Source organism: Citrobacter sp. Cc139 (assembly GCF_030334645.1).
GTDB classification, from domain to species: domain Bacteria; phylum Pseudomonadota; class Gammaproteobacteria; order Enterobacterales; family Enterobacteriaceae; genus Citrobacter; species Citrobacter werkmanii.
Genome location: NZ_JAOWDM010000076.1, coordinates 287,406 through 344,824, shown reverse-complemented (window position 1 = coordinate 344,824; position 57,419 = coordinate 287,406). Strand labels below are relative to the sequence as shown.

General features: G+C 53.2%; 51 protein-coding genes and 1 pseudogene (1 of these 52 only partly in view). 16 read left to right on the top strand and 36 right to left on the bottom strand.

The features are described 5' to 3' along the window. Positions 1–145: 145 nt before the first annotated feature. On the bottom strand, positions 146–712 hold the full coding sequence (gene gmhB, locus OGV69_RS11195; protein WP_038637462.1) for a D-glycero-beta-D-manno-heptose 1,7-bisphosphate 7-phosphatase: 567 nt from the start codon (positions 710–712) through the stop codon (positions 146–148). A 189-nt stretch (positions 713–901) separates the two neighbouring features. Here gmhB and metN point away from each other — a divergent pair, with 189 nt between their 5' ends. From metN to proS, 6 genes are all read left to right on the top strand, one after another. Continuing rightward, positions 902–1,933 carry a methionine ABC transporter ATP-binding protein MetN gene (gene metN, locus OGV69_RS11190; RefSeq protein ID WP_038637459.1) on the top strand — a complete coding sequence of 344 codons (1,032 nt, stop codon included), beginning with the start codon at positions 902–904 and terminating at the stop codon, positions 1,931–1,933. Further along, entirely contained in the window at positions 1,926–2,579 is a 654-nt protein-coding gene (locus OGV69_RS11185) for a methionine ABC transporter permease MetI (protein WP_006686810.1), read from the top strand. Before metN ends, OGV69_RS11185 begins: the two co-directional genes overlap by 8 nt. A 44-nt stretch (positions 2,580–2,623) precedes the next feature. Then, positions 2,624–3,439, top strand: a complete 816-nt coding sequence (gene metQ, locus OGV69_RS11180; RefSeq protein WP_006686809.1) for a methionine ABC transporter substrate-binding lipoprotein MetQ — start codon at positions 2,624–2,626, stop codon at positions 3,437–3,439. 116 nt (positions 3,440–3,555) lie between these two features. Further along, complete coding sequence (rcsF, locus tag OGV69_RS11175; RefSeq protein ID WP_016151780.1) at positions 3,556–3,960, top strand: envelope stress sensor lipoprotein RcsF; 405 nt, start codon at positions 3,556–3,558, stop codon at positions 3,958–3,960. Then, positions 3,957–4,664, top strand: a complete 708-nt coding sequence (tsaA, locus tag OGV69_RS11170) for a tRNA (N6-threonylcarbamoyladenosine(37)-N6)-methyltransferase TrmO (RefSeq protein ID WP_069324015.1) — start codon at positions 3,957–3,959, stop codon at positions 4,662–4,664. Before rcsF ends, tsaA begins: the two co-directional genes overlap by 4 nt. Before the next feature lie 113 nt (positions 4,665–4,777). Then, complete coding sequence (gene proS, locus OGV69_RS11165) at positions 4,778–6,496, top strand: proline--tRNA ligase (protein WP_069324016.1); 1,719 nt, start codon at positions 4,778–4,780, stop codon at positions 6,494–6,496. Positions 6,497–6,539: 43 nt separating this feature from the next. On the opposite strand, the gene nlpE is transcribed toward proS, so the two are convergent. Genes nlpE through OGV69_RS11150 form a run of 3 tightly spaced genes read right to left on the bottom strand, consistent with a single transcriptional unit; the run spans position 6,540 to position 8,233 of the window. Further along, a complete protein-coding gene (nlpE, locus tag OGV69_RS11160) occupies positions 6,540–7,238 on the bottom strand; it encodes an envelope stress response activation lipoprotein NlpE (protein WP_110498853.1) in 699 nt (232 codons plus the stop codon). Positions 7,239–7,268: 30 nt separating this feature from the next. Continuing rightward, positions 7,269–7,691, bottom strand: a complete 423-nt coding sequence (gene arfB, locus OGV69_RS11155; protein ID WP_069324018.1) for an alternative ribosome rescue aminoacyl-tRNA hydrolase ArfB — start codon at positions 7,689–7,691, stop codon at positions 7,269–7,271. Next, complete coding sequence (locus OGV69_RS11150; protein ID WP_038637444.1) at positions 7,688–8,233, bottom strand: YaeQ family protein; 546 nt, start codon at positions 8,231–8,233, stop codon at positions 7,688–7,690. Before OGV69_RS11150 ends, arfB begins: the two co-directional genes overlap by 4 nt. A gap of 189 nt (positions 8,234–8,422) precedes the next feature. On the opposite strand from OGV69_RS11150, the gene OGV69_RS11145 reads away from it, so the two are divergent. After that, the gene (locus OGV69_RS11145) at positions 8,423–8,623 is read left to right on the top strand and encodes a YaeP family protein (protein WP_024132476.1); all 201 of its coding nucleotides are present in this window, start codon (positions 8,423–8,425) and stop codon (positions 8,621–8,623) included. Further along, positions 8,610–8,870, top strand: coding sequence for a Rho-binding antiterminator (gene rof / locus OGV69_RS11140; RefSeq protein ID WP_003018503.1), 261 nt, complete (start codon positions 8,610–8,612; stop codon positions 8,868–8,870). The genes OGV69_RS11145 and rof overlap by 14 nt, the downstream gene beginning before the upstream one ends. 82 nt (positions 8,871–8,952) lie before the next feature. Here the strand turns inward: rof and tilS are convergent, their stop codons facing one another. The 20 genes from tilS to rpsB form a co-directional block, all read right to left on the bottom strand. Then, on the bottom strand, positions 8,953–10,245 hold the full coding sequence (gene tilS, locus OGV69_RS11135; RefSeq protein WP_069324019.1) for a tRNA lysidine(34) synthetase TilS: 1,293 nt from the start codon (positions 10,243–10,245) through the stop codon (positions 8,953–8,955). A gap of 61 nt (positions 10,246–10,306) precedes the next feature. After that, positions 10,307–10,696: a VOC family protein gene (locus tag OGV69_RS11130; RefSeq protein ID WP_069324020.1), complete on the bottom strand. Its 390-nt coding sequence runs from the start codon at positions 10,694–10,696 to the stop codon at positions 10,307–10,309. Positions 10,697–10,761: 65 nt separating this feature from the next. Then, entirely contained in the window at positions 10,762–12,900 is a 2,139-nt protein-coding gene (gene ldcC, locus OGV69_RS11125) for a lysine decarboxylase LdcC (RefSeq protein WP_069324021.1), read from the bottom strand. Between the two features lie 99 nt (positions 12,901–12,999). Beyond that, positions 13,000–13,959, bottom strand: coding sequence for an acetyl-CoA carboxylase carboxyl transferase subunit alpha (gene accA, locus OGV69_RS11120; protein WP_038637427.1), 960 nt, complete (start codon positions 13,957–13,959; stop codon positions 13,000–13,002). 12 nt (positions 13,960–13,971) lie between these two features. Then, positions 13,972–17,454 (bottom strand): DNA polymerase III subunit alpha, encoded by a 3,483-nt coding sequence (dnaE, locus tag OGV69_RS11115; RefSeq protein WP_038637424.1) that lies wholly within the window; start codon positions 17,452–17,454, stop codon positions 13,972–13,974. A 24-nt stretch (positions 17,455–17,478) separates the two neighbouring features. Then, the gene (rnhB, locus tag OGV69_RS11110) at positions 17,479–18,075 is read right to left on the bottom strand and encodes a ribonuclease HII (protein WP_038637421.1); all 597 of its coding nucleotides are present in this window, start codon (positions 18,073–18,075) and stop codon (positions 17,479–17,481) included. Next, the gene (lpxB, locus tag OGV69_RS11105) at positions 18,072–19,220 is read right to left on the bottom strand and encodes a lipid-A-disaccharide synthase (RefSeq protein WP_042312164.1); all 1,149 of its coding nucleotides are present in this window, start codon (positions 19,218–19,220) and stop codon (positions 18,072–18,074) included. Before lpxB ends, rnhB begins: the two co-directional genes overlap by 4 nt. After that, positions 19,220–20,008, bottom strand: coding sequence for an acyl-ACP--UDP-N-acetylglucosamine O-acyltransferase (lpxA, locus tag OGV69_RS11100; protein WP_038637417.1), 789 nt, complete (start codon positions 20,006–20,008; stop codon positions 19,220–19,222). The genes lpxB and lpxA overlap by 1 nt, the downstream gene beginning before the upstream one ends. Positions 20,009–20,011: 3 nt before the next feature. After that, positions 20,012–20,467: a 3-hydroxyacyl-ACP dehydratase FabZ gene (gene fabZ / locus OGV69_RS11095; RefSeq protein ID WP_003018528.1), complete on the bottom strand. Its 456-nt coding sequence runs from the start codon at positions 20,465–20,467 to the stop codon at positions 20,012–20,014. Positions 20,468–20,570: 103 nt separating this feature from the next. Continuing rightward, complete coding sequence (lpxD, locus tag OGV69_RS11090; protein WP_038637414.1) at positions 20,571–21,596, bottom strand: UDP-3-O-(3-hydroxymyristoyl)glucosamine N-acyltransferase; 1,026 nt, start codon at positions 21,594–21,596, stop codon at positions 20,571–20,573. A gap of 3 nt (positions 21,597–21,599) precedes the next feature. Further along, positions 21,600–22,085 carry a molecular chaperone Skp gene (skp, locus tag OGV69_RS11085; RefSeq protein WP_016151765.1) on the bottom strand — a complete coding sequence of 162 codons (486 nt, stop codon included), beginning with the start codon at positions 22,083–22,085 and terminating at the stop codon, positions 21,600–21,602. 122 nt (positions 22,086–22,207) lie between these two features. Further along, positions 22,208–24,622: an outer membrane protein assembly factor BamA gene (gene bamA / locus OGV69_RS11080; RefSeq protein ID WP_038637411.1), complete on the bottom strand. Its 2,415-nt coding sequence runs from the start codon at positions 24,620–24,622 to the stop codon at positions 22,208–22,210. Between the two features lie 29 nt (positions 24,623–24,651). Beyond that, entirely contained in the window at positions 24,652–26,004 is a 1,353-nt protein-coding gene (gene rseP / locus OGV69_RS11075; protein ID WP_038637407.1) for a sigma E protease regulator RseP, read from the bottom strand. 11 nt (positions 26,005–26,015) lie between these two features. Further along, on the bottom strand, positions 26,016–26,873 hold the full coding sequence (cdsA, locus tag OGV69_RS11070; protein ID WP_038637406.1) for a phosphatidate cytidylyltransferase: 858 nt from the start codon (positions 26,871–26,873) through the stop codon (positions 26,016–26,018). A 12-nt stretch (positions 26,874–26,885) separates the two neighbouring features. After that, a complete protein-coding gene (gene ispU, locus OGV69_RS11065) occupies positions 26,886–27,644 on the bottom strand; it encodes a (2E,6E)-farnesyl-diphosphate-specific ditrans,polycis-undecaprenyl-diphosphate synthase (protein ID WP_032940405.1) in 759 nt (252 codons plus the stop codon). 187 nt (positions 27,645–27,831) lie between these two features. After that, positions 27,832–29,028, bottom strand: coding sequence for a 1-deoxy-D-xylulose-5-phosphate reductoisomerase (gene ispC, locus OGV69_RS11060; protein ID WP_038637403.1), 1,197 nt, complete (start codon positions 29,026–29,028; stop codon positions 27,832–27,834). A gap of 98 nt (positions 29,029–29,126) precedes the next feature. Continuing rightward, on the bottom strand, positions 29,127–29,684 hold the full coding sequence (gene frr, locus OGV69_RS11055; RefSeq protein ID WP_006686783.1) for a ribosome recycling factor: 558 nt from the start codon (positions 29,682–29,684) through the stop codon (positions 29,127–29,129). Positions 29,685–29,823: 139 nt separating this feature from the next. Further along, positions 29,824–30,549: a UMP kinase gene (gene pyrH, locus OGV69_RS11050; RefSeq protein WP_003018549.1), complete on the bottom strand. Its 726-nt coding sequence runs from the start codon at positions 30,547–30,549 to the stop codon at positions 29,824–29,826. 145 nt (positions 30,550–30,694) lie between these two features. Next, positions 30,695–31,546, bottom strand: a complete 852-nt coding sequence (gene tsf, locus OGV69_RS11045) for a translation elongation factor Ts (protein WP_003018551.1) — start codon at positions 31,544–31,546, stop codon at positions 30,695–30,697. Positions 31,547–31,680: 134 nt separating this feature from the next. Continuing rightward, the gene (gene rpsB, locus OGV69_RS11040) at positions 31,681–32,406 is read right to left on the bottom strand and encodes a 30S ribosomal protein S2 (protein ID WP_003018553.1); all 726 of its coding nucleotides are present in this window, start codon (positions 32,404–32,406) and stop codon (positions 31,681–31,683) included. Between the two features lie 451 nt (positions 32,407–32,857). Here rpsB and map point away from each other — a divergent pair, with 451 nt between their 5' ends. The 4 genes from map (at position 32,858) to OGV69_RS11020 (ending at position 37,790) form a co-directional block, all read left to right on the top strand. After that, on the top strand, positions 32,858–33,652 hold the full coding sequence (gene map, locus OGV69_RS11035) for a type I methionyl aminopeptidase (RefSeq protein WP_038637400.1): 795 nt from the start codon (positions 32,858–32,860) through the stop codon (positions 33,650–33,652). Positions 33,653–33,765: 113 nt separating this feature from the next. Then, positions 33,766–36,438: a bifunctional uridylyltransferase/uridylyl-removing protein GlnD gene (gene glnD, locus OGV69_RS11030; protein ID WP_069324022.1), complete on the top strand. Its 2,673-nt coding sequence runs from the start codon at positions 33,766–33,768 to the stop codon at positions 36,436–36,438. A 31-nt stretch (positions 36,439–36,469) separates the two neighbouring features. After that, positions 36,470–37,294, top strand: a complete 825-nt coding sequence (gene dapD / locus OGV69_RS11025) for a 2,3,4,5-tetrahydropyridine-2,6-dicarboxylate N-succinyltransferase (RefSeq protein ID WP_006686779.1) — start codon at positions 36,470–36,472, stop codon at positions 37,292–37,294. Between the two features lie 109 nt (positions 37,295–37,403). Next, positions 37,404–37,790 carry a DUF3461 family protein gene (locus OGV69_RS11020; RefSeq protein WP_003018562.1) on the top strand — a complete coding sequence of 129 codons (387 nt, stop codon included), beginning with the start codon at positions 37,404–37,406 and terminating at the stop codon, positions 37,788–37,790. Positions 37,791–37,873: 83 nt separating this feature from the next. Here OGV69_RS11020 and cdaR read toward each other — a convergent pair whose 3' ends face one another. The 3 genes from cdaR to dgt all read right to left on the bottom strand — a co-directional run bounded on the left by cdaR (position 37,874) and on the right by dgt (position 42,260). Beyond that, positions 37,874–39,031, bottom strand: coding sequence for a DNA-binding transcriptional regulator CdaR (gene cdaR / locus OGV69_RS11015; RefSeq protein ID WP_038637395.1), 1,158 nt, complete (start codon positions 39,029–39,031; stop codon positions 37,874–37,876). A gap of 148 nt (positions 39,032–39,179) precedes the next feature. Beyond that, positions 39,180–40,613 carry a serine endoprotease DegP gene (degP, locus tag OGV69_RS11010; RefSeq protein WP_005132129.1) on the bottom strand — a complete coding sequence of 478 codons (1,434 nt, stop codon included), beginning with the start codon at positions 40,611–40,613 and terminating at the stop codon, positions 39,180–39,182. A 129-nt stretch (positions 40,614–40,742) separates the two neighbouring features. Beyond that, positions 40,743–42,260, bottom strand: coding sequence for a dGTPase (dgt, locus tag OGV69_RS11005; protein ID WP_069324023.1), 1,518 nt, complete (start codon positions 42,258–42,260; stop codon positions 40,743–40,745). Positions 42,261–42,343: 83 nt separating this feature from the next. Here dgt and mtnN point away from each other — a divergent pair, with 83 nt between their 5' ends. Genes mtnN through OGV69_RS10990 form a run of 3 tightly spaced genes read left to right on the top strand, consistent with a single transcriptional unit; the run spans position 42,344 to position 44,496 of the window. After that, positions 42,344–43,042 carry a 5'-methylthioadenosine/S-adenosylhomocysteine nucleosidase gene (gene mtnN, locus OGV69_RS11000; RefSeq protein ID WP_038637386.1) on the top strand — a complete coding sequence of 233 codons (699 nt, stop codon included), beginning with the start codon at positions 42,344–42,346 and terminating at the stop codon, positions 43,040–43,042. Then, entirely contained in the window at positions 43,035–43,835 is an 801-nt protein-coding gene (gene btuF, locus OGV69_RS10995; RefSeq protein ID WP_069324024.1) for a vitamin B12 ABC transporter substrate-binding protein BtuF, read from the top strand. Before mtnN ends, btuF begins: the two co-directional genes overlap by 8 nt. Before the next feature lie 37 nt (positions 43,836–43,872). After that, entirely contained in the window at positions 43,873–44,496 is a 624-nt protein-coding gene (locus OGV69_RS10990; RefSeq protein WP_069324025.1) for a TRIC cation channel family protein, read from the top strand. Positions 44,497–44,615: 119 nt separating this feature from the next. Here the strand turns inward: OGV69_RS10990 and erpA are convergent, their stop codons facing one another. The 3 genes and pseudogenes from erpA to clcA all read right to left on the bottom strand — a co-directional run bounded on the left by erpA (position 44,616) and on the right by clcA (position 46,463). Continuing rightward, a complete protein-coding gene (gene erpA, locus OGV69_RS10985; RefSeq protein ID WP_069324026.1) occupies positions 44,616–44,960 on the bottom strand; it encodes an iron-sulfur cluster insertion protein ErpA in 345 nt (114 codons plus the stop codon). Next, positions 44,953–45,018: pseudogene (gene yadW / locus OGV69_RS10980) on the bottom strand (small protein YadW). The gene erpA and the pseudogene yadW overlap by 8 nt, the downstream one beginning before the upstream one ends. Positions 45,019–45,041: 23 nt before the next feature. Beyond that, complete coding sequence (gene clcA / locus OGV69_RS10975) at positions 45,042–46,463, bottom strand: H(+)/Cl(-) exchange transporter ClcA (RefSeq protein ID WP_038637374.1); 1,422 nt, start codon at positions 46,461–46,463, stop codon at positions 45,042–45,044. Positions 46,464–46,631: 168 nt separating this feature from the next. Between clcA and hemL the strand changes: the two genes are divergently transcribed. Next, positions 46,632–47,912, top strand: a complete 1,281-nt coding sequence (gene hemL / locus OGV69_RS10970; protein ID WP_069324027.1) for a glutamate-1-semialdehyde 2,1-aminomutase — start codon at positions 46,632–46,634, stop codon at positions 47,910–47,912. A gap of 114 nt (positions 47,913–48,026) precedes the next feature. Here hemL and fhuB read toward each other — a convergent pair whose 3' ends face one another. The 6 genes from fhuB to hrpB all read right to left on the bottom strand — a co-directional run. After that, a complete protein-coding gene (gene fhuB / locus OGV69_RS10965) occupies positions 48,027–50,009 on the bottom strand; it encodes a Fe(3+)-hydroxamate ABC transporter permease FhuB (RefSeq protein ID WP_069324028.1) in 1,983 nt (660 codons plus the stop codon). Continuing rightward, a complete protein-coding gene (gene fhuD / locus OGV69_RS10960) occupies positions 50,006–50,896 on the bottom strand; it encodes a Fe(3+)-hydroxamate ABC transporter substrate-binding protein FhuD (RefSeq protein ID WP_069324029.1) in 891 nt (296 codons plus the stop codon). The genes fhuB and fhuD overlap by 4 nt, the downstream gene beginning before the upstream one ends. Further along, positions 50,896–51,693: a Fe3+-hydroxamate ABC transporter ATP-binding protein FhuC gene (gene fhuC, locus OGV69_RS10955; protein WP_038637358.1), complete on the bottom strand. Its 798-nt coding sequence runs from the start codon at positions 51,691–51,693 to the stop codon at positions 50,896–50,898. Before fhuC ends, fhuD begins: the two co-directional genes overlap by 1 nt. Before the next feature lie 47 nt (positions 51,694–51,740). Continuing rightward, positions 51,741–53,915 carry a ferrichrome porin FhuA gene (gene fhuA / locus OGV69_RS10950; protein WP_069324030.1) on the bottom strand — a complete coding sequence of 725 codons (2,175 nt, stop codon included), beginning with the start codon at positions 53,913–53,915 and terminating at the stop codon, positions 51,741–51,743. A 305-nt stretch (positions 53,916–54,220) separates the two neighbouring features. Beyond that, positions 54,221–56,761, bottom strand: coding sequence for a bifunctional glycosyl transferase/transpeptidase (gene mrcB, locus OGV69_RS10945; protein ID WP_227408990.1), 2,541 nt, complete (start codon positions 56,759–56,761; stop codon positions 54,221–54,223). 135 nt (positions 56,762–56,896) lie between these two features. Next, on the bottom strand, positions 56,897–57,419 hold the end of the coding sequence (gene hrpB, locus OGV69_RS10940; protein WP_069324032.1) for an ATP-dependent helicase HrpB. The gene runs 1,907 nt beyond the window's last position; the window shows 523 of its 2,430 coding nt (coding positions 1,908–2,430); its start codon lies beyond the right edge, outside the window; the stop codon is at positions 56,897–56,899.

Below are 57,419 nucleotides of genomic sequence, written 5' to 3'. Positions count from 1 at the left end.
GTTTTTCTCTTCAACCGACCGGGCTGTTTGTGTGAAGTGATTCACATCCGCCGTGTCGATGGAGGCGCATTATAGGGAGTCGACTCAGGAAGACAAGCGGAAAAATGCATTTTCGTTCCAACCGCTCACCTTTTATCCACAACGCTTACTTTTGCTGCTTTTTTATCGCCTTTGGCAGGTCTGCCAGACTATTTATAACCAAATCTGCCGCATTTTCTGCTTCCGGCGTGACGGGTTTGCCCGTGCGCACCAGTACCTTGGTGCCAACATTCGCCGCTGCTGCCGCCTGCATATCTTCTATTTTGTCGCCTACCATATAAGAAGCAGCCATATCGATGTGCAGGAAGTCGCGAGCGGAGATCAACATCCCGGGATGCGGCTTACGGCAATCGCAGACCTGACGATACTCTTCTACGGTACCCTGCGGATGGTGCGGGCAATAGTAGATACCATCCAGATCAACGTCGCGATCGGCCAGCGACCAGTCCATCCATTCGGTCAACGTTTCAAACTGTGCCTCGGTAAATTTACCGCGCGCGATACCAGACTGGTTCGTCACCACAATTAGCGCGTAACCCATATTTTTAAGTTCACGCATGGCATCAATAACGCCGTCGATAAACTCGAACTCATCAATCTCATGTACGTAACCGTGGTCCACATTAATGGTGCCGTCACGGTCGAGAAAAATTGCGGGTACAGACTTTGCCACCTTTTATAGCTCCTGAATAAGGCATGTGGCTCTAGTATCGCATGTTTCGGCGGGCAAGAAAGTGCTCATCGTGCAAAGCTAGATTGATTTAGACGTCTGGATGCCTTAACATCCATCTTGTTGACGGCTTCGACCGTCCCAGACAGACGAAAATGCCACGGCTAACTTAATTACGATAATAAATAACCAATGATTAAACTTTCGAATATCACCAAAGTGTTCCAGCAGGGGACTCGTACCATTCAGGCGCTAAATAATGTCAGCCTGCATGTTCCCGCGGGGCAGATTTATGGCGTCATTGGCGCCTCCGGTGCCGGTAAAAGTACGCTTATCCGCTGCGTTAACTTACTTGAACGCCCAACCGAAGGCAGCGTTCAGGTCGGTGGTCAGGAGCTGACAACGCTTTCAGAGTCCGAGTTGACCAAAGCTCGCCGTCAAATCGGCATGATTTTCCAACACTTTAACCTGCTCTCTTCCCGTACCGTGTTTGGTAACGTCGCGCTGCCGCTGGAACTGGATAACACGCCAAAGGAAGAGATCAAACGCCGTGTAACAGAACTGCTGGATTTAGTTGGCCTTGGCGACAAACACGATAGCTATCCAGCCAACCTTTCCGGTGGACAAAAACAGCGAGTGGCGATCGCCCGTGCGCTGGCAAGTAATCCCAAAGTGTTGCTCTGCGATGAAGCCACCAGTGCACTCGACCCGGCAACCACGCGTTCGATTCTGGAACTGCTGAAAGACATTAACCGTCGTCTGGGTCTCACCATTCTGCTGATTACCCATGAGATGGACGTTGTAAAACGCATTTGTGACTGTGTGGCGGTCATCAGCAATGGTGAACTGATTGAACAGGACACCGTCAGCGAAGTCTTCTCTCACCCGAAAACGCCGCTGGCACAGAAGTTTATCCAGTCCACTCTACATCTGGATATCCCGGAAGATTATCTGGAACGTTTAAAAGCAGAGCCGCAAGCCGACAGCGTGCCAATGCTGCGCATGGAGTTCACCGGTCATTCGGTCGATGCGCCATTACTCTCTGAGACGGCCCGTCGCTTTAATGTGAATAACAACATTATTAGCGCGCAGATGGATTATGCCGGCGGTGTGAAGTTCGGCATTATGCTGACGGAAATGCACGGCACACAGGAAGATACACAGGCAGCCATTAACTGGCTGCAGGAACACCATGTAAAAGTAGAGGTACTGGGTTATGTCTGAGCCGATGATGTGGTTACTGGTTCGCGGCGTATGGGAAACGCTGGCAATGACCTTTGTGTCCGGTTTTTTTGGTTTTGTCATTGGCCTGCCGGTTGGCGTATTGCTGTACGTTACGCGTCCCGGGCAAATTATTGAGAACGCTAAGCTTTACCGTACGCTCTCTGCGCTGGTAAATATTTTCCGTTCCATCCCATTCATTATTTTGCTGGTGTGGATGATTCCTTTCACCCGCATGATTGTGGGTACCTCTATTGGGCTGCAGGCCGCTATCGTCCCGCTGACCGTCGGCGCCGCGCCGTTTATCGCCCGTATGGTGGAAAACGCGCTGCTGGAAATCCCGACCGGGCTGATTGAAGCCTCCCGTGCGATGGGCGCCACGCCGTTGCAGATTGTACGTAAGGTATTACTGCCAGAAGCGCTGCCGGGTCTGGTCAATGCCGCCACCATCACGCTCATCACGTTGGTTGGCTATTCCGCGATGGGCGGTGCCGTCGGCGCAGGTGGTCTGGGACAGATTGGCTACCAGTACGGTTATATTGGCTACAACGCTACTGTGATGAATACAGTACTGGTATTGCTCGTCGTTCTGGTTTATTTAATTCAGTTATCCGGCGATCGCATCGTCCGGGTTGTCACGCACAAATAACGTTGCACACAACACTAAAAACTCATTAAGAAAAGGAAATAAGCATGGCGTTCAAATTCAAAACCTTTGCGGCAGTTGGAGCCCTAATCGGTTCTCTGGCACTTGTGGGTTGCGGTCAGGATGAAAAAGATCCTAACCACATCAAAGTGGGCGTTATTGTTGGCGCAGAGCAACAGGTTGCAGAAGTCGCGCAGAAAGTGGCAAAAGAAAAATACGGTCTGGACGTTGAGCTGGTCACGTTTAACGATTACGTCCTGCCTAACGAAGCGTTGAGCAAAGGCGACATTGATGCTAACGCCTTCCAGCACAAACCGTACCTGGATCAGCAGATTAAAGATCGTGGTTACAAGCTGGTTGCCGCGGGCAATACTTTTGTTTACCCGATTGCGGGCTATTCCAAAAAAATCAAATCACTGGATGAGCTGCAGGAAGGTTCTCAGGTCGCGATTCCAAACGACCCGACTAACCTTGGCCGCTCGCTGCTGCTGCTGCAAAAAGTGGGCTTAATCAAACTGAAAGACGGTGTTGGCCTGCTGCCGACCGCGCTGGACGTAATTGAAAACCCGAAAAACCTGAAGCTGGTTGAACTGGAAGCGCCGCAGCTGCCGCGTTCACTGGACGATGCGCAAATCGCCCTGGCGGTCATCAACACCACCTACGCCAGCCAGATTGGCCTGACCCCGGCAAAAGACGGTATCTTTGTTGAAGATAAAGATTCTCCGTACGTAAACCTGATCGTGACCCGTGAAGACAACAAAGATGCTGAGAACGTGAAGAAATTCGTGCAGGCCTACCAGTCTGACGAAGTATACGAAGCAGCGAACAAAGTCTTCAACGGCGGTGCTGTTAAGGGCTGGTAATTTTAGGCTGTTTCCAGAATCTGTAATATCATCAGGACGGGCGCTTGCCCGTCTTGTCATTTATGCAAGCACCTGATTCAATATCTGACGTTTAGATCATTCATTGAGGAAATATTATGCGTGCTTTACCGATCTGTTTAGTAGCACTCATGCTGAGCGGCTGTTCTATGTTAAGCAGATCCCCTGTTGAACCCGTTCAAAGCACCGCTACCCCGCCAAAAGCGGAGCCGGAAAAACCAAAAGCACCGCGCGCGGCGCCGGTAAGAATCATTACTAACGCCGAAGATTTAGTGGGTAAACCGTTCCGCGATCTCGGCGAAGTCAGCGGCGAATCCTGCCAGGCATCTAACCAGGATTCCCCTCCGAGCATCCCAACCGCACGTAAACGCATGCAGATTAACGCCTCTAAAATGAAAGCGAATGCGGTATTGCTGCACAGTTGCGAAGTCACCAGCGGGACGCCAGGTTGCTATCGTCAGGCGGTTTGCATTGGTTCTGCACTGAACATTTCGGCGAAATGAGTCATTTTCAGTTCGAGCAAATAGGCGTTATCCGCTCACCTTATAAAGAAAAGTTCGCCGTTCCACGCCAGCCAGGTCTGGTGAAAAGTGCCAGCGGCGAACTGCATTTGCTCGCTCCCTATAACCAGGCCGAAGCTGTTCGCGGCCTGGAAGCCTTCAGCCATTTGTGGGTGATTTTTGTTTTTCATCAGACAATGGAAGGAGGATGGCGTCCAACCGTGCGCCCTCCCCGTCTTGGCGGCAACGCCAGAATGGGTGTCTTCGCCACGCGTTCAACGTTTCGTCCTAACCCTGTTGGCATGTCTTTGGTTGAGCTTCGAGGTATCCGCTGCCACAAAGAGCACGTCATCCTTGAGCTCGGCGGGCTGGATCTTGTCGATGGTACGCCGGTTGTGGATATTAAACCGTATCTGCCATTTGCCGAATCGCTGCCCGATGCTCGCGCCAGCTATGCTCAGGATGCACCGCAGGCCAGCGTAGATGTGTCGTTCAGTGAAGAGATCGCCGGGCAACTGGCTGGGCTGGAAAAACGTTATCCGCATCTTCGCCAGTTTATTGCCGAAGTGCTGGCGCAGGATCCCCGTCCTGCCTACCGTAAAAACGAGGAAGAAGGCAAAACCTACGCCGTTTGGCTGCTGGACTTTAACGTCCGCTGGCGCGTTATGCCGTCAGGATTTGAGGTCTTTGCTCTGGAAGCCCGCTAATTTGCGTCGCGTACTCTTTTGACATCCCTTTCTCGCTGGTAAACTAAACCACTTTTGTTTTGTGCCAGGCTCGTCTTGAGCCTGTTCGATCGTTCAACTGGAACCGTAACAACATGCGTACTAGCCAATATCTGCTCTCCACTCTGAAGGAGACACCTGCCGACGCCGAAGTCATCAGCCATCAGCTGATGCTGCGCGCCGGGATGATCCGCAAGCTGGCCTCCGGGTTATACACCTGGCTGCCGACCGGCGTGCGCGTCCTGAAAAAAGTCGAAAACATCGTGCGTGAAGAGATGAACAACGCCGGTGCGATCGAGGTGTTGATGCCGGTCGTTCAGCCCTCTGAGCTGTGGCAAGAGAGTGGCCGTTGGGAACAATACGGCCCGGAACTGCTGCGTATTGCTGACCGTGGCGATCGCCCGTTCGTCCTTGGCCCAACGCATGAAGAAGTGATCACCGACCTGATTCGTAACGAGCTGAGCTCTTACAAACAGCTGCCGCTGAACTTCTACCAGATCCAGACTAAATTCCGTGACGAAGTTCGTCCGCGCTTCGGCGTGATGCGTTCCCGCGAATTCCTGATGAAAGATGCCTACTCTTTCCATACCTCTCAGGAATCCCTGCAGGAGACCTACGACGCGATGTACGCAGCGTACAGCAAGATCTTCAGCCGTATGGGTCTCGATTTCCGTGCGGTACAAGCGGATACCGGTTCTATCGGCGGTAGCGCCTCTCACGAATTCCAGGTGCTGGCGCAGAGCGGCGAAGACGATGTGATCTTCTCCGACACCTCCGATTATGCAGCGAATATCGAGTTTGCCGAAGCCGTTGCGCCAAAAGAGCCGCGTGCGGCAGCAACGCAGGAGATGACGCTGGTCGATACGCCAAACGCCAAAACCATCGCCGAGCTGGTTGAGCAGTTCAACCTGCCGATCGAGAAAACCGTAAAAACCCTGCTGGTGAAAGCGGTTGAAGGCAGCAAGTCTCCGTTGATTGCGCTGCTGGTTCGCGGCGATCACGAGCTGAACGAAGTCAAAGCGGAAAAACTGCCGCAGGTTGCCAGCCCGCTGACCTTCGCCACCGAAGAAGAGATTCGCGCACTGGTGAAAGCGGGTCCGGGTTCTCTGGGTCCGGTGAACATGCCAATTCCGGTCGTTATCGACCGTACCGTTGCCGTGATGAGCGATTTCGCTGCGGGCGCGAACATCGACGGTAAGCACTATTTCGGTATCAACTGGGATCGTGATGTTGCCACCCCGGAAGTTGCGGACATTCGTAACGTGGTCGCTGGCGACCCGAGTCCGGATGGCCAGGGTACGCTGCTGATTAAACGCGGCATCGAAGTGGGTCACATCTTCCAGCTGGGCACCAAGTACTCTGAAGCGATGAAAGCCGCCGTTCAGGGCGAAGATGGCCGTAACCAGATCCTGACCATGGGTTGCTACGGTATCGGGGTCACTCGCGTGGTTGCTGCTGCTATCGAACAGAACTATGACGATCGCGGTATCGTATGGCCAGACGCCATTGCCCCGTTCCAGGTCGCGATTCTGCCGATGAACATGCATAAGTCCTACCGCGTGAAGGAACTGGCTGAAAAGCTGTACGCAGAGCTGCGCGCGCAGGGCATTGAAGTGCTGATGGACGACCGTAAAGAGCGTCCGGGCGTGATGTTTGCCGATATGGAACTGATCGGTATTCCGCACACTATCGTGCTGGGCGACCGTAACCTCGACAACGACGATATCGAATACAAATACCGTCGTAACGGCGAGAAGCAGTTGATTAAAACGGGCGACATCGTCGACTACCTGGTAAAAGCCATTAAAGGCTAATATCAGCAAAAGGCCCTGATAATCAGGGCCTTTTTTTCATCAATTAATTACACCCTTTGCCGGGGGTAAATTTCGCATCTTTATCCGCCATCAGCGTTTTCACTTTCTCGCCAGTGTCCGGGTTCGCCTCCAGTGTAAAATGCGCTTCCAGCGTCAGCAATACGGATTGCCCGTTTTCCGCGCGCGCGGCTAAATAGTCACGCTCAAGCTGGGCGTTATTCGCCACCGGCATCCGTTTACCCGTTGCGCAGTCGGTAAAGATAGCTGCGTCAGCCATATAGAAGTACATGCCCCGCATCGGCATTGGCGTCACCGGTAAGCTGGCGGAAACGGGCTGAAGGGTGTAGTTGAACTGCGACTCAATCGGATTACCTTCACGATCGAGCATTTCCAGCGCTTCGCCTTTAGCACGATAGTACGACTTTTCACCTTTACTGTCGGTCAGCACCAGCTTATCCGCAGTGCGCGCCCATGTTCCGTAAGAGGCAAAGGACGACGGTTCATCCCTCACCCCCTGATAACGTTCGTTCATCACCCATGTTCCGTCTTTTTCGAGGAACAGAGAAGTTTCAATCCCTTCGCAGTCCGCGCAAGGCAGGATGCCTCGCCAGCTTTGCTGCATCGGTTTTAATTCTGCCGCCCGTGTCGGCTGTAGTACTTCAACTTCAGTACGGTTGTTACAGCCGATCAAGGAAAAAAGCGTGCATGCAGCGACGACGGACAATATTGCTGTTTTCACTATCAATTCCTTATAAATTTTTATTCCTGCTCGTCAGTCTTGCGTTCGACGAACTCTCCCGCGCAGTGACTTCACTGTGGATTTTTGCGCCTTCGATGACAACCTACGCTCTTTCGAAGCGCGCGTAGGACGCGTTGCCTGTCGGCTTTTTTGCACTGCGGTTAATTCTTTGATCACCGCCACCAGCCGGGAGATTGCCGCTTCCCGGTTTAGCTCCTGGCTACGGTATTCCTGCGCCTTAATGATAATAACGCCATCGCCGCTAATCAGATGATGGCTGGCGGCCAGCAGGCGTTCCTTATAATACTCTGGCAGGCCAGAGGCCCGAATGTCAAAGCGCAAATGGATGGCCGTCGAGGTCTTGTTAACGTGCTGACCACCCGCGCCCTGCGCCCGAATCGCCGTGATTTCCAGCTCATTTTCAGAGATAGAGACGTTTCGGGAGATAACTATCATGAACCCTGCTGCCACGCGGTCAGATGAATTTCCAGATTGTTCTGAGAATCGGACAACCAGATAGCGCCATCCTGGATCGTCGCCTGCAGCGCCATGGTGCGACCAGCAAATTCACTCAGTTGCGCCAGCTGTTCGTCATCCAGATACCACACGGTAAGATTTTTAAACTGCGCGCACTTACTCTGGTTTTGTTGCCACCAGATCTGGGCCGCACGGCTGTTGTAGGTAAACAGGGCCACCTCAGCAGACTGAGTGCAGGCTTTCTTAATACGACGCTCATCCGGCAGGCCGAGTTCAATCCATAAATCAATGCCCAGATGGTCGTTTCGCAGCCAGGCTTCCGGTTCATCTTCCGCGCTCAGGCCACGCGTGAACTGCAGGCGTTCATCGGCATATTTAATCCACGCCAGCAGTCGCAGCATCATGCGCTCCTGGGTTTCTGAAGGGTGACGCGCCAGCGTCAAGGCTGCGTCAAGGAACTGGTTGCGGTCGAGATCCGCCACATTGACTACAGCTTTATAGATTGTCGCTTTAAGCGCCATTTGAGAACTCCTTTCGAATCAGGCGCTCATTGTAGCGAAAACTGCGGCAAAAGGCTGCTAACAGCACCTCTATCAAGGCCGCTGATATTGCCTGAATGAGTATGGTATAGTCACCTTGCTAAACAGAGTTTATCTTCGTAGGCTTAGACTTGCATCCACGGTTAAGTCAGAGTGCTGACAGGAGGGCATGTGGAAAAATATTGTGAGTTAATACGCAAGCGGTACGCGGAAATCGCCAGCGGAGACTTAGGGTATGTCCCGGATGCGCTGGGTTGCGTATTGAAGGTGCTTAATGAAATGGCGGCAGACAGCGCCCTTTCAGAGTCGGTCAGGGAAAAAGCGGCCTATGCTGCCGCGAACTTACTGGTGAGCGATTATGTCAATGAATGAAACGTATCAACCCATCAACTGTGATGATTACGACAATCTTGAACTCGCCTGCCAGCACCATTTGTTACTGACGTTGGCGTTAAAAGATGGCGAAGTTTTACAAGCGAAAGCAAACGATCTGGTTTCACGCAAAAACGTGGAATATCTGGTCGCAGATGTCGCAGGTGAAACCCGGGAGCTGCGCCTCGATAAAATTGCCAGCTTCAGCCACCCGCAAATCGGTACCGTGGTCGTCAGCGAATCCTGATTCTTTTGTTGCCGGATGGGGTGCAAGCACCTTATCCGGCCTACTTTCCATGCGATATGTAGGTCGGATAAGCGCACCGCCATCAGGCATGCCAAACCAGACTCACCCCTTCTTTATCTTCTGCTGCTCCCTCACGCGTCACAAAAACACCCGCAGCCGCAATCAGCGTTTCGCCGTAAAACAACAGCGGTGTGGTATCTCGTCGCCAGGGCGGGATCCCCTGCTCCTGCCAGATTTTCTTTAATTTACGTCCACCGTTACGCCCGACAATATGTAATACGCCTGGCGCTTTAAACCGAATGCTGACGGCTTCATCTGCCTGCGGCATACGCAATTCGCCAGCAGGGATGAGCTGCACCGAGCCTAACCCGGCAGGCAGCGTCAACGGCGTTTCCCGGCATGTCCACGGGATGACGGTTTCGCTTTGCCCATCGACCGATTTCACCCACCACAACTGTGACTGATAACGACGAATGTCGAACTCTCCAAGGCAAAAACAGGGGGAAGCATCTTCCCGCGCCAGTGCGACTTCCAGCCAGATACGTTCCAGCGCGTCACGGGAAGGCATTGGCGCATTTAATCCTGCCAGCCAGCGGCGAAGCAGGGCTGCACGCCGCACACTGCTCATCGTCATAAGCGGCGCCAGTAAAAGTGTGCCCTGGGCCGTGACGCAGTCGGCTAAATCGCTGGCAAGCAGTTCATCCAGTAAGCTCTCCTGCTCGGCGCACAGCGCGGCGCTGCGGGCCGTGGCTTGCGCGAAGTGCGGCCAACGCTGTTGCAGCAACGGGGTAACGCGCAATCTGAGGAAATTGCGATCGTAGGTATCATCCTGATTACTTTCATCCTCAATCCAACATAATTGGTGCTGTCGCGCCCACCCTTCCAGCGCCTCTCGCGTTTGCGCCAGCAGCGGTCGGATCAGCCGGGTCCCGGCGAACGGCGAGCTTTCTCCCATGGCGGAAAGCCCGGCAGGACCACTGCCACGCTTAAGGGCCAGCAGAAAAGTTTCGCACTGGTCGTCCAGATGCTGGGCGGTCATCAGTACCTCGCCCGGCAGCAACGTCTGTGCAAATGTGTGATAGCGCGCCCGCCGCGCCTGAGCTTCTATCCCCAGACCATCATCCTCCAGACGGACCCGTTCAACCACCAGCGGCACCTGCCACTGCGCGCATATCGATTCACAGTGCTGCACCCAGTTGTCCGCGTGGGGACTTAATCCATGATGAATATGGATTGCGCGCAACGTAACCTCAGGGTGCTGTGCTCGCCACAGCACTAACTGATGCAGCAGCACGGTGGAGTCCAGCCCGCCGCTAAAGGCGACCAGAATCGATTGAGAATTCAGCAGTGAAGTATTCAGCGTGAGTGTTGTCATGATGGTTACTTACAATGGTATTGCCCGGCACGTTACCGGGCTAACGCCATAATGACAAGCCTTACAGCTCATACAGTTCGAGCGGTAATCCGTCGGGATCGTTAAAAAACGTGAAGCGTTTGCCGGTAAACGGATCAATGCGTATCGGCTCGCACTTCACATCGCGCGCTTCCAGATGCGCGATCGCTTTCTCTACGTCATCCACACTGAACGCCAGATGACGTAAACCACAGGCTTCCGGTCGGCTGGGGCGGCAAGGTGGAAATGGGAAAGAAAATAGCTCAATCACATACTGACCGTTCAATGCCAGATCGCCTTTCCAGGAGTCTCGCTCTTCCCGGTAGGCTTCGCTCATCAGGGTGAAGCCCAACACATCGCAGTAAAATGCCTTACTCGCCGCGTAGTCCGTCGCAATAATGGCAATATGGTGAACCTGTTTTAATCCCAGCATAGCGTTTTGCCTCTTTCGTTTGTTCTTCAGCACGTTACTCGTGCGTAATGGGTTCAGGCAAGTCGTTATGCCATTTTTAAGACTCTCACACGATACACGCCATCCTCACCCAGTTTAGCGCCATGGATATCGGTTTCAAATCCAGGATAATGATGGCCCACGGAGCACAGCATCAGCAGGAAATCGAGTACAGCCCGGCTTTTTTCCGTGATCATTTCACCAGGCATCAAGAGCGGTACGCCGGGAGGGTAAGGCAGGATCATATTGGCGGAAACGCGCCCCACCAGTTGATCGAGCGCCACCGTTTCAACCTCACCTTTGATCTGCCGCTGCCAGGCCTGATGCGGCGTCATTTTCATTTCCGGTAAGGTATCAAATGCCCGCAGCATCAGCCCGGAAAGATCGTGCTGGCGAATAAGCCTATGGATCCCCTGCGCCAGATCCTGAATGCGCATATTACGATAAAAATCAGGATCTTCAGCATACAGATCCGGAAGCATATTTTTCACGCGTAAATTCAGATCGTACGAACGCTTAAATTCCGTCAGCCCGCGCAGCAGGCCCATCGCCCGGGTTTTATCAATGCCGATGCTGAACAGGAACAACAGATTATACGGTCCCGTTTTCTCGACAACCACGCCGCGTTCATCAAGGAATTTCGCCACCAGCGCGGCAGGAATCCCCTCTTCACTCATATTTCCCTGTTCATCCATCCCCGGCGTCAGAATAGTGACTTTCACCGGGTCAAGAAACATGTGGTCGGCGTCAGCATCGATAAATCCGTGCCAGTCTTCACCGGGCGCTACCGGCCAGCATTCTGCTTCATCCACCCTTTCTGGTTGCCAGATATCAAAAAACCAGCCATCCGACTCTTCACGCAACCGCTGCACTTCTTTACGAAAATGCAGCGCCCGCTCCACCGAACGATTGATTAACCGCTTGCCTGAATTACCACGCAGCATTGCCGCTGCGGTTTCTATCGAGGCAACAATCGGGTAACTCGGCGAAGTGGATGTGTGCATCATAAAGGCTTCGTTAAAGGTGTCTTCGTCGTAATCGCCCTTAATGTGGATCAAAGAAGCCTGTGACAACGCCGCCAGCATCTTGTGGGTGGACTGGGTTTCAAAAATCACCTTCCCCGGCACGCGCTCACCGCTCATCCCGCTTTTCCCCTGATAGATCGGATGAAAATGGGTATATGGCACCCAGGCTGAATCAAAATGGATAGAGGGCACATCCAGCGTTTGTTTGATCCAGTTGGTGTTATACAGCAGGCCGTCATAGGTGGAGTTGGTGATCACCGCATGCACCGGCCATTGCGCCTGAGGGGTCTCCTCTACCTTGCTTTCAATGCTTGCACGGGTAAATTCCCGACGGGGGATACCGCCCAGAATACCCAACGCATTACGCGTCGGCTTCAACCAGATTGGCACCACATCGCTCATCATCAGCAAATGCGCCAACGACTTATGACAGTTGCGGTCAATCAACAGCGTACTGCCCGTGGGTGCGGCGTACATACCAACAATTTTATTGGAGGTGGACGTGCCGTTGGTCACCATATAGCTCTGCTCGGCGCCAAAAGTGCGCGCGATATACTCCTCCGCTTCCAGGTGCGGGCCGGTATGATCCAGCAGCGAGCCCAGCTCGGTCACTGAAATGGAGACATCGGCTTTCAGCGTATTACCGCCAAAGAAATCATAGAACAGGCAGCCGACCGGGCTTTTCTGGTACGCCGTTCCCGCCATATGACCGGGCGTGCAAAAGGTATACTTTCCTTCCTTCACATAGGTAAACAGCGCTTTGGTGAAAGGGGGCGTAATGTTATCCAGATATTCACTGGTGTACTGGCGGATACGGGTGGCAATGTCTTCAGACTGGCCCAGCGCATACTCAAAAAACCACAGCGCCATGCGCAGGTCGTGAGCGCTGACATCCATCGTCGAATGGGTATTAATAAAAGCGTAAAGCGGAAGATATTCGTTGAGCTGGTTGATGTCACTGCACAGATCCAGACTGTATTCATCCCAGTCAAAAATGACGCCGCAAATTCGCGGGTTATGTTCGATAAACTTCAGCAGGTCAACGCTATTCTGCGGCCAGATAATCTGAAACCCCTGCTGTTGTAGCGCACGCTCAAGTTCCTTGATGGGCTCATCTTTATAAAAGACGCCATGCGGTCCCATGATGGCAATGATATTCATGCATTCCTCCTGGAAAAACCTTAGTTAAGCATAGCCTGGTCAAACTGCAGGTAAAAAAAAGGGCCACAGCATTGTGGCCCTTTTCAGAATTAATGTAGCTTATGCGTAGCCGTAGCTCATCAGACGCTGGTAGCGACGGTTTTTCAGATCTTCTTTACCTAACACATCAAGATCGGCGAGATCGGCCAGCAGTTGCGCTTTCAGTGACGCCGCCATGGCTTCCGGGTTACGGTGCGCGCCACCCAGCGGTTCAGGAATGATAGAGTCGATAAGCTTCAGCTCTTTCAGACGCGGCGCGATAATACCCATCGCTTCAGCGGCCAGCGGCGCTTTATCAGCGCTTTTCCACAGAATGGAGGCACAACCTTCCGGGGAGATAACGGAATAGGTGCTGTATTGCAGCATATTCACTTTATCGCCTACGCCGATCGCCAGCGCGCCGCCGGAACCACCTTCACCGATAACGGTGCAGATGACTGGTACGCTTAGACGCGACATTTCACGCAGGTTGCGCGCGATCGCTTCAGACTGACCACGTTCTTCCGCGCCCACGCCCGGGTAAGCCCCTGGGGTGTCGATGAAGGTAATGATCGGCATGTTGAAACGTTCTGCCATTTCCATCAGACGCAGCGCTTTGCGATAGCCTTCCGGCGCTGGCATGCCGAAATTACGACGAATTTTTTCTTTGGTCTCACGGCCTTTCTGATGACCAATGATCATCACCGGACGGCCATCCAGACGCGCGATACCGCCGACGATAGCTTTGTCATCCGCATAGGCACGATCGCCCGCCAGCTCATCAAATTCATCAAACGCCAGGCGGACATAATCCAGGGTGTACGGACGCTGTGGATGGCGCGCCAGTTGGGCTACCTGCCATGCGCCAAGATCGGCGAAGATTTTACGCGTCAGTTCTACGCTTTTTTCACGCAGGCGATGCACTTCTTCATCGATGTTAATATCCAGTTTCTCATCCTGACGGCTAACCGCAGTCAGAGAATCGATTTTTGCTTCCAGCTCTGCAATCGGCTGTTCAAAATCAAGGAAATTCAGACTCATAGTATTCCTGTATTAGTCAAACTCCAGTTCCACCTGCTCCGAACCAATAAGGCCGCGGAGATCGTTTAGCAAACGATCGCTCGGAGAGACACGCCACGTCGCGCCAAAACGCAACCGCGCACGTGCATCCGCCCTCTGATAGTAGAGATGTACTGGAATTGTCCCCGAGCGGTGGGGTTCCAGAGACTGACGGAGTCGGTTTAAAAGCTGGTCATCAATTTGCCTGTCCGTCAGCGAGATAGCAAGCCCGCGAGCATATTTTTCCCGGGCTTCGTCAATATCCATGACTTCACGGGCCATCATTTTAAGCCCGCCGCTGAAGTCATCAAAGCTGACCTGTCCGCTGACGATAAGTATGCGGTCTTTTTCCAGCAATTGCTGGTATTTATCCAGGGCATCGGTAAACAACATAACTTCCAGACGCCCGGAACGGTCATCCAGTGTACAGATGCCGATACGATTGCCGCGCTTGGTGACCATTACCCGCGCGGCAATGACGAGCCCCGCAGCCGTGGTGACTTTACCACGTTCTGTCGGATGCATGTCTTTCAGCCTGTGGCCTCCAACATAGCGCTCAATTTCTTTTAAATACTGGTTGATAGGGTGTCCCGTCAGGTAAAGCCCTAACGTTTCACGCTCACCGTCTAATACTACCTGCTCAGGCCACGGTGTACAGTTGGCATAAGACTGTTCAATTTGTTCGGGTTCTTCCGCCAGCACGCCAAACATATCAGCCTGGCCAATAGCCTCGGCTTTCGCATGCTGATCGGCGGCTTTTAGCGCATCATTCAACGAATTCATCAACGCCGCGCGGTGTGGGCCAAGGCGGTCAAACGCCCCGGACATAATCAGTTTTTCCAGCACCCGGCGATTGAGTTTTTTGATATCCGTACGCGCACAGAGATCAAACAGCTCGCGGAAGTAACCGCCTTCGTTGCGCGCCTCAATAATAGCTTCAATTGGCCCTTCACCCACGCCTTTTATCGCGCCGATGCCATAAACAATCTCGCCATCATCGTTAACGTGGAAATGGTAAAGCCCGGAGTTAATGTCTGGCGGCAGGATTTTTAACCCCATGCGCCAGCATTCATCCACCAGCCCGACCACTTTCTCGGTGTTATCCATATCGGCCGTCATTACCGCCGCCATAAACTCGGCTGGGTAATGCGCCTTCAACCATAGCGTCTGGTAAGAGACCAGCGCATAGGCGGCGGAGTGTGATTTGTTAAATCCGTAACCGGCGAATTTCTCCACCAGGTCAAAGATTTTCATCGCCAGTTCGCCGTCGACGCCGCGCTTTTTCGCTCCTTCTTCAAAGGTGCCGCGCTGTTTGGCCATTTCTTCCGGCTTTTTCTTACCCATCGCACGACGCAGCATATCCGCGCCGCCAAGCGTGTAACCAGACAGCTCCTGGGCAATCTGCATAACCTGTTCCTGATACAGGATAATGCCGTAGGTTGGCTCCAGTACCGGCTTCAGACACTCATGCTGCCATTGTACGTCCGGATAGGAAATCTCTTCGCGACCATGCTTACGGTCGATAAAGTTATCTACCATCCCCGACTGTAGCGGGCCCGGGCGGAACAGGGCCACCAGTGCGATCATATCTTCGAAGCAGTCAGGCTGCAGACGTTTGATCAGATCCTTCATGCCGCGGGATTCAAGCTGGAATACCGCGGTGGTTTCCGAGCGTTGCAGCATGTCGAAGCTTTTCTTATCGTCAAGCGGAATGGCCGCGATATCCAGCGGCGGCTCGCCGTTCTTTTCACGGCGGGCGTTGATCATCTCCAGCGCCCAGTTGATGATGGTCAGCGTACGCAGCCCCAGGAAGTCGAACTTCACCAGGCCGGCGTATTCCACGTCGTTCTTATCAAACTGAGTAACCGGGTGCAGCCCCTGTTCATCGCAGTATAGCGGCGCAAAATCGGTAATTTTGGTCGGAGCGATAACCACGCCACCGGCGTGCTTGCCGGCGTTACGCGTGACGCCTTCCAGCTTACGCGCCATATCGATCAGCGCTTTAACCTCTTCATCTGCCTCATAGATTTCCGGCAGTTGCGGTTCAGCTTCAAAGGCTTTCGCCAGCGTCATGCCCGGATCGGGCGGCACCAGTTTCGAAATACGATCCACGAAGCCGTACGGGTGCCCCAGCACGCGGCCCACGTCTCGGATAACCGCTTTTGCCGCCATCGTACCGAAAGTAATAATCTGCGAAACCGCATCACGACCGTACATATCCGCCACGTGTTCAATAACCTGGTCGCGTTTCTCCATACAGAAGTCAACGTCGAAGTCGGGCATTGAGACACGTTCCGGGTTCAGGAAACGTTCGAACAGCAGGTCAAATTCCAGCGGATCCAGGTCGGTAATTTTTAGCGCATAGGCCACCAGCGAGCCTGCGCCGGAACCACGTCCCGGACCTACTGGTACGCCGTTATCCTTCGACCACTGGATAAATTCCATAACGATCAGGAAGTAGCCCGGGAACCCCATCTGGTTGATAACCTGTAGCTCAACATCCAGACGTTCATCATATTCCGGACGGCGCCTGGCGCGCTCTTCCGGATCCGGGAACAGGAACGCCAGTCGCTGTTCCAGCCCCTCTTTCGACTTCGCCACGAGGAAATCCTCGGTGGTCATATCACCGGTCGGGAACTGTGGCAAGAAATACTCACCCAAACGCACCGTGACGTTACAGCGTTTGGCAATTTCGACGGTGTTTTGCAGCGCCTCCGGGATATCGGAGAACAGCTCGCACATCTCGTCTTCGCTACGCATATACTGCTGCGCGGAGTAGTTACGCGGGCGTTTAGGGTCGTCAAGGGTGAACCCGTCGTGGATCGCCACACGGATTTCATGCGCGTCGAAATCGCCGGTTTCCAGGAAGCGAACATCGTTGGTCGCCACCACCGGCAAACCACGCCTTTCAGCCAGTTCTACCGCGGCATGCAGATAGTTTTCTTCATCTTGTCTGCCGGTACGGATCAGCTCAAGGAAGTAGCTATTGGGAAAATGCGCTTCGTAAAACGCCACGCATTCGTCAACCAGGGCGCTATTACCGCGCAACAAGCTACGTCCGACGTCGCCCATGCGGCCGCCGGAGAGCAAAATCAAACCTTCTTTTAGCTCGACCAGCCAGTCGCGGTCGATAACCGGCCCTTCTGCGCCATAACCGCGCTGATAGGCTTTTGATATCAATAACGTCAGGTTCTGATAGCCGGTATTGTTAGCGGCCAGTACGGTGAGTTGCGTGAGTTCATCAGCCAATAGTTCACTGCGGACATGAAAATCTGCGCCTACAATAGGCTTAATACCGGCGCCGTGACCCGCTCCGTAAAACTTCACCAGACCACACAGGTTGGTAAAATCGGTGATCGCCAGCGCAGGCATGCCTAACGCGGCCGCCTTCTTCACCAGCGGCCCGGTTTTCGCCAGCCCATCGATCATGGAGTAGTCGCTGTGCACCCGGAGGTGGACGAAACGTGGTTCAGACATCTTCAGATTCCTTCGACACAAGAATCAGGACGTGAGTCCCAGTGCGCGTTTGACGGGGCCAAAACTGCGGCGATGGTGCTCTGTCGCGCCATACAGTGCCAATTTTTCCAGATGAAAAGCGGTTGGATAGCCTTTGTGCTGCGCAAAGCCATACTGCGGAAAAACCGTATCCAGCGCTGCCATTTCAGCATCGCGGGTCACTTTTGCCAGTATTGACGCTGCGCTAATCTCCGCTACGCGGCTATCACCTTTGACTACCGCCATCGACGGTACCGGTAATGCCGGACAACGATTGCCGTCAATCAGTACGTATTCCGGCGCAATATGCAGCCCCGCGACCGCACGCTGCATCGCCAGCATGGTGGCATGCAAAATATTCAGATCGTCGATTTCATGCGGTTCCGCACGGCCCACGCTCCAGCTTAACGCTTTTTCTTTTATTTCATCAAACAACGCCAGGCGACGTTTTTCCGACAATTTTTTTGAGTCGTTAAGACCGATAATCGGGCGAGCCGGATCCAGAATGACGGCAGCAGTAACAACCGCCCCAACCAAAGGACCACGTCCGACTTCATCCACACCCGCCACTAAATGCGTATGCGGATAAACAAATTCAATCATTGCGCTAACTCCAGGACTGCATCCGCCGCCTGCTCATCAGCATTGCAACGGATCTGCTGATGCAGTTCACGGAAAGTGTCATGCATCGCATGGCTGGTTTTACCATTCGCCAGTAACGGCAACAGCGCTTGCGCCAGCGCATGCGGCTCACACTCTTCCTGCAACAGCTCTTTAACCAGTTCTCTTCCCGCTAACAGGTTAGGAAGCGAAACGTAATCCGTTTTCACCAGACGCTTCGCCAGCCAGAAGGTAAAAGGTTTCATGCGGTAGCCGACCACCATCGGACACTTTGCCAGCATACATTCCAGCGCGGCGGTGCCTGAAGCCAACAGTGCGGCGTCGCTGGCCACCATCGCTTCACGTCCCATTCCATTAAGCAGATGCACGGAAAGCTCCGGCGCAACCTCAGCTTTGATACGCTCAAACTGCTCCCGACGTTTGGCATTGACCAGCGGCACCACCACTTCGAGATCCGGGTAATGCTGACGTAACAACTGCGCCGTTTTCAGAAAATCGGCGCTGAGCATCTCCACTTCCGCGCCACGGCTTCCAGGCAGCAGCGCCAGGCAGTGAGCATCGTGGGGAATACCCAGAATATCACGCGCCGCGTTTTTATCCGGATCCAACGGCATGGCATCCGCCATGGTGTGGCCGATAAAGCGGCACGGGACGTTAAATTTGTCATAAAACGCTTTTTCGAAAGGCAGAAAGGCCAGCACCATATTAGTGGATCTGCCTATTTTGAAAACGCGTTTCTGTCGCCATGCCCAGACGGACGGACTGACATAATGAATGGTTTTTATGCCCTGCTTTTTCAAGTTCCCTTCAAGGGTAATATTGAAATCAGGCGCATCAATACCAACGAAAACATCCGGCTTGAGATCGGTGAATCGACGAGTGAGATCGGCACGAATATGCAGTAAACGGCGCAGACGTCCGAGCACTTCAACAATGCCCATCACCGCCAGTTCTTCCATTTCGTACCAGGCTTCACAGCCTTCGGCCTGCATTAGCGGCCCCGCCACGCCAACAAAACGCGCATTGGGAACACGAGCTTTGAGTGCGCGGATTAGCCCTGCACCAAGAATATCGCCGGAGGTTTCTCCGGCGACGAGGGCAATCGTTAAAGGACGCTGCTCAGTCATTAACGAATCAGACCACGCGTTGAGCGCTCAAAGAAGTCGCTGAAAGCCTGGACTTCAGGGTGCTGTTTCGCCAGTTCGGCGATTTCCGGTTTCGCTTCTTCCAACGTTTTACCGCTACGGTACAACGCTTTGTAGGCATTACGAATCGCGGTAATCGCTTCGCGGGTGAACCCACGACGCTTCAGACCTTCGATATTGACGCCAAACGGCGTCGCGTGGTTGCCCTGGGCGATAACGTACGGTGGCACGTCCTGAGCAACGCCAGAACAGCCGCCAACCATCACATGCGCGCCGATGATGCAGAATTGATGCACCGCAGTCATGCCGCCGATGATAACAAAATCATCCAGCGAAACATGTCCGGCAAGCGTGGCGTTATTCGCCAGAATACAGCGGTTGCCTACCGTACAATCATGCGCGACGTGCGCATTAATCATCAGTAAGTTATCGCTGCCCACCTTCGTCACTCCACCGCCCTGCACTGTGCCACGATGAATGGTGACGCTTTCGCGGATGCGGTTGCGATCGCCAATTTCCACGCGGGTCGGTTCGCCAGCATATTTAAGATCCTGGTTAACTTCGCCGATGGAGGCAAACTGATAGATCTCGTTATCGCGACCAATTTTTGTATGGCCATTCACGACAACGTGAGACTTCAGTACGGTACCCTCACCAATTTCAACATGGGGTCCAACAATACAAAATGGGCCAATGTGAGCGTTAGCGCCAATACTGGCGCCCTCTTCCACAATGGCGGTAGGGTGAATAAAGGCGGATTTATCAATCACGTATCAGGCCTCCCGGCTACGGGCACACATCATCGTTGCTTCGCACACAACTTTACCGTCGACCAGCGCAACCCCTTTAAAACGGGTCAGGCCACGGCGCGTTTTCTCGAAAGTCACTTCCATGATCATCTGATCGCCCGGCACGACAGGACGCTTAAAGCGTGCTTCGTCAATACCCGCGAAATAGTACAGTTCGCCTGGTTCCAGTTTTCCTACGCTTTTAAATGCGAGGATACCGGTGGCCTGCGCCATCGCTTCCAGAATCAGTACGCCAGGGAAAATAGGTTTGCCCGGGAAGTGGCCCTGGAAGAAAGGCTCATTAACGGATACATTTTTCACTGCGCGCAGAAAACGACCTTCTTCAAAATCCAGCACGCGGTCAACCAGCAGAAACGGAAAACGGTGCGGCAGAAGTTCTAAAATCTCTTCAATATGCAGAGTATGAGTGTTAGTAGTCAAAATACTCTTCCTGTCAAAATATACTAAAAGGCAATAATAACACGGCCTGTCGCAATCGTATGAATGGGACAGGCCGAAAAGTCAGACATGCAAAAAAGGTGCTTTAGTCTTGTTGATTAACCTTGCGCTCAATCGCTTTGAGGCGCTTGCTCATATCATCAATATTCATCACCAGTGCAGCTGTTTTACGCCATACCTTATTGGGTTGTAGCGGAATGCCTGAGGAGTAGACGCCAGGTTCCGTGATAGGACGCATCACCATACCCATGCCAGTTACCGTGACTTTGTCGCATATTTCCATATGCCCATTGATCACGCTGGCGCCGCCAATCATGCAGTAACGGCCAATCTTCAGGCTACCCGCCATAATGACGCCACCGGCTACCGCCGTATTGTCGCCAATCACAACGTTATGTGCAATCTGGCACTGATTATCAATGATAACACCATTACCGATCACAGTATCGTCCAGGGCACCACGGTCAATGGTAGTACAAGCGCCGATCTCGACGCGATCGCCGATAATCACGCGACCAAGCTGCGGGATCTTCACCCAGTTACCGCGATCGTTCGCGTAACCAAATCCATCCGAACCGACGACAGTGCTGGATTGGATCAGGCAATTCTCACCGATCTGAATGTCGTGGTAAATCGTCACATTCGCCCACAAGCGAGAACCTGCGCCGATTTTTGTATTTTTTCCGACGAAGCAGCCTGCGCCAATAACCACGTTATCGCCCAGTTCTACGCCAGACTCAATGACCGCATTTGCGCCCACAGAGACATTTTTACCCAGCTTCGCCGTCGCATCGATCGCTGCACTCGGTGCAACGTTTTGTGCGGGCTGCGGCGTGGTATCTAAAATTTGCGCCATACGAGCATAGGTCAGGTAGGGATTCTTCACTACCAGCGCTGCACTCTTAGCAAAAGGAAGATCGTCCTGCGTCATGACAACGGCAGAAGCCTGGCATACGCCTAAGTGTTCACGGTACTTAGGATTCACCATAAACGTGATATTGCCAGTTTGCGCAGATTGCATGGACGCTACGCCGGTGATGACGATATCGCCATCACCGTGTAATTCTGCATCCAACTGCTCTGCTAAATCAGCCAGTCGAATTGAAGGCATTACTTATTTAACCTGTTTCAGTACGTCAGCGGTGATGTCTTTTACATCGCTGCTATTGTATGCAACGGTGTTTGCGTCAACGACCAGATCGATGCTCTGGCTGTTAGCAACAGATTTCACAGCTGTCTGGATACGAGTAACCAGTTTGCCACGTTCTTCGTTGGAACGACGCGCACGATCCTGCTCAAAAGCCTGAGCTTTCTGTGAGAAAGTCTGACGCTGAGCCATAACGTCTTTTTCCAGCTTGGTACGATCGCTACCCGCTTTCATTGATTGCAGACGCTGCATTTTAGATTGCAGATCGGATTCCATACGTTGCAGTTCGCTGGCACGGCCTTTGAACTCGTTTTCCAGCGTAGCGGAAACACCTGTCTTCTGTGCAACCTGTTGGAACAGGCTACCCATGTTGACGATTGCAATTTTGTCAGCGGCCTGTGCGGACGTTGCCATCGCTAAACCGAGACCTGCAGCTAATAACCACTTTTTCACAATTAACTCCTTACCATCCCATTTGCACCCGAAGGTACAGTTCTTTGCGTGGCCAGGCGATCCCATGCAAGATCGCCTAAAGTCAGCGCTACACTACCACTACATTCCTTTGCGAAGAACAATTACCAGGTTTTACCAATGTTAAACTGGAACTGTTCCGCTTTGTCTCCATCGTACTTCTTGAACGGTTGGGCGTAGGAGAAAACCAACGGCCCCAATGGGGACATCCATTGTAAAGCGATACCTGCTGACATACGGATATTGCTCGGATCGCTATAGTCCGGTACATCCGACGGCGCAGATGACGGATCCCAGTTCGTATCCCAAACGGTACCCATATCCCAGAAGAACGAGGTACGGACCGAGTTGGCATACTTGTCGCTGATGAACGGCGTCGGAGTAATAAACTCCAGGCTGGCGACAGCCATGGCGTTACCACCTACCGCATCATCAGATTTACAGCCAGCTTCCTGAGTACAGTCTTCGTAATCATTATTATCGTCCCAGCTCGTGTGGGCGCCATTTTTATAAACAGCTTTCGGGCCGATAGTATTCGACTGGAAACCACGCACGGTACTGGAACCACCAGCATAGAAGTTCTCGTAGAACGGCATCTCTTTACTACCGATGCCATCACCATAACCCCACTTGGTACGGCCCAGGACAACCCATTTGTGATCGTCATCAATCGGCACGTAGGTCGCGGTATCCATCGACAATTTGTAGTATTCGTTATCAGAACCCGGAATGGTCACTTTACCATTCAGGTTGACACGCGAACCGTCTGTCGGGAAATAACCACGGTCTAACTTGTTGTACGTCCAACCGTAGTTGAAGGTGAAGTCATCAGCGGCAAAACTGCTGGTATCAGCGGGTTGTCCCATCGACTCAAGATAACGATCCATCGCGATCTGCGGCTGCATGTTGGACAGTTTGTTATGTACATAACCCAAGCCAGCACGCAGCGTATTGTATTCGTTAACCGGGAAGCCGAGCGTTACGTCAGTACCATAACTTTTGTTGGTATAGTCGGACAGGTCTGCATCATCCGCTTCAAAGTCGTTATAGAAGACGCGGCCGCCAAGGCTCACACCGTCAACGGTGAAGTACGGGTTGGTGACAGATAGCTCAGTATAGGTCTGGTAGTCGTTTTTAGTGCCGTTAATCCCGACGGAATAACCGGTACCTAACCAGTTATCCTGCTGAACGCCCGCCTGGAAGCTCACGCCGCTCTCGGTACCGTAACCGACGCCGAAGTTAAAGCTACCGGTGTTACGCTCTTTCACCTTATAGACCACATCAACCTGATCCGGACGGCCCGGAACACGCTGAGTATCGGTATCGACGGTTTCAAAGTAACCCAGACGGTTCAGACGTTCTTTACCCTGGTCGACCAGATCGCTGCCCAACCATGCGCCTTCCATCTGACGCATTTCGCGACGCAGAACGGAGTCTTTAGACGTGTCGTTACCTTCAAAGCGAATCTTACGCACATAGAAACGGTTACCCGCATCCACATTTACGCGTAATTTAACGGTTTTGTCGGCATCGTTGATTTCAGGCTGCGACTGTACGCGCGGATAGGCATAGCCATAGCGCCCCAGTAGCTTCTTGATATCATCTTCCATTTTGGTCACTTTGGTACCGTTATAGAGTTCGCCTGGCTCGATTTTGGTCAGGCTCTCAATTTCGGCGGAGTGTCCGGCCAGGTTACCGCTCACCTCTACCCCAGAAAGCTTGTACTGATCGCCTTCAGTGATGTTAACGGTGATGTAGATACCTTTTTTATCCGGCGTCAGGCTTACCTGGGTAGAATCGATATTAAAGCGAGCATAACCGCGATCCAGATAGTAGCTGCGCAGGGTTTCGAGATCGCCCGCGAGTTTCTGTTTCTGGTATTTACGATCGCCCACTACGTTCCACCACGGCACTTCATCACGCAGTTGGAAGTGAGAGATTAGTTCGTCAGTCGAGAAGGCATGGTTGCCGACGATATTGATCTGTTGGATCTTCGCCGAAACACCTTCCTGGAAGACCAGTTTGAGGTCAACGCGGTTACGCGGCAACGGCGTTACCACCGCTTTCACACTGGCGCTGTACTTACCGACGCTATAGTAGAAATCTTCCAGGCCTTTTTCGATATCGGCAAGCGTGGTGCGATCCAGAGACTCGCCAACACGTACGCCAGACGCCTCGAGGTTTTGCTTCAGCATGTCGTCTTTCACCGATTTGTTACCGGAGAAAGTAATGCTGGCAATCGTCGGACGTTCTTTTACCTGAACCAGAAGGGTATCACCATCGCGCAGGACGCGGACATCCTCAAAGTTACCGGTGGCGAACAGAGCACGAATGGTATTACTGATGTCTTCATCATTAACCGTGTCGCCTGTGCGCACCGGCATACTCAGGAGAGCCGCACCAACGGCGACTCGCTGTAGGCCTTCGAAATGAATGTCCTTCACTACGAACCCTTCAGCACCGTATACGGTGGCGCTGCTAAACAGCAGCGACGCTATGAGCAACTTTTTCATCGCCATCGTTATTATGCGTTCTTCCTAACACTCTCTTACAACCGAGAGAAATCATTGAAAAGTGCAAGCCCCATTAACAACACCAGCAAGATAGAGCCAATGCGATAACTAAAGTCTTGAACCCGCTCGGATACCGGACCGCCCTTCAGCTTTTCAATCGCCAGGAACAGCAGATGCCCCCCGTCAAGAACGGGCAACGGAAACAGGTTAATTATCCCTAAGTTCACGCTGATAAGCGCAAGGAACATCAGGTAATAAATCACCCCGAACTCCGCTGACATCCCAGCCCCCTGGGCGATAGAAATCGGCCCACTGAGGTTGTTCAGTTTTACATCACCGGTAATCAATTTTCCCAGCATACTGACCGTCAGCTTCATCAACTGCCACGTTTTATCCGAGGCTTCGACGATGGCGCTGAAGGGTCCATACTGGCGTACAGTCTTATACTCATCAGGCAGAGGAATAATTTTAGGCACCACGCCCGCAAAACCTTCTGCCTTCCCGTTAACCTGTTTTGAATCCGGGGTTAACGTTAAAGACAAGGAACTGCCTTGTCTTTCAATATCTAGCGCTAACGGCTTATCCGGATTATCGCGCACCAGCGTCACGAACATCATCCATTGCGTCAGCGGCTGACCATTGACTTTAACGATCCTGTCGCCAGCTTGCAAACCCGCCTTACTTGCAGCCGAGTTAGCCTGCACTTCTGACAGCACCGATTCAATCTGCGGACCGCGTGGGCGAATCCCTAAACTGGCGACGGGATCCTGTTTGTCTGGCTCAAATGCCCAATGGCGCAAATCCAGCGTTTTGTCCTGCCGCTGGTTACTGCCAAACTGCGCCACGCTGAGCGTTGTATGCTCATCGCCAATTTTGGAAACCAACTGCAGTCTCACGGCATCCCAATCAGGGGTTTCGATACCATCAACCGCTTTTAGTTCCGTACCAGGCTGAATTTGCGCCTGCGCAGCAATCGAGTTGGGTGTTATTTCACCAACAACCGGACGAACGCCAGGAACGCCAATGATAAACACCAGCCAATAAGCGAAAATAGCAAAAAGGAAGTTTGCGATCGGACCTGCGGCGATAATAGCCGCGCGCTGCCCAACCGTTTTATTGTTGAAAGCGTAATGGCGCAGCTCCGGTACCACCGGTTCAGCGCGCTCATCCAGCATTTTGACGTAACCGCCGAGGGGGATTAGAGCGATGACGTATTCTGTACCCAGTTTATCGGTACGACGCCAAAGCGCTTTTCCAAAGCCAATGGAAAAGCGCTCAACGCGGACTCCGCAGCGCCGTGCAACCCAGAAATGACCAAATTCATGCACGGTGATAAGCACACCGAGTGCGACGATGAATGCAGCCAGATTCCAGAGAATACTCAGCATAAGACCATCCGTTAGAGCGTCCTGAATACCAGTAACAACAGGCAGGCAAAGACCGGTACCGCAGCCGTCAGGCTATCAATACGATCCAGAATACCGCCGTGTCCTGGAATTAAGTGACCACTGTCCTTAATACCTGCTTCACGCTTAAACATACTCTCAGTCAGGTCACCCAGCACGGAGGCCAGGGCTGCAACGATGGAGCAAATGAGCAAGGTGACAGGCGCAACTTCAAGATTCGCCCACATGCCATAACCCCATGAGATTACGGCCGCAGTGGCGAGTCCGCCAATAAAACCCTGCCAGGTTTTACCAGGAGAAACCTTCGGCGCCAGTTTGTGTTTGCCAAACAGCTTACCAAACATATACGCGCCAGAGTCCGCTCCCCAGACGAGGATCATGACATACAGCAGCCATAGCGCGCCACTATAATGATTTTCATCATAGTGCCATGCCCGTAGCGCCAGCATTCCCCAAAAGAAAGGAACAATGGTTAGCACGCCGAAAATTATGCGTAATGTTTTGGAATTACGCCAGACCGACGCAGAACCTGGGTAAAACAGTACCAGTAACAGCGCGACGATCCACCAACCCAGCGACGCCCATAGCGATACTTCAACCAGCGGCTGATGAATATTGCGATGGTATTCTGGCAGTAAAAATAGCATTAGCGCCAGCAATAGCCCGCACAAAACCGCCAGCCAGACTCGCTGTGTACGCGTGGTAAAACCGCTTAACTGTCCCCATTCCCAGGCGGCCAACATACAGACAACCAGCGTAACAATGGCGAACCCCACCGGCGGCAGCAAAAACAACGCCGCGATGACAACGGGTATTAAAACAAAAGCAGAAATCAGGCGATACTTCAGCAAAAGCGACCCCCATCAGGCTTTTTCATCACCGGGCTCGGTGCCGCCGAAACGACGCTCACGATTAGCAAAGGCATGCAGCGCACCTTCAAAGTCTTGTTCATCGAAATCGGGCCAGAGAACATCCGTAAAGTAAAGTTCGGCATAGGCAATTTGCCACAACAAAAAATTACTAATTCGATGTTCTCCCCCAGTCCTTATCACTAAATCCACAGGGGCCAGTTCATGCATACAAATTTGCTGCCCAAGCATCTCTTCATCGATTTGCTCTGGACGCAGCAGACCTTCCTGCACCTGTTGTGCCAGTTGCCTGACTCCCTGGACAATATCCCACCGTCCACCGTAATTCGCTGCAATATTCAGCGTCAACCCGGTATTCTGGGCGGTAAGCGCTTCTGATTTGCGAATCCGTTCTTGCAAACGTGAGTTAAATCGACTGATATCCCCGATAATACGCAGACGTACGTTATGGCGGTGCAGGTTTTTCACTTCGCTATCAAGCGCCCACACAAACAGTTCCATTAACGCGCTCACTTCCTGCGCAGGTCGGTTCCAGTTCTCACTGCTAAAGGCATACAGCGTTAACGCATCAATACCGTTATTGGCAGCAAAAGAGACAGCCCGGCGGACGGATTTTGCTCCGGCCTTATGCCCAAAGGCGCGAATCTTCCCTTGCTTTTTCGCCCAGCGGCCATTGCCATCCATGATGATTGCTACATGGCGGCAACCATGTGCTGGCAAATTTTCGCTTAATGGTTTAGTTGCAGACAACATAACGCGTTTTTAGTCCCTGAAAGGATTTACGGTACTCAGGAATACTGAAGCCCATCCACAAAAAAGCCGTGTCAAACCACGGCTTACCCGACCGAAAAAAAGCAACTACCCGCGATCGAGTGGCGCAGACTATATCACTGAAGCCCAACGCTAACAAATAGCACGATCTTCCGTAGAGGGATTATCATCAGCTTGAGAGTCGCATCACTTCTTTTCTGGCGACTTCCCGCGCGATGGTATCAACCTTCAGCACGTCATCAACGCTCTGTGGCTCCTGCAAATCCATCTTATCCAGTACGGATAAATTAAGATCGGCAATATCGGTAAATCGAATCTGCTGCGCCAGAAATGCGGCAACGGTAATTTCATTCGCGGCGTTCAGGGCGGTCGTCGCCGCCTGCCCTTGCTCAAACGCGTCCATCGCCAGTTTCAGGCACGGATAGCGCTGATAATCAGGTGCGGAAAACGTCAACGCACTGAGTTGGCAAAAGTCGACAGGCTTAACGCCAGACGTCACACGTTCCGGCCATGCCATCGTATGGGCAATAGGTGTACGCATGTCAGGTTCCCCCAACTGCGCCAGAACGCTGCCATCCTGATAACGTACCATCGAATGAATAACCGACTGCGGATGAATCAGCACTTCCATCTGGCTTGCGCTGGCATTGAATAACCAACGCGCTTCAATGTATTCCAGACCTTTATTCATCATGGTGGCTGAATCGACAGAGATTTTTCGTCCCATCGACCAATTCGGATGACGACATGCCTGATCGGGGGTCATAGCAACCAGATCGCGCAATGGCGTTTCACGGAAAGGGCCACCAGACCCGGTAAGCAGTACGGACACGACGCCGTTTTGCTCAAGGTCAGCGTATCCCAGATTGAGTTGGATCGGTTGCGGTAAACTCTGAAAAATCGCGTTATGCTCGCTATCTACCGGCAAAAGCTGCGCTTTGTGGCGTTTCACGTCGTCCATAAACAGACGTCCGCAGGTGACCAGAGACTCTTTGTTCGCCAGCAAAATGCTTTTGCCCGCGCGGATTGCCGAAAGCGTCGGCAGCAGGCCCGCTGCGCCGACAATCGCCGCCATGACCTGATCAACATCATCCAGCGCGGCCATATCACAGGCGGCCTGCTGTCCGCTCATAACTTCAGTGCGGCTACCCTGCTCCAGCAGAGCCGATTTTAGCAATGCCGCGCTTTTTTCATCGTCCATTACCGCATAGCGAGGAGAAAATTCCAGGCATTGCTCCACCATACGGGCAACATTCTTTCCCGCAACCAACGCAGCAACACGAAATTTTTCCGGGTTATGGCGTACTACATCCAGCGTACTGCAACCAATGGAACCGGTTGATCCCAGGATGGTTAATTGCTTCATGAGACATCCAGAAAAATAGGGTATAGACAGAAAAAAGCAAAACGCCGCCATCCAGCCTTTGCAGGCCTTCTAAGCGGCGTTTTTAGCGTACAGATGAATCAGAACTGCATCAGTTCCGTTTCTTTCTCTGCCAGCGCCGCATCAACTTTCTTGATCGCTGCGTCAGTCAGTTTCTGTACTTCGTCCTGAGAACGGCGATCGTCGTCTTCGCTGATCTCTTTATCTTTCAACAGCGCTTTCACTTTGTCGTTTGCATCGCGGCGTACGTTACGTACGGCAACACGCGCGCCTTCAGCTTCGCCACGCACGATCTTGGTCAGATCTTTACGACGCTCTTCGGTCAGCGGCGGCAGCGGAACGCGGATGTCGGAACCCGCTGAACTTGGATTCAGACCAAGGTCGGAAGCCATAATTGCTTTTTCAACGGCTGGTCCCATGGAACGGTCAAACACGTTGATTTTCAGGGTACGGGAATCTTCAACCGTTACGCTTGCCAGCTGGCGCAGCGGAGTCGGCGTGCCGTAATATTCCACGACAATACCATCCAGCAGGCTAGGAGAAGCACGGCCCGTACGAATTTTGCTGATTTGATTTTTGAACGCTTCGACGCATTTGTCCATGCGTACTTCAGCATCTTTTCTGATATCGTTGATCACGTTACGAATCCTTGAAAGCTCGTTTCAGTCAGACCATACCCACCACGCAAGCTGTGACAAGTATAGTCTTGATTAATTTTGAGGGACGTATCCCGCGACATTAAAGCGGAATATTACCTGCATTTAGCCGCAACGGGAATTATTCCGTGATTAACGTGCCTTCTTTTTCACCCATAACAACACGGCGCAGCGCACCCGGTTTGTTCATGTTAAAGACACGAATCGGTAATTTGTGGTCACGAGCCAGCGTGAACGCCGCCAGATCCATCACTTTCAGCTCTTTATCCAGTACTTCAGTGTAGGTCAACTGTTCGTACATGGTCGCCGTAGGATCTTTAGCCGGGTCGGCAGTAAATACGCCGTCCACTTTGGTTGCTTTCAGTACCACATCCGCTTCAATTTCAATACCGCGCAGACAGGCTGCTGAATCAGTAGTGAAGAACGGATTGCCGGTACCTGCAGACAAAATAACAACGCGGTTGTTACGCAGCAGGCTGATAGCTTCCGCCCAGCTGTAGTTATCACACACGCCGTTCAGAGGAATGGCGGACATCAAGCGAGCGTTCACATAGGCGCGGTGAAGCGCATCGCGCATCGCCAGACCGTTCATTACGGTGGCTAACATGCCCATGTGGTCGCCCACAACGCGGTTCATCCCTGCTTTCGCCAGACCAGCACCACGGAACAGGTTACCGCCACCAATCACTACGCCAACCTGAATACCCAGCTCAACCAGCTCTTTGATTTCCTGAGCCATACGGTCAAGTATGCTTGCATCAATACCGAAGCCTTCTGAACCTTGCAGAGCTTCGCCACTTAACTTAAGCAGAATACGTTTGTAGACGGGTTTTGCATTGGTAGCCATGTTTCTTTCCTGAGACTGTCAACGAATGAGATGAGTTAATTCCGGCGACATTGTATGTCGCTTTTCAGCATGACCACTATAGCGGTTCGCTGAATTTACAAGCCAGACACAAAAAGAAGCCGCCCTCAGGCGGCTCCTTTAAAAATTAAGACTGCTTGGACATCGCAGCAACTTCTGCTGCAAAGTCAGTCTCAACTTTCTCGATGCCTTCACCCACTTCGAAGCGGATGAAACCAGTTACGTCAGCGTTGTGCTCTTTCAGCAGCTGACCAACAGATTTGCTCGGTTCCATAACGAAAGGCTGACCAGTCAGAGAAACTTCGCCGGTGAATTTCTTCATACGGCCTTCAACCATTTTCTCTGCGATTTCTTTCGGCTTGCCAGACTGCATGGCGATGTCCAGCTGAACCTGGTATTCTTTCTCTACCACTTCAGCAGAAACGTCTTCCGGCTTAACGAATTCTGGTTTGCTTGCAGCAACGTGCATTGCCAGCTGTTTAACCAGTTCTTCGTCAGCGCCAGTAGCAGCAACCAGAACACCGATACGCGCACCGTGCTGGTAGTTACCCAGAACTTCGCCTTCCAGGGAAGCCACGCGACGAATGTTGATGTTCTCACCGATTTTAGCAACCAGCGCAACACGTTCTTCTTCGAACTGTGCTTTCAGAACTTCAACGTCAGTGATTTTGCCAGCAACGGCAGCGTCCAGTACTTTGTCAGCAAATGCCTGGAAACCAGCATCTTTAGCAACGAAGTCAGTCTGGCAGTTAACTTCCAGAATGAAAGCGATGTTGCCGTCGATTTTGGTTTTGATTACGCCGTCAGCAGCAACGTTGCCTGCTTTTTTCGCCGCTTTGATTGCGCCGGACTTACGCATGTTTTCGATTGCCAGCTCGATGTCGCCATTAGCTTCAGTCAGTGCTTTTTTGCAATCCATCATGCCTGCGCCAGTACGCTCACGCAGCTCTTTTACCAGGGATGCGGTAATTTCAGCCATTCTAAAATCCTCGGAAGATTTGATCTGCCCGGCATGAAACCGCACAGATTTAAAAGTGAAAAAGGGGCCTAAAGGGCCCCTAACCAAACGTGATACTACCTGGTTTATAAGGGGGCTCGAACGAGCGTGCCTTATTATTCAGCTTCTACGAAGCTTTCTTCCGCCTGGGAAGCCAGATCCTGAGAACGGCCTTCACGAACGGTAGTAGCTACAGCGCCCAAGTACAGGGTCACAGCACGGATTGCGTCGTCGTTACCCGGGATAACGAAGTCAACACCGTCCGGATCAGAGTTGGTATCAACGATAGCAAATACCGGGATACCCAGGTTGTTTGCTTCTTTGATAGCAATGTGCTCGTGGTCAGCATCGATTACGAACAGAGCGTCCGGCAGACCGCCCATGTCTTTGATACCGCCCAGGCTGTTTTCCAGTTTCTCAAGCTCACGAGTACGCATCAGCGCTTCTTTCTTGGTCAGCTTTTCGAAAGTACCGTCCTGAGACTGAGTTTCCAGATCTTTCAGACGTTTGATGGACTGACGAACGGTTTTCCAGTTAGTCAGCATACCGCCCAGCCAGCGATGGTTCACGAAGAACTGGTCGCAGCTGTTAGCAGCTTCTTTCACCGCTTCGCTTGCAGCGCGTTTAGTACCAACGAAAAGGATTTTACCTTTACGAGCAGAGATCTTGTTCAGTTCAGCCAGAGCTTCGTTGAACATCGGTACAGTTTTCTCAAGGTTGATGATGTGAACTTTGTTACGCGCACCGAAGATGAACGGCTTCATTTTCGGGTTCCAGTAACGGGTCTGGTGACCAAAGTGAACACCAGCCTTGAGCATGTCGCGCATGGAAACAGTTGCCATGATTAAAACCTCTATATATAAAAGTTGGGGTTAAGCCTCCACGCATCCCATATTACCGACCCCAAAGGGCACCCCGGAATATGTGCCGATACGTGTGTGTTGTTACACAAAGTGAGATTTGTCGCTCCCGTCCATCGTGTGTAGTCTTCGAATGGATCGGAAGTCCGGCGCGCTTTATACCACAAATACGCCACCGACACCAATAATTGTTGGCACTCAGTGCTGAATTGAACGATGAATTTCGTGTTACAGGCAGGCGGCAAATTTTTGAATCCCCGGGAGCTTACGGCCAGTAAGTGACTGGGGTGAAAAAATGTAGCCAACGCACCTGTGGCACGAAAGGCGAAGTTCAGAATGATTCTCAATTTGGCAGGGTACACCCCTGACTGATACCATTGTCAGCACTTACACAATTATTGCCGAAAATAATCGGCACTGATGGACAGAATTCATGGCTATCTCAATCAAGACCCCTGAAGAAATCGAAAAAATGCGCGTCGCTGGCCGTCTGGCGGCGGAAGTACTGGAGATGATCGAACCGTTCATTAAACCGGGCGTCAGCACCGGAGAACTGGATCGCATCTGTAATGACTATATCGTTAATGAGCAGCAGGCCATTTCCGCGTGCCTGGGCTACCACGGTTACCCTAAATCCGTGTGTATCTCGATTAACGAAGTGGTGTGCCACGGGATCCCGGACGACGCGAAGCACCTGAAAGATGGTGATATCGTTAACATCGACGTGACCGTGATTAAAGACGAATTCCACGGCGATACCTCCAAAATGTTTATCGTCGGCAAACCCACCATTCTGGGCGAACGTCTGTGCCGTGTAACGCAGGAAAGCCTGTATCTGGCGCTGCGGATGGTTAAACCGGGCATTCGCCTGCGCACGTTGGGCGCTGCGATTCAGAAATACGCGGAAGGCGAAGGCTTCTCTGTAGTACGTGAATACTGCGGTCACGGTATCGGTCGCGGCTTCCACGAGGAGCCTCAGGTTCTGCACTACGATGCGGACGACGGCGGCGTGGTACTGCAGCCGGGCATGACTTTCACCGTAGAACCGATGCTGAATGCCGGTGATTACCGCATCCGCACCATGAAAGACGGCTGGACGGTGAAAACCAAAGACCGCAGCTTGTCTGCTCAGTACGAGCATACTATTGTGGTGACGGAAAACGGCTGTGAGATCCTAACGTTACGCAAGGATGACACCATCCCGGCGATCATCACACACGACGAATAATGTTTTGCCTGATGGCGATGCATTCGCATCTTATCAGGCCTACAAATTGTACTACTTCGTAGGCCGGATAAGGCGTTCACGCCATCATCCGGCTTTTTAATGGGTGGCGCATAATGAATACTCTTCCTGAACAGCACGCAAATACAGCCCTCCCCACCCTGCCTGGCCAACCGCAAAATCCCGGAACCTGGCCACAGCACGATCTCAACTGCGCCGGCATTAAAGCGCATATCGACACGTTCCAGCGCTGGTTAGGCGAAGCGTTTGACAGCGGAATTTCCGCTGAACAGCTTATTGAGGCCCGTACCGAATTTATTGACCAGTTGCTACAGCGCCTGTGGATTGAAGCCGGTTTTGGCCAAATTGCCGACCTGGCGCTGGTTGCCGTTGGGGGTTACGGGCGTGGCGAACTGCACCCGCTTTCCGATATCGACCTGTTGATCCTCAGCCGTAAAAAGCTACCTGACGCGCAGGCCGAAAAAGTCGGAGAGCTGTTAACGCTGTTGTGGGACGTGAGGCTGGAAGTGGGCCACAGCGTGCGTACGCTGGAAGAGTGTCTGCTGGAAGGTTTATCAGATTTAACCGTCGCCACCAATCTGATAGAAACACGCCTGCTGATTGGCGACGTGGCGCTGTTTCTCGAGCTACAAAAGCATATTTTTAGCGAAGGTTTCTGGCCGTCCGATAAGTTTTACGCCGCCAAAGTGGAAGAGCAAAATCAACGTCACCAGCGTTATCACGGCACCAGCTACAATCTGGAACCCGATATCAAAAGCAGCCCCGGCGGCCTGCGCGACATCCACACTCTACAATGGGTCGCCCGCCGCCATTTTGGCGCCACGTCGCTGGATGAAATGGTTGGTTTTGGTTTTTTGACGCTGGCGGAGCGTGCCGAGCTGAATGAATGCTTGCATATCCTGTGGCGCATACGCTTTGCTCTGCACCTGATCGTGAGTCGTTACGATAACCGCCTGCTGTTTGATCGTCAGCTCAGCGTAGCCCAACGGCTAAACTACGGCGGCGAGGGCAACGAGCCAATCGAGCGGATGATGAAAGACTATTTCCGCGTTACGCGACGGGTCAGCGAACTGAACCACATGCTGTTGCAGCTGTTCGACGAGGCGATCCTCGCCATGCCCGCCGACGAAAAGCCGCGTCCGATTGATGACGACTTTCAACTGCGCGGCTCCTTGATTGATCTGCGCAGCGATGACCTGTTTATCCGTAAACCCGAAGCGATATTGCGGATGTTTTACATCATGGTGCGTAACAGCGCAATCAGCGGGATTTACTCCACCACGCTGCGCCATCTGCGCCATGCCCGCCGTCATTTAACGCAGCCGTTATGCTACATCCCGGAAGCGCGCTCGCTGTTTCTCAGCATGTTACGCCATCCGGGCGCGGTGAGCCGCGGCCTGCTGCCGATGCATCGCCACAGCGTATTGTGGGCCTATATGCCGCAATGGTCGCATATCGTCGGCCAAATGCAGTTTGACCTGTTTCATGCCTATACGGTAGATGAACACACCATCCGCGTGATGCTCAAGCTGGAAAGTTTTGCCAACGAAGCGACCCGCCAACGCCATCCGCTGTGTGTGGATCTGTGGCCGCGCCTGCGGCAGCCGGAGCTGATTCTGATTGCCGCTTTGTTCCATGATATCGCCAAAGGCCGCGGTGGCGATCATTCGGTTCTCGGTGCTCAGGACGTACTCAAATTCGCCGAACTGCACGGCCTGAACTCCCGCGAAACACAGCTGATCATGTGGCTGGTGCGCCAGCATTTACTGATGTCAGTAACCGCTCAACGTCGCGATATTCAGGATCCCGAAGTGATTAAGCAATTCGCCGAAGAAGTGCAAACGGAACACCGCCTGCGCTTTTTGGTGTGCCTGACCGTCGCGGATATTTGCGCCACCAACGAAACGCTGTGGAATAGCTGGAAGCAAAGCCTGCTGCGCGAGCTGTACTTTGCCACGGAAAAACAGCTACGTCGTGGGATGCAAAACACGCCGGATATGCGCGAGCGCGTGCGTCACCATCAGCTTCAGGCGCTGGCGTTATTGCGGATGGATAACATTGATGAAGAAGCGCTGCACCATATCTGGTCACGCTGTCGGGCAAACTATTTCGTGCGCCACAGTCCAAATCAACTGGCCTGGCATGCGCGTCATCTCTTACAACATGACCTCAAAGAGCCGCTCATTCTGCTTAGCCCGCAGGCAACGCGTGGAGGAACGGAAATCTTTATCTGGAGTCCGGATCGCCCGTATCTGTTTGCCGCCGTTTGCGCCGAGCTGGACCGGCGTAATCTGAGCGTCCACGATGCGCAGATTTTCACCACCCGCGATGGAATGGCGATGGATACATTCATTGTGCTGGAGCCGGACGGTAGCCCGCTGTCGTCAGACCGACACGAAGCGATCCGTTTTGGGCTGGAACAGGCGATCACTCAGCGTAGCTGGCAACCGCCGCAACCACGTCGCCAGCCGGCAAAATTACGCCATTTTACCGTCGATACCGAAGTGACTTTTCTGCCGACCCATACCGATCGAAAATCATTCCTCGAGCTTATCGCTCTCGACCAGCCAGGACTGCTGGCGCGGGTCGGGCAGATTTTTGCCGATCTGGGAATTTCGCTGCATGGCGCCCGAATTACAACAATTGGCGAGCGAGTAGAAGATTTATTCATAATCGCCACCGCCGACCGGCGCGCCCTTAATAATGAGCTGCAGCAGGAAGTGCATCAACGGTTGACAGAGGCCCTCAATCCAAACGATAAAGGGTGATGTTTTTATTTATTATGGAAAGAGTTTAACAATGCAGCAGTTACAGAACGTTATTGAATCCGCTTTCGAGCGCCGTGCCGACATTACTCCGGCAAATGTGGATACCGTAACCCGCGAAGCGGTGAATCAGGTTATTTCTTTACTGGATTCCGGTGCTCTGCGCGTCGCAGAAAAGATTGAGGGTCAGTGGGTCACGCATCAGTGGCTGAAAAAAGCGGTCCTGCTCTCTTTTCGTATTAACGATAATCAGGTTATCGATGGTGCGGAAAGCCGTTACTTCGATAAAGTGCCGATGAAATTCGCCGACTATGACGAAGCGCGTTTTCAGAAAGAAGGTTTCCGCGTGGTGCCGCCTGCGGCAGTACGTCAGGGCGCGTTTATCGCCCGTAACACCGTGCTGATGCCGTCTTACGTGAACATCGGCGCTTATGTTGATGAAGGTACGATGGTTGATACTTGGGCGACAGTCGGGTCCTGTGCGCAAATCGGTAAAAACGTACACTTGTCCGGCGGCGTTGGCATTGGCGGCGTACTGGAGCCGTTACAGGCTAACCCGACCATCATTGAAGACAACTGCTTCATCGGCGCGCGTTCTGAAGTCGTAGAAGGTGTGATCGTCGAAGAAGGATCCGTTATCTCCATGGGCGTGTACATCGGCCAGAGCACCCGTATTTACGATCGCGAAACGGGCGAAGTACATTATGGCCGCGTTCCGGCGGGCTCCGTTGTCGTCTCCGGCAACCTGCCGTCGAAAGATGGCAAATACAGCCTGTACTGCGCGGTGATAGTGAAAAAGGTTGATGCCAAAACGCGTGGCAAAGTGGGAATCAACGAACTGTTACGCACCATCGACTAACAGCAATTTGAAAAAGCGGGCTTAGCCCGCTTTTTTTACATCTGCGAGTGGCGTAAACAAGGCTTTTCGTTAATTATTCAATGGTTATAGTGAGCTTAAGGGTACCGCTATGTATGACAATCTAAAAAGTCTGGGCATTACTAATCCTGAAGAGATCGATCGTTACAGCCTGCGGCAAGAAGCCAATAACGATATCCTGAAAATCTATTTCCAGAAGGATAAAGGCGAGTTTTTTGCCAAGAGCGTGAAGTTCAAATATCCCCGTCAGCGTAAAACGGTTGTCGCCGATGGCGTCGGCCAGGGTTATAAAGAAGTGCAGGAGATCAGCCCCAACCTGCGCTATGTGATCGATGAACTGGATCAGATCTGCCAGCGCGATCGCAGCGAAGTCGATCTTAAACGTAAGATCCTCGATGATTTACGTCATCTGGAAAGCGTCGTGACCAACAAGATCAGCGAAATTGAAGCCGATCTGGAAAAACTCACGCGTAAATAACCGCGAGTGGATGTATTCGTAGGCCGGGTAAGGCGAAGCCGCCACCCGGCATTTTGCCTGATAAGCGTAGCGCCATCAGGCAATCAATGCTGCTCATCTAACTGCAACGCCACATACAGCAGCAGCCTGTCGTCAAAATTCCCCAAATCCAGCCCGGTCAGTTCTGAAATACGATTCAGGCGATACTCCAGCGTATTGCGATGAATAAACAAGGCTTTTGAGGTCGCCAGCGGCTGAACGTTATGCCGAAACCATGCTGCTAATGTCCGACGCAGCAAGCCGTTGTTATCCATTGCTTTTAAACGTACCAACGGACGCGCCAGCTCATTGGCCTGCCAGCCGCCGCGCAGGCTGTCCAGCAGTACCGGCAGCATCAGATCCTGATAGAAATAGCTTCGGCTTTCCGGCATCCGCTGCTTACCGACCATCATGGTGGTACGCGCCGTACGATACGAACGGGCAATGCTGCCAGGTCCGGTAAAATAGTTGCCGAGCGAGACGCGAAAACGCAGCTGTCCGTTCTCTTTCATCCGGGCAATGAGCTGTTCAACGCGCTTGCGATGATCTTCGGCATCCCAGCGGCCAAACTGATTGAGCGCGGGTTTCAGCACCACCATCTCAGTCAGGGAAACAATCGCAATCAGATTATTACGCTCTGGCGTGGTCAACGCATTCTGTAATTGCTGTAGTTCAGCCATCGCGCTGTCAACACCAAGCTGACCGCTGTCGACTTCGACTACCGCTACCACGCGCGGCTGGTTCAAATCGATGCCTAAACGCTGCGCCCATTCCATTAGCGCTGGGGTATTTTCTTCCGCCTGAATCAGGTTCATCACCAATTCTTCGCGCAGACGGCTGTCCTGGGCTAAAAGATGCATCAGACGCGACTGTTCCAGCATCATTTCGGCGGTCATACATACCAATTCGCCGTATTTGCGCAGATGTTCCGGTTCGCCGGTAAGACCGATAACGCCAACGATTTCGCCGTCAAGACGCAGCGGCAGATTAATCCCCTGTCGCACGCCGTGTAAATGCCGTGCAACCGCATCGTCAATATCGACCACCCGCCCCTGAGAAAGCACCAGCAGCGCGCCTTCGTGCAATTCACCAATTCGTTCGCGATCGCCGCTGCCGATTATCCGCCCACGGGCATCCATTACGTTGATATTGGTATCAATGATGCGCATGGTACGCGCCACGATATCCTGCGCCATTTTGGTATCGAGATGCCAGCCAGCCATAAACCCCTCCTGTGAGCAGAGCTCAAGCATAAGGAAGATAACAAGCGACGACATTGTGCAAATGCACAAAGCGGAAGAGAGAAGTATGGAGTTGTGGGAGGTATCACAAAAAGAAACCCCTTCCTGTGCAGGAAGGGGTTGAGGGAGATTACTGCATCAACAGATAGATGGAGCTGTCGCCACGCTGAATGTTCAGCGCCAGTACAGCGGGTTTGCTGTCGAGAATTTTGCGCAGTTCGGCGATATTTTTCACCGGTTGCTGGTTAGCACCGATAATCACATCCCCTTTCTTCAGGCCAATCTGTGCAGCCGGAGAATTCGGTTTCACGTCGCTTACCACGACCCCTTTGTCCTGGCCTTTGTTGCTCATATCGGCACCTTCAATGCCTTTGAAGATAGAGCTGGAATCAACCTGGGTCTGGCTGCTCTGCTGCAGTTCCAGATTCACAGTAACAGGCTTACCGTCGCGCAGCAGGCCAAGGTTAATTTTGCTGCCTACCGGCATAGTTCCCACCTGCGCACGCAGTGCGGCAAAGCTGCTGATAGGTTTACCGTTCAGGGAGGTAATCACATCCCCGGCTTTAATACCCGCTTTCGCTGCGGAAGAGTTCGGCATGACCTGGCTGACGAATGCGCCACGCTGGGCGTCAACTTTCATCGCTTTCGCCAGCTCAGAGCTCAGCTCGGTACCCATGATGCCCAGCTCGCCACGTTTAACCTGGCCGAACTCAACCATCTGCGAGGTCAGGTTTTTCACCATGTTGCTTGGGATTGCAAAACCGATCCCGATATTACCGCCGTCCGGCGCGAGGATCGCGGTGTTAATCCCGATCAGCTCACCGTTCAGGTTGACCAGTGCGCCACCGGAGTTGCCCCGGTTGATCGCAGCATCCGTCTGGATAAAGTTCTCGTAGTTTTCCGCATTCAGGCCGCTACGACCCAGCGCAGAAACGATACCGGAGGTCACGGTCTCACCGAGGCCAAACGGGTTGCCAATTGCCACGGTGTAATCCCCCACGCGCAGCGCGTCGGAATCCGCCAGCTTAATTGCCGTCAGGTTTTTCGGATCCTGAATCTGGATCAACGCGATATCGGAGCGCGGATCTTTACCCACGATCTTCGCGTCAAACTTACGGCCATCGCTTAGTTGAACCTTAATTACCGTGGCGTTATCCACCACGTGGTTATTGGTCACAACATACCCTTTCGCAGCATCAATAATTACGCCGGAGCCCAGCGCCATAAATTTTTGCTGCTGGCCGCCGCCGTTGTCAGCGCCCGGTGCGCCGCCCTGGCAGAACGGGGAACTCTGGAACGGAGAACCGTCCTGGCAGAACGGGGAATTATCACCGAAGAACTGCTGGAAATTACGCGGCATGCGCGGCGTATTCACCGTCGTGCTCCCCTCGACGTTAATACTCACCACCGATGGCATCACTTTTTCAAGCATCGGGGCCAGGCTTGGCATCTGTTGGGCGGTCGTTGCTGAAGACGCCGTTTCAGCCGCTGTTGCAGACAAGGGGGACAACGCCAAACCTAAACTCAGAGCCAGTGCACTCATTGCTAATGTGGTTTTTTTCATGTGTTTCGTTCTCGATTAACAGGTAACGCAAAATTGCTGTATACGTCAGAGTCGTTTTATAGCGCTAAGTTCCAGATTTAAGTTTAAGGAAAAAGTAAAATTTTATTGTCGATCTTTACAAATGATTATTTATTGTTCTACTGCCATCAACCGACGATATTCATCCCAGGCATATAAATCTGTCATCCCGCTGATATAATCCTGAATCAAACGGCAGCGATAATAATATTCCAGAACAGGAAACTCAGCGCAACTAGCCGATATTTTACTGACCGCCTCAACATAAGCAAGGCGATGGCGAGTAGACAACTTCTGAAATAACCGGGACTCGATAGGAAAACGTTTTACTCTTTCATTTTCGACCAGTTCCGTAAAATCTGACTGAGTCATTTTTAATAACGGTTGATAGATTTCCAGCAGCCCGCTTATCACCCGATAGCCCTGTAACTCCAGTTGCTCTACGTCTGGGTGGCTAAAGACATGTTTTATCGCCACATTTTTATAGACGCCCAGCAACTGGCTGAAGCTACTGGCATCTTCTAACAGCGCGTGATTAAAACATCCCTCGAAAATCTGCGGCAAGTTATCGATAAATCGCTGGGCAGCGTACGGCACCAGTTTATTCAATGTATTAACGCGTAAATACATAAAGAACTGATCTTCGGTACTCCGGCTTAATGTATTTGAACGTGATTTCTCCCAGGCGTTCTCTACCACCAGACTGAACAGGGAACCTTTTTCGTGGTGTCCCCACGCCGCATACAGATGCTGATAAAGTTGTTCGACGCTAAAGATTCTTTTCTCAACGGCATCTTCCAGATCGGCCACGCAATAAGAGATATCATCAGCAGCTTCCATAATCCAGGTTAATGGAAAGCGACTGTAAGGCGCTAATGATAATTCTTTACGTAATCTCTCAATATACGATTCTTCGGAAAGATAATAGCCCGGTTTCTTCATTAAATAGTTGTGTGTTGCGGGCGCATTGCCGCGCCACCACGCCGGGCGGGTATATTTCAAAATACCGCCAACCTGCGCCCAGGTAAGATTCATACGCATCAGGGTATGTACCAGACGTATCCCTTGCGCATTCCCCTCAAAATGGCACAGGTCCTGTCGTACTTTACGGCGAATATCATTCAGCGACTCTTCGCCCTCGCGCAAACGTAATGCCGCCACCAGGCAACGGTCATCGCTGAGTGGCTGACTTTCCGCATCTGCGGGGTACAGTCGCTGGCGGAACCAGTCATTAATCGCCGCTTCACCAAAGTGACCAAACGGCGGATTGCCAATGTCATGCATCAGGCAGGACATTTCAACAATACTCTCAAATGGTCCCGTCAGTTCATCCAGACCATACTGCTCCAGCAACTTTTGCTCTTTGAGTCGGCTGAGGATCTCTTTCGCGATATAGCGACCAACCTGCTGAACTTCCATTGAGTGCGTCAAACGCGTGCGTACAGCCGCATTACGTTCCAACGGAAAGACCTGGGTCTTTTGTTGCAGTCGGCGAATTGCCGGAGAATTGATAATGCGTCCACGATCGCTTTCAAAAATACGCAGGATCTCGTGCTCAGTCTTCACGCCCTGCGGCGAACGGTAACGACGATGCCAGTTTATTTTTTTTCGGAAATCGATCTGTGCCATGCCCTCTCCCGCCTGAGAAATGCGCTACCCCGTAAGCGCATGATAGACTATGCCCTCAAATCTGGCTTATCGCGAGTAAATCTATGAAAATCGGCATCATTGGTGCAATGGAAGAAGAAGTTACGCTACTGCGTGACAAAATCGAAAACCGTCAGACCATCGCTCTCGGCGGTTGTGAAATTTACACCGGCCAACTGAATGGTACTGAGGTTGCGCTACTGAAATCAGGCATCGGTAAAGTCGCTGCGGCACTGGGCGCTACGTTGCTGCTTGAGCGCTGCAAGCCGGACGCCATCATCAATACCGGTTCAGCGGGCGGCCTGGCCTCTACGCTGAAAGTCGGCGATATCGTGGTTTCTGATGAAGCGCGCTATCACGATGCCGACGTCACGGCATTTGGCTATGAATTTGGTCAGCTACCGGGTTGCCCGGCGGGTTTCAAAGCCGATCCTGCGCTGATTGCTGCAGCAGAAGCCTGCATTGCTGAACTGAATCTGAATGCCGTCCGTGGGCTTATCGTCAGCGGAGATGCCTTCATTAATGGCTCTGTCGGCCTGGCTAAAATTAAGCATAACTTCCCGCAGGCGATTGCCGTTGAGATGGAAGCAACCGCGATTGCGCATGTTTGCCACAATTTTAACGTGCCGTTCGTCGTGGTTCGCGCCATCTCCGACGTCGCCGATCAGCAGTCCCATCTCAGCTTTGACGAGTTCCTGGTGGTCGCCGCGAAGCAGTCAAGCCTGATGGTTGAAACGCTGGTACAGAAACTGGCGCATGGCTAAATTACTCTCCAGGGCGCTGGTCGCCCTGCTTTTCACTCTTCCGGCGTTCCTTTACGCCGCGCCGCGTGTTGTTACGCTTTCTCCAGCCAATACTGAACTCGCCTTTGCCGCAGGCATTACGCCCGTTGGCGTCAGCAGCTACTCCAATTACCCACCCGAGGCCCAAAATATTGAAGAGGTCTCAACCTGGCAAGGCATGAATCTGGAACGCATTGTGGCGCTGAAACCGGATTTGGTCGTCGCCTGGCGCGGAGGAAATGCTGAGCGGCAGGTTAATCAGCTAACCGCGCTGGGCATTAAGGTCATGTGGGTGGATGCCGTTACCATTGAGCAGGTCGCCGATGCGCTACGCCAATTGGCGCCATGGAGCCCCAGGCCAGAGCAGGCCAAACAGGCGGCAAAAACATTGCTTGATGAATACGCTTTACTAAAATCTCAGTATGCCAACAAACCGAAAAAACGCGTGTTTCTGCAGTTTGGGGCGAATCCTCTGTTTACCAGTGGAAAAGGCTCCATTCAGCATGAGGTTCTTGAGGTATGCGGCGGAGAAAACATTTTTGCCGGCAGTCGGGTTCCATGGCCGCAGGTTAGCCGTGAACAGGTCCTGGCAAGAGCGCCGCAGGCTATCGTTGCCACCGGTGGTTCGGGCGAAACGCTGAAAATTGAGCAATTTTGGGGAAATCAGCTTAAAATCCCGGTTATTACCCTTAATAGTGATTGGTTCGAACGTGCGAGCCCGCGTATTATCCTCGCCGCAAAACAACTCTGCAATGCGCTTTCACAGGTAAATTAGCGCCTGCCCCCACCAGGTTTGTTGTGAGGATTTAAACATGCTCGTCTATTGGCTGGATATTGTCGGTACCGCGGTATTTGCTATCTCTGGCGTATTGCTTGCCGGAAAACTGCGTATGGATCCCTTCGGCGTTCTGGTCTTAGGCGTGGTAACAGCCGTCGGTGGCGGGACGATCCGCGATATGGCGCTGGATAACGGACCGGTTTTTTGGGTTAAGGATCCTACCGATCTGGTGGTGGCGATGATCACCAGCATGCTGACGATCCTGCTGGTGCGTCAGCCCCGACGGTTGTCGAAGTGGATCCTGCCGGTGCTGGATGCCGTTGGTCTGGCGGTATTCGTGGGTATTGGCGTCAACAAAGCTTTTATTGCCGGAACAGGGCCTCTGGTGGCAATTTGTATGGGCGTGATTACCGGCGTTGGCGGTGGGATCATTCGTGACGTATTAGCCCGTGAAGTGCCGATGATTTTGCGCACCGAAATCTACGCTACAGCCTGTATTATCGGCGGGATCGTACATGCGACCGCGTTTTATACCTTTGATGTTTCACTGGAAAACGCCAGTATGATGGGGATGATTGTCACCCTGCTGATTCGACTGGCCGCCATTCGCTGGCATTTGAAATTGCCGACGTTTGCGCTGGATGATAACGGGCGTTGATATGACGATACAGAACATGTAGGCCGGATAAGGCGTTTACGCCGCCATCCGGCACATTGCCCGGTGGCGCTGCGCTTACCGGGCCTACAACATCAGACCATCAGTATTACAGACAGCAATCAGATGCTGAAAGAAGAACCACACCCGCAGGTGCTTTTAGCATTCGGATTAGTCACAACGAAGCGGGAACCTTCCAGACCTTCGGTATAGTCAACCGAACCACCCACCAGATATTGCAGGCTCATCGGATCAACCACCAGACCAACACCTTGTTTCTCAATGGTCATATCACCATCGTTCACCTGATCATCAAAGGTGAAACCATACTGGAAACCGCTGCAACCACCGCCGGTGATATACACGCGTAATTTCAGATTCGGGTTATCTTCATCAGCGATCAGGCTTTTTACTTTCTTGGCTGCTGCTTCAGTAAATTGCAGTGGCAGCGCTACGTCATCACTCATATTTTGCTCCAAACGACATTGGCAATTGGGCAAATTATAACCCAATGGTTAAAGCCATTATCTAATACCCTGGTATTTCGTTCAAGTATTCTCGCCAGCGGTAGTCCCCTGACTTTTTGCCGCCTGCTCCGCTTCCTGTTTTGCCAGCGTGCGGGCAAGGATAGTCGAGTATAGCGGCTTTCCGCCCATAAATTGGGCTAATAGTGTTGCGCCAAGACAGGTAATAATCATTGGCAAAATGAGCTGATAGTTATCGGTCATCTCCAGCACCAACACAATACCGGTGAGCGGCGCCCTTACCGAAGCCGCCAACAAAGCCCCCATTCCGGCAATGGCAAAAGTTCCGGCCTCCAGATGATACTGCGGAAAAGAGGCCGCTGCGGCCATACCGAACGCGGTACCAAGCAGCGTACCCAACGCCAGCATCGGGGCAAAAATCCCACCAGGCGCGCCGGACGAGAAGCACAGCAGCGTGGTAATCACCCGGGCAATAAAGATAAACAGCAGCAGACCGACGCTAAAATTGCCCGCCGCAGCAATCGGGATCAGATTAAACCCACCACCCGCTGCTTCAGGTTTAATTAATCCGAGGATCCCGCACAAGCCGCCAATCGCGCCGCCCATGAGCACCCATTTTTTAATCTCGCCACCGTGGAAACGCTGGAACATATCCTGGGTACGCAACACCATGGTATTAAACAACGGTCCGACGCAGCCAAAAACAATCCCCAGCACCAGATACAGCCACAGCGTATTCACCGGCGCATTGGAGAGCTTGCCAACTTCAATAATTGGAGCTTCACCATTGAAAACGCGAAACACAATGCTCGACATGATGACGCCGGTAAACACGGCTTTGATCGACACGAGGTTATAGCGAAACTGCGGACGCATCTCTTCAATAATGAACAGGATCCCCGCCAGAGGGGCATTGAACGCCGCCGACAGGCCCGCAGCGGCACCGGTAGCCAGCAGAGTATGCCGCGCTTCGGCGCTGCGCATACGAAAAATATCCAGCACCATACGCCCAATGTTGCCGCCAATCTGCACGGTCGGCCCTTCTCGCCCGAGCACCATCCCAGCGCCCAGCGTACCCATACCGCCGATAAATTTCACCGGCAGAACGCGCCACCAGCGCACAGGTCGCAATTCCTCCAAAGCGCCTTCAATCTCTGGGATCCCCGAACCGCCCGCTTCCGGCGCAAATTTACGCACCAGAAAATAGCCGACCATCGCCAGCAATGCGGAGAGGATAAACGCCAGCGGCCACAGCAAAATGGCATGGTCCGCAACCTGAGCCAACGCGCCGATGCGCTGATTCTGCACCCAGGTCACCGCTTTCTCAAACGCCACGCCCACTAGTCCCGTCACGGTCCCCACTACCGCGGCCATCAAGAGGATCGCCAACGGCGTTTTGTCTCGTTCCAGGAGTCGACGGATTTGATCCCTGCGGCGTAAACGCACAATTTGTTGTGCTTCAAAAGAGGGAGTGTCAGTCTTCATCAGATGATCATTAATTGGTAATACAAATACGGAATCGGCATTCTACTCGCACATTTCACGAAAATCCCCTGCAAATCGCATTGTTTCAATTGCGTAAAACTTTCATAACCTTCTCTGAATAACTAGAATAGCGGGCATTTACTTTTTCTACGAACCAGGACCCCATCCATGAGTAAGTCTGAAAATCTCTACAGCGCAGCACGCGAACTTATCCCTGGCGGCGTTAACTCCCCCGTTCGCGCCTTTACTGGCGTGGGTGGTACTCCGCTGTTTATCGAAAAAGCGGACGGCGCGTATCTGTATGATGTCGATGGTAAAGCCTATGTCGACTACGTCGGTTCCTGGGGACCGATGGTGCTGGGCCATAACCATCCGGCAATCCGTAACGCAGTGATTGAAGCGGCAGAGCGCGGTTTAAGCTTCGGCGCGCCAACCGAGATGGAAGTGAAAATGGCGGAGCTGGTCACTGAACTCGTACCGACCATGGACATGGTGCGCATGGTGAACTCCGGTACGGAAGCGACGATGAGCGCCATCCGTCTGGCGCGCGGTTTCACCGGTCGCGATAAGATCATCAAATTTGAAGGCTGCTACCACGGCCATGCTGACTGCCTGCTGGTCAAAGCCGGTTCCGGCGCGTTAACGCTGGGCCAGCCGAACTCCCCTGGCGTACCCGCTGATTTCGCGAAACACACCCTGACCTGCACCTACAACGATCTCGCTTCAGTGCGTGCGGCGTTTGAGCAATATCCGCAGGAGATCGCCTGTATCATCGTTGAGCCGGTCGCCGGCAACATGAACTGCATTCCACCGTTGCCGGAATTCCTGCCAGGCCTGCGTGCGCTGTGCGATGAGTTTGGCGCGCTGTTGATCATCGATGAAGTGATGACCGGTTTCCGCGTGGCGCTGGCCGGTGCGCAGGATTATTACGGCGTCGTTCCGGACCTGACCTGCCTGGGTAAAATCATCGGCGGCGGGATGCCCGTTGGCGCATTCGGTGGCCGTCGTGATGTGATGGATGCCCTTGCGCCGACCGGTCCGGTTTACCAGGCGGGTACGCTGTCCGGTAACCCGATTGCAATGGCGGCGGGTTTTGCTTGTCTGAACGAAGTGGCCCAACCGGGTATTCATGAAACGCTGAATGAACTGACAACGCATCTGGCGGAAGGTCTGCTGGAAGCCGCCGAAGAAGCGAACATTCCTCTGGTGGTTAACCATGTGGGCGGGATGTTCGGGATTTTCTTCACCGATGCAGAAACCGTGACCTGCTATCAGGATGTGATGGCATGCGACGTTGAACGCTTTAAGCAGTTCTTCCACATGATGCTGGATGAAGGGATTTACCTGGCACCGTCTGCCTTCGAAGCGGGCTTTATGTCTGTGGCGCACAGCGAAGAAGATATCAATAACACCATCGATGCCGCGCGTCGGGTGTTTGCGAAACTGTAAAAGAGAACGTACAGAAACAAAGTAGGCCGGGTAAGGCGAAGCCGCCACCCGGCTTTTTTATTGCCGGATGGCGACGCAAAGCGTCTTATCCGGCCTACATGAAAAGAATCAGCCTCAGCGGCTCTGCTTTCTCAGCAGATAGATAAAGTACGGCGCGCCGATAAACGTCGACAGTAATCCCGCCGGGATCTGATACGGAAACAGCACCATTCTGCCGCACCAATCGGCAAAGACCAACAGCACGCCTCCCGCCAGCGCCGAAATCAGCATATGGGGCATCGCCCGGCGAAAACCCATCATGCGAGCAATATGCGGCGCCATCAGCCCGACAAAGCTCAACGGCCCAATCGTCATGGTTGCTGTCGCCGTTAATCCCGCCGCCAACAGCAGTAACCCCACGCGTGACGGCGTCAACGCCAGACCGACCGCCCGCGCCGTATCGCCTCCCAGCGGTAAAATCGTCAACCAACGACGACACAGCGGCGTCAACGCCAGCAAGAAAACCATCACTATCCCGGTATGCAATACCTGCTCGCCAGTCGCGTTATAGGTTGAACCGGAGATCCAGGTCAACACGCCCGCCATGCGCGGATCGCCGCTGGCCTGCAGCATCATTAGTAGCATTGTAAACGCCGTACTGAGCGCCATCCCTGCCAGCAGCATGCGGTGCGGCGAAAAACCGCCACGCCCGGCGGCAACCATGATGATAAGCAGAGTGACCGCCGCTCCGAGGCTCCCGGCGGGGAGCAGCCAGCCAAAGGCATTGCCGGGCACCAGAAACAGCATTAACACCACGCCAAATGCCGCGCCGGAACTAATACCGAGGACTTCCGGGCTGGCCATTGGATTTCCGGTCAGACGCTGAATAATGCAACCCGCCACCGCCAGCATCACCCCGGCAATCAGCGCCGCCAGAATACGCGGCCAGCGCCAGGGCATCAGTTCATCCAGCATCGATCCGCTGGCCCATGTCCAGCCGTGCGCATCACGTCCGAACGACAGTGCCACCACGACCGTCAGCAGTAAAATTGCGCCGCCCGCCAGCGCAAACATCAGGACATTTTGACGCTCAGCGGCGATGCGGTTGCTGGCATTCATATCCGGTGCGCTCATGCTCTTAAGGCGCGGCAGCAGCCACAGCAGCAGCGGCGCGCCAACCAGCGCCGTCACCGAACCGGTGGAGACTTCCATCCAGATGCGGGTTAGCCACAGAATGATTTGATCGGAGAGCCAGAGGATCAGCGCGCCGATCAGCGGGGCCAACATCAGACGCGCCAGTAAGCGCCGGGCGCCGAGCATTTTTGCCAGCAGCGGGGCAAACAGGCCGATAAAACCGATAATTCCGACAGCGTTAACCAGCAAGGCGCTGATGACAATCGCCAGCGTCAGTGCCGCCAGACGCGCCAGCGATAGCGCCAGCCCAAGGTTGCGCGCCACGCCGTCATCCAGTCCCATCAGCGTCATTGGGCGTAATAACAGCAGCGTCAACATCACGCCGCCCAGCAGTTGCGGCCACAAACGCTGAACGCCGCTCCAGTCGGTTTGCGTCAGCGAGCCACTGCTCCACAAAAACATGCTTTGCAGCTGATCGTGATGGAAAAGTACCAGTAACTGGTTAATCGCCCCGCAGTACAGGCTGACCACCAGACCGGCAAGGATTAGCGTCACGGGGGAAAGACGTTTGCCCCAGGCAACGCCAAACACCAGCGCGCCAACGATACAGGCCCCTGCCAGCGCCGCAAATTGCGCGGTCAGCGCCCCCGGAATCACCCACAGCGTCGTGACCGTAATACCTAACTGCGCCCCGGTTGCGACCCCCAGCGTGGTTGGCTCCGCCAGCGGGTTACGCAGCACCTGCTGGAACAACACGCCGACCAACCCCAGCCCGGCGCCAACTAATAGCGAAATCGCCAGCCTCGGCAGCAGGCTGTAGTGGAAAACCATCTGCTCAATGGCATCGATATCCGGTGACCAGATGGCCTGTTGCCACTGGCTGCGCGGTAGCGCCACAGAGAAGTTAACCCAGGTGAGCCAGCATGCAGCGACGAACAGAACCGCCAGAAGAAGCGTTGGGAACAGCGCAATTCGTTTACTCACGCTTTGCCTCCCAGTGCATTATCCAGGATGCGGGCAAAATGCATCGCGGACAGCGTTGCACCATAAAACCAGACGGCAGGCACGCGCTGAAAACGTCCGCTACGGACAAATGGCATCGCCTGCCATAACGGCGTAGACATCAGCGCATCCATTTCTCTGTTGTTGCCGTGATCAAAGCACAGCACATCAACGTCCTTATAGGCTGCAAGCCGGTCAATACTCACGGCTGTGCTGCCCCAGAAGTTGGTTTCTCCCTGCCAGGCGTTGGGGATCCCATATTCGTCCAGCACCTCCTGGAACAGGCTGTTCGGGCCAAACACCAGCATATGCCGCGAATCAAGCAGGGACGTCAGGAGCACGGGGCGCGCGCCACGTTGGATAAAGCGCGGTTTCAGGCTGGCGATAAAACGATCGTATTCAGTCAGATGACGTTCAGCAGAAGCTGGCAAATTCAGCAATTGCGCCATTTCCTGCAGCGACTGACGCGCAACCGCCAGCGGCTTTTTGCCATCGCTGAAGTTAAATCCCCGACCAGGCGCAATTCGCGCCAGTTTTTCGGGGGCGGGGCCATAACCAGCCGACCATACCAAAAACGAGGGTTTCATTTCGGTCAGTAGTTCGAGATTGGGTTCCGTACGTAGCCCGACGTCAATCACCGAGTCCGGCAATGGAGGTTCATTGACCCACAGTTTGTAGTTAGGGATATCCGCAATGCCATACGGCACGATGCCCAGCGCCAGCAACAGCTCTACCGGCAGCCATTCCAGCGCCACAATACGTTGCGGATCAATCGCCGCCGCGTTAGCCGTATTCATCCGCCACAGCAGCGGCGACAGCGCCATCGCCGTCAGCAGCCGCCGACGGATAATATGTGGTAATCCGATCATTAATAGACAAAACTCACGGGTGCGGCACCGGCCGGATGCGGCAAAATGCCCATCGGGATACCGTAAATTTGTTCCAGCGTTTCGCTGCGCATCAGTTCCGCAGGCGTTCCCTGAGCAATCATTTCACCGCCGCGCAGCGCAACTAAATAATCGCAGTAGCGGGCCGCCATATTGATATCGTGCAGTACGGCAACCACCGTCAAGCCGCGCTCCTGACTTAAGCGATGCACCAGCGCCAGTACGTCAACCTGATGAGCGATATCCAGCGCAGAGGTCGGTTCGTCAAGCAGCAGGCAGCGGCTGTCCTGCGCCACCAGCATGGCGATCCACGCACGCTGACGCTCGCCGCCGGACAGGCTATCGACCAGACGATGCGCCAGGGGTTTTAAGCCCACCAACGAAATGGCTTCTTCTACTTTCTCTCTGTCGGCCACGCCAAAACGTCCCAGCGCGCCGTGCCACGGATAGCGACCAATCGCTACCAGTTCGCGAACGGTCATCCCTTCTGCCTGCGGCAACTGCTGCGGCAAATAGGCGACCTTGCGGGCAAACGCTTTACTGCTCCAGTTCTCTAGCGGCTGTTCGTCGAGCAGGATCTCGCCTTCTGACGGCGGCTGATGACGTCCCAGCATTTTCAATAACGTCGATTTTCCGGAACCGTTGTGGCCGATAAGACCGGTCACTTTTCCTACGGGAAACGTTAACGAGAGAGGATGCAAAAGCGTGCGCCCAGGCACACGAAAGGAGACATTACGCAACGCAAAAGTGGTATCGGGATGGGATCTGTTTTCCTGCATAGCAGCCAACTTGTAAAACGGGCACGCAAAGCGTGCCCAAAGAGAAATTAGAAACGGAAGGTTGCGGTTGCAACGACCTGACGTTCTGCGCCCCAGAAGCAGCCATAGGTATCAAAGCAGCTGGCAACATATTCACGGTCAAACAGGTTTGTAACGTTAACGGCAACACTAGATCCTGCCATACCCAGGCGCGCGAGATCGTATTTAACGACGGCATCCATCACGGTTGAGCTACCCACTTTGAAGGTATTCTTCGGATCGCCATAGCTAGAACCGACATAACGGCCACCGGTTCCCAGCGTTAACCCAGATAACGGGCCTTCGTAGAAGGTGTAATCCCCCCACAGAGAGGCCATGTTTTTTGGTACCTGAACAGGTGTTTTACCTTTAAGCGTCGTGTCTTCTGTATATTCCGCATCGGTATATGTATAAGACGCAGTCAGGTTAATGTTCGCATTCACTGCGGCTTTTGCTTCTAATTCAACGCCACGAGAACGTATTTCACCCGCCGGAACCTGCGCAAACGGATTAAGCGGGTCGGTGGTCAGGTTATTCGTTTTCGTTAGCTCATATACCGCGGCAGTAACAACAACGGGCAGATCTTTTGGAACATATTTCACGCCAGCTTCATATTGCTTACCTTTTGACGGCGCATACGCAACGTTATCAGCAGGTGTTGCCGCCCATGCTTTTGAAGGGTTCGGCTCGAATGATTCGCTGTAGCTAAAGTATGGCGTAATACCATTGTCGAAGAGATAGTTAATCCCGCCGCGCCAGGTGAACTGCTCATCGTTACGCTCAACTTTCTGATTACTGGAACGAATAGTGGTTGCCTGCTGAGACCAGTCATAGCGGCCTCCCAGTGTTGCAACCCATTTATTCCATTCCAGTTGGTCCTGTACATACACGCCAGTTTGGTGCTGCGTGTTAAGCTGGAACGGTTTCGCGTCAGGGAAATCAACATCTTCATACACCGGATTATTCATATCTAAAGGCGGTGCACTTCCGTAGGCGTTATCAATATCGTTTCGCAGACGCGAATAGTCGACGCCGGTAAGCAGAGTGTGTCCAACATCTCCCGTCGCGAACTTGCTTTCCAATTGAGTATCTACGCCAAAATCATTATAGCGTTCATCGGCGACGATAATCTGACGAGTCAATTGATTACCCACTGCGCCGAAGCCATACACACTCTGTTGAGAGGTTTTGATTTGGCTATAACGTAAATTTTGGCGCACAGTGAAAGTGTCATCAAAACTGTGTTCAAAGCTGTAGCCAACCATTCGCTCATAACGCGAATAGGTATTGTTCGGCGCATAATCCGTAAAGCTAACTGGCAAACGGGAACCATCAGGTAACGGATCGACCGTACCTTGTTTTGGCAACCAACCGTAATAGCCCGTTGACGGTTCATTCTGAATGTTTGCTCGCAGAGTCAGGTTGGTTCGGTCATCAGGCTTCCAGCTAAACACCGGAGCAATGGCATAACGCTTCTGCTTCGCGAAATCCTGTTGTTCGTCATTAGAACGAGCCAACCCTGTCAGGCGGTATGAGTACACGCCGTCGTCATCCAGGGAATCGCTGAAATCAAAACCGGTTTGGAACAGATTATCCGAACCCATTTTGAATTGAATTTCTTTTAACGGCTCTGATGTCGGGCTTTTGCTAACCATGGAGATCAAGCCACCCGGATTACTTTTCCCGTAAAGCACAGACGTTGGCCCGCGCATAAGCTCGACGCGTTCAAGCATGTAAGGATCAACAACGGCAGAACTGTAGTAATCCCCCTGTAGCTTGACGCCATCAAGGTAATTGTTTGGTGTTGGGCCAGGCGTATAGAAGCCACGAATAATAACGAAATCATAAGTGCTGGAAGCGCCACGCGTAGAAACGGCAGCACCAGGGGTATAGGCTAAAGCCTCTTTTACCGACCCTGGCTGATGCATATCCATCTCTTCACGCGTCACTACCGAAACAGACTGCGGCGTCTTTTCGATAGGCGTATCAGTTTTGGTGGCGGTGGCGGAACGCTTCGCGGCAATCGTCGGCGAAGGTCCCCATGCGCTTTCTTGTGCGGCAGGCGCTGCGGTTACGGTGATGGTTTCTTCTTTCGGTTGAACCGCCGCCTGTGCATAGACAGACATGCCGCTAACCGCTGTGGCTACCACTACTGCGATTTTACGCAGCGAGGAATTTGGCTGAGCAGTTTTAAGACGCGCCATTGGTATTTCTCTGATGAAAGTGAATGATAACGTAAACGAGAATTATTATTATAACGAGAGCATAATATTCGAAACGCTGTTGCAAGCGCAAGCAATACGCGTCCCTACTAAAACTAAGGGGTTAAGAAATAACCAGATGAAAAGAAAGGGTTAATAAATTAGGCTGAAAGGTGGCGTTACGCTCTTGCCCAGTAGGCCTGATAAGCGTAGCGCCATCAGGCAAAACAATAGCGAATGGTCGAATAGCAGCGTGATTATCCTGCGCAAATAAAGAAAAACCCGCCGAAGCGGGTTTTGTTGAGGGATTAGTTTCCGCCGAACATATCCTTAATCCAACCCGCTACACCGTCGCTGTCTTTCTTCTCTTGCTGCGCCGGTTGCTGCTGTTGAGGCTGCTGTTGCTGCGGCTGTTGAGAAGATTGATCGAACGGATTACCCGACTGCTGCAGCATTTCCCCCTGCTGACACAGTGAGTCTGGATCGGTGGTCCATACTGGCAGCGTGCGCATCCCACCACTACACACGAAGTTGCCGTCATAGTCCACGCCCATATCCACCACATCCTCCGGTGGCGTCAGCACCAGCGGGGTTGGAGTCTGGTTAGCCAGATAACGCTGATAAATCGACATCGCGCCGCTGGCACCGTACAGCTTGGTTGGCTGGTTGTTATCACGGCCCACCCAGGTGATGGTCACCTGGTTGCCGTCAATCCCGGCGAACCAGGTATCGACGTTGTTGTTGGTGGTCCCGGTTTTACCCGCCAGATGCAGCCCAGGATACTTCGCGCCAAGCTGGCGGCCTGTACCACGCTGAACCACCTGCTGCATGGTCCACAGCGTCATATACGCCGCCTGCGCCGGAACGGCACGCTCAGCCTGCGGGAAGCTCTGGTACAACACCGTGCCATCTTCGGCAATCACCGAACGCAGCGCCGACAGCGGCGCGCGGTTCCCACCGCTGGCAATAGTCTGGAACGCCTGCGCCACTTCGATTGGCGTCAGGTTCAGCGCCCCCAGCAGCATAGCCGGAACCGGGTTAAGCTGATCTTTCGGCGCGCCCAACTTCAGCCAGGTATCGGTCACGGCAGGCAAGCCCAGCGCCATCCCCAGATTCACCGTGGGTACGTTCATTGAGCGCGTTAACGCGTCCACCAGCATCACTTTACCGCTTTCGCTATAGCGACGGTCATCGTTCTGCGGCGACCACACCTGGCCGTTCGGCTGACGCAGCGCAATTGGCGCATCGGCAATCCAGGTATTCAGGCGGTACAGCTTCGGCTGGCTGAGCGCCGTCAGATAGGTCGCCGGTTTCGCCAGAGAACCAATCGAACGACGCGCCTGCATCGCACGGTTATAGCCCGCAAACTGCGGCTCTGCCCCACCGACCATGGCGCGAACTTCGCCGCTAAAGCGATCAACCACCACAATCGCCGTTTCCAGATCGCTCAGCTTACGCTGTTTCTTCAGCACCGGAATGCCTTCCACCGCCGCTTTTTCTGCAGCGTCCTGCGCCACGGAATCAAAGGTGGTGAAAATTTTCACGCCGGAGAGATCTTTAACTTTATCGCCCAGCTTCGCCTGTAGCTCCTGGCGCACCATCTGCATAAACGCTGGCTGTGGGGAGATCACCCCGCCGCGCGGTTGCACGCCTAACGGACGCGCGCTCAGCATGTCATACAGATCCTGGTCGATAATCTGCTGCTGTTGCAGCAGACGCAGCACCAGGTTACGACGCTCCAGCGCCAGCTTCGGGTTACGCCACGGGTTATAAATCGACGCCCCTTTCACCATCCCAACCAGCAGTGCCTGTTGATCGAGGCTTAACTCTTCCACCGGACGTCCGAAGTAATACAAGCTCGCCAGCGGGAAGCCACGGATCTCGTTGTCACCGCTCTGGCCGAGATAGACTTCGTTCATGTACAGCTCAAGAATGCGGTCTTTGCTGTAACGCGCATCCATGATCAGCGCCATATAGGCTTCGTTGGCTTTACGCCAGTAGGAGCGCTCGCTGGAGAGGAACAGGTTCTTCACCAACTGCTGGGTCAGCGTACTGGCCCCCTGTACCGTACGACCTGCCGTCAGGTTCGCCAGCACTGCACGGCCAATGGAATAGAGACTGATCCCGTCGTGCTCATAGAAGTGACGGTCTTCTGTCGCCAATAGCGTGTCCACCAGCAGATCCGGGAAGCCGCTACGCGGGACAAACAGACGCTGCTCGCCGTTAGGTGAAGAGAGCATGGTAATCAGACGCGGATCGAGACGGAAGAAACCGAACTGGCGGTTGTTATCCATATTCTCGATGGTGTCCAGATGATCGCCGTCAAAGGTCAGACGCGCGCGCACCTGCCCTTCTTTGCTGTCCGGGAAGTCAAACGGGCGACGAATCATCTCAATGCTCTTCGCCTGTACGGTGAATTCGCCCGGACGCGTCATCTTCGTCACCTGACGATACTGCGTGGCCTCCAGCAGCTTCACCATCTCGTTCTTGCCGATGGGCATTTCTGGCTCAAGGTTAACCATGCGGCCATATACCGCCGCCGGAAGTTGCCAGACTTTGCCATCAATACGGCTACGAATTTTTTGGTCCAGATACACGCCGTAAATGGCGATCAGCACCAAAAAGACAATCGACAGTTTTACCAGCAGCCAGAACCAGCCGCGCTTACCACGAGGCTTACGCCCTTTGCCCTTACCCTTACGCGGCATCGGTTCTTCATCCTCATAGTCATCATCATCATAATCGTCGTCATACTCTTCATCTCTGAGTTGACGACGGCTCACCTTTTGTTTTACCGGACGCGATGGTTTCCCTTTACGTCCAATTGGCTCGCGGTCATTCCCCGCCATGCTTTTTCTCCGCAACATTCAGGCGCAAAGGCCCGATTCTCTGTTCTTCCGTCCTGCGACAGAAGAAGAAATCTCTCAATTATTACCGCTCTTTCGCCGGATGCGGCATAACGCCTTATCCGGCCTACCGTTACATTACGAATACTTTTTGGTGCGCCGCGTTGGCGCGGTATTCGCCGGATCGTCCGGCCAGACGTGTTTCGGATAACGCCCTTTCATCTCTTTTTGCACCTCGCGGTACGATCCCTGCCAGAACGCGCTCAGATCGCTGGTCACCTGTAGCGGTCGTTGGGCCGGAGACAGCAGCTCCAGCACCAGCGGAACGCGGCCCTGAGCGATGGTTGGAGTCCTCGCTTCGCCAAACATTTCCTGCATCCGCACCGCCAGCGCAGGAGGATTATCTTCATGATAGCGAATGGCAATCCGACTCCCCGTCGGCACAGTGTAATGCGCCGGCAGTTCACTATCCAGACGTTGCAGCATTGACCAGTCCAGCAAACCGCGCAATGCCTGACCCACATTTAATGCTTTTAACGCGCGTAAAGAGTGCACACCGCTCATGTGCGGCAATAGCCAGGTCTCCAGCGTCGCCAGCAGAGAATCTTCATCTACCGCGGGCCAGTCATATTCTGGCAACCAGGTCGCCGCACAGTGCAAA

Bases quoted from the DNA above. Each gene is read 5' to 3' on its own strand.
- ldcC (WP_069324021.1), bottom strand. From the start codon at position 12,900: ATGAATATCATTGCCATCATGGGACCGCATGGCGTCTTTTATAAAGAT.
- fhuD (WP_069324029.1), bottom strand. From the start codon at position 50,896: ATGATCGGATTACCACATATTATCCGTCGGCGGCTGCTGACGGCGATG.
- ispC (WP_038637403.1), bottom strand. From the start codon at position 29,028: ATGAAGCAATTAACCATCCTGGGATCAACCGGTTCCATTGGTTGCAGT.
- tilS (WP_069324019.1), bottom strand. From the start codon at position 10,245: ATGACAACACTCACGCTGAATACTTCACTGCTGAATTCTCAATCGATT.
- map (WP_038637400.1), top strand. From the start codon at position 32,858: ATGGCTATCTCAATCAAGACCCCTGAAGAAATCGAAAAAATGCGCGTC.
- dgt (WP_069324023.1), bottom strand. From the start codon at position 42,260: ATGGCACAGATCGATTTCCGAAAAAAAATAAACTGGCATCGTCGTTAC.
- OGV69_RS11020 (WP_003018562.1), top strand. From the start codon at position 37,404: ATGTATGACAATCTAAAAAGTCTGGGCATTACTAATCCTGAAGAGATC.
- lpxD (WP_038637414.1), bottom strand. From the start codon at position 21,596: ATGCCTTCAATTCGACTGGCTGATTTAGCAGAGCAGTTGGATGCAGAA.
- btuF (WP_069324024.1), top strand. From the start codon at position 43,035: ATGGCTAAATTACTCTCCAGGGCGCTGGTCGCCCTGCTTTTCACTCTT.
- arfB (WP_069324018.1), bottom strand. From the start codon at position 7,691: ATGATAGTTATCTCCCGAAACGTCTCTATCTCTGAAAATGAGCTGGAA.
- metN (WP_038637459.1), top strand. From the start codon at position 902: ATGATTAAACTTTCGAATATCACCAAAGTGTTCCAGCAGGGGACTCGT.
- dapD (WP_006686779.1), top strand. From the start codon at position 36,470: ATGCAGCAGTTACAGAACGTTATTGAATCCGCTTTCGAGCGCCGTGCC.
- fhuC (WP_038637358.1), bottom strand. From the start codon at position 51,693: ATGCAGGAAAACAGATCCCATCCCGATACCACTTTTGCGTTGCGTAAT.
- clcA (WP_038637374.1), bottom strand. From the start codon at position 46,463: ATGAAGACTGACACTCCCTCTTTTGAAGCACAACAAATTGTGCGTTTA.
- glnD (WP_069324022.1), top strand. From the start codon at position 33,766: ATGAATACTCTTCCTGAACAGCACGCAAATACAGCCCTCCCCACCCTG.
- OGV69_RS11185 (WP_006686810.1), top strand. From the start codon at position 1,926: ATGTCTGAGCCGATGATGTGGTTACTGGTTCGCGGCGTATGGGAAACG.
- bamA (WP_038637411.1), bottom strand. From the start codon at position 24,622: ATGGCGATGAAAAAGTTGCTCATAGCGTCGCTGCTGTTTAGCAGCGCC.
- cdaR (WP_038637395.1), bottom strand. From the start codon at position 39,031: ATGGCTGGCTGGCATCTCGATACCAAAATGGCGCAGGATATCGTGGCG.
- tsf (WP_003018551.1), bottom strand. From the start codon at position 31,546: ATGGCTGAAATTACCGCATCCCTGGTAAAAGAGCTGCGTGAGCGTACT.
- rcsF (WP_016151780.1), top strand. From the start codon at position 3,556: ATGCGTGCTTTACCGATCTGTTTAGTAGCACTCATGCTGAGCGGCTGT.
- proS (WP_069324016.1), top strand. From the start codon at position 4,778: ATGCGTACTAGCCAATATCTGCTCTCCACTCTGAAGGAGACACCTGCC.
- metQ (WP_006686809.1), top strand. From the start codon at position 2,624: ATGGCGTTCAAATTCAAAACCTTTGCGGCAGTTGGAGCCCTAATCGGT.
- degP (WP_005132129.1), bottom strand. From the start codon at position 40,613: ATGAAAAAAACCACATTAGCAATGAGTGCACTGGCTCTGAGTTTAGGT.
- rseP (WP_038637407.1), bottom strand. From the start codon at position 26,004: ATGCTGAGTATTCTCTGGAATCTGGCTGCATTCATCGTCGCACTCGGT.
- OGV69_RS10990 (WP_069324025.1), top strand. From the start codon at position 43,873: ATGCTCGTCTATTGGCTGGATATTGTCGGTACCGCGGTATTTGCTATC.
- ispU (WP_032940405.1), bottom strand. From the start codon at position 27,644: ATGTTGTCTGCAACTAAACCATTAAGCGAAAATTTGCCAGCACATGGT.
- mrcB (WP_227408990.1), bottom strand. From the start codon at position 56,761: ATGGCGGGGAATGACCGCGAGCCAATTGGACGTAAAGGGAAACCATCG.
- erpA (WP_069324026.1), bottom strand. From the start codon at position 44,960: ATGAGTGATGACGTAGCGCTGCCACTGCAATTTACTGAAGCAGCAGCC.
- tsaA (WP_069324015.1), top strand. From the start codon at position 3,957: ATGAGTCATTTTCAGTTCGAGCAAATAGGCGTTATCCGCTCACCTTAT.
- lpxB (WP_042312164.1), bottom strand. From the start codon at position 19,220: ATGACTGAGCAGCGTCCTTTAACGATTGCCCTCGTCGCCGGAGAAACC.
- pyrH (WP_003018549.1), bottom strand. From the start codon at position 30,549: ATGGCTACCAATGCAAAACCCGTCTACAAACGTATTCTGCTTAAGTTA.
- rnhB (WP_038637421.1), bottom strand. From the start codon at position 18,075: ATGATTGAATTTGTTTATCCGCATACGCATTTAGTGGCGGGTGTGGAT.
- rpsB (WP_003018553.1), bottom strand. From the start codon at position 32,406: ATGGCAACTGTTTCCATGCGCGACATGCTCAAGGCTGGTGTTCACTTT.
- OGV69_RS11130 (WP_069324020.1), bottom strand. From the start codon at position 10,696: ATGCTGGGATTAAAACAGGTTCACCATATTGCCATTATTGCGACGGAC.
- mtnN (WP_038637386.1), top strand. From the start codon at position 42,344: ATGAAAATCGGCATCATTGGTGCAATGGAAGAAGAAGTTACGCTACTG.
- rof (WP_003018503.1), top strand. From the start codon at position 8,610: ATGTCAATGAATGAAACGTATCAACCCATCAACTGTGATGATTACGAC.
- fhuA (WP_069324030.1), bottom strand. From the start codon at position 53,915: ATGGCGCGTCTTAAAACTGCTCAGCCAAATTCCTCGCTGCGTAAAATC.
- accA (WP_038637427.1), bottom strand. From the start codon at position 13,959: ATGAGTCTGAATTTCCTTGATTTTGAACAGCCGATTGCAGAGCTGGAA.
- dnaE (WP_038637424.1), bottom strand. From the start codon at position 17,454: ATGTCTGAACCACGTTTCGTCCACCTCCGGGTGCACAGCGACTACTCC.
- hemL (WP_069324027.1), top strand. From the start codon at position 46,632: ATGAGTAAGTCTGAAAATCTCTACAGCGCAGCACGCGAACTTATCCCT.
- OGV69_RS11150 (WP_038637444.1), bottom strand. From the start codon at position 8,233: ATGGCGCTTAAAGCGACAATCTATAAAGCTGTAGTCAATGTGGCGGAT.